The organism is Cyanobium sp. Aljojuca 7A6, from assembly GCF_024346455.1.
Classification (GTDB): Bacteria; Cyanobacteriota; Cyanobacteriia; order PCC-6307; family Cyanobiaceae; genus Cyanobium.
Window position 1 is genome coordinate 1 of sequence record NZ_JAGQCY010000011.1, and the last position, 52,837, is coordinate 52,837.

Consider the following 52,837-nt stretch of genomic DNA (forward strand, 5'->3'; position numbering starts at 1 on the left):
GATCGGTGTCAGGCGGGCGTTCGGGTGTGTATGCATGGGGGGTGAGGTCTGGGGCTGTTGGGTCGCACCACAACCCTGTCGGCCTCACACCCCTTTGTCAGCCGGAACAACCTGGTGGCACTGCACACTTAGCCATTGGCCGAGTTCATCCAAAGGCAGGATGGATCCCCTCTCCCTCACCACCGTCCAAGGCGTGAGCTTGGCCTCGGCTTTGCCGATTCCATGAGCCATGAGGGCGCGCGGCCGATGGCGATTCGCTGGCGGCTGGAGCGGGCGATCCCGGCGGCGTGGCTGCCTGGCTGCTACGACTTCTTGTAGCTCCTAAACTGAGTGGAATGTGTAACCGCGGCGAGTTTGATGAAGGGAGAACTGACGGCCGTGATTGAGCCTGCTCCGGAGGGTGGCTTTTGGGCGATCTGCCTGGAGATTCCCGGCGCAAACGGCCAGGGAGAATCCATGGAGGAAGCAAGAAAGGATCTGCAGGCCGCCATTGAGCTGCTGCTTGAGGATCGTGAGGCTGATATCAGCCGTGGGCTGCCACCGGATGCCGTGCGCATGCCCCTGCAGATCGGATGAAACGCCGCGATCTGGAGCTTCACACTCCATCTGGATCAACCCGGCGACTGGAGTTAAGGAAGCCATCCCCAGACACAACGAAATCAAGGAACCACTGGCCCGAAAGATTCTCGCCAGCCTCGGTGCGAGTTGAGGACTGAATCAGCGAAAGACGCCCTGCCCTGAGCGCCGCTTCAGGACGAACAGCTGTAATGCGACACCCCTCCGGCGTTGAAAAACTCCCTGGGCTTCAGGCGGTCGTACGTCGCCGCCAGCTCCGCAGGCAGCGCGTCGTAGGGATGGCGGAACACCTCCTGCAGCTCCCTGACCAGGCCGTAGTCACCCTGAGCCGCCTGTTCATAGGCGGGGGCGATCAGCCATTCGCGCCAGGTGATCACGGGATTCACCCGTTGCATTGCGGCGGCTGTCTCGCTGATGTCGCCGCTGCCCGTGATCTGTTCCCGCCAGCGTTGCAGCCACTGGGTCCACTGCCCATCGAGCTCCTCTGAGCAGGGCAGGTAAAAGCTCTCCTGCAGGGCCGAGATGTGCTCGGGGATGGCAGACAGCCTGCGGAAGAAAATCGTGTAGTCCGCCTTGGAGGCCACCATCAGCTGCAGCAGTTCCTGCACCAGCTCAGCGTCGTAGCGGATCAGGCCGAGCTTGCTGGCCCACATCGCCTCGAGCTCCCGGGCCATCGCTTCAGCGAAGCCCTCGCGGATCTCATCCAGCCTTGCCAGCGCCCCTGGGTTGCCCTCGAGCAGGGGCCGTAGGGAGGCCCAGAACATCTGGAAGTTGGCTTCGGCGGCCACCGGCTGGTTGAAGAAGCTGAAATGCTGGCCGCCGCCGGTCCAGGGCTGAAAGCGGGGATCGAACAGTTCGCAGAAGCCGAAGGGGCCGTAGTCGAGGGTGTAGCCACCGGCGGCGCAGTTGTCGCTGTTGAAATTGCCCTGGCAGTAGCCCACCCGCATCCAGTTCGCCACCAAGGAGGTGAGCCGCGTGCGAAACAATCCCGCCAGCTCCACCACCTGATCACTGAAATCCAGGCCCGGATCGATCTCCTGCCGGTAGTTGCGCTCGATCAGGTGCGTCACGATCATCTGCAGCTCGTGGCGCGCCTCCGGATGGGCACCGCTGCGGGCGCGACGGGCGAACAGCTCCAGCTGGCCCACCCGCAGGAACGAGGGCGCCACGCGGGTGGTGATCGCCGCCGGGTTGTCCACCAGGATGTCGGGATCGAGCGAGCGGGAGTTCGGCGCGTACCAGGGCCGGCGCACGGTTTCCGACCCGGACACATAGAGCGTCAGCGAGCGTGAGGTGGGAACCCCCAGGGCGTGCATGAACTCCTGGGCCAGGAACTCGCGCACGCTGGAGCGGAGCACGGCGCGTCCATCGGCGCCACGGCAGTAGGGCGTGGGGCCACCGCCCTTGAGTTGCATCTCCCAGCGCTGGCCGTTGAAGACGCCTTCGAACACGGACATGGCCCGCCCATCGCCATAGCCGTTGCCGGTGCCGAACGGGCACTGCTGGATGTATTCGCTGCCATAGATCGAAAGCGCGTAGCCGGTGGCCCAGCCGAATAGCCGCATCGGCTCGGTGGCCACGCTGATGTCGCCGGAAAACAGACGCCGGAACGGCTCGTCGTGGGCGAGCTCGTCGCCCAGGCCCAGCTCCTGGAACAGGGTGCGGCTGTGCGCCACAAGCTCCGGCGCTGGCAGCGGCGTGGGCGTCACCGGCACGTAATGGCCCGAGAACACCTGGCGGGGCCGGTGATCGCGGCCATCGGCGGTGGCCTGGGGATCCGCCCGCAGGGAATCCAGCAGCGAATAGTCGGCCCGCTGGGCAAAGTCCGCGAAGGTTTTCGTCGGCACTGTGGTGGGCACGGCGGTCGTCACGGGCTCTCGGATGTGGCGCGGCCTGGGCAGGGCCCTGACGCTGGGATCACCATCCTGGCGAGCCTGTCGCCATCAATGACGACGTTGCGGCCATCATGCCGGTTGTGCGGTTTAGCCTTGAGCCATGGACTTCCAAGGGCGGATCACCATCAACCCTGCCGTGCGCTTCGGCAAGCCCTGCGTTCGCGGCACCAGGCTCACGGTGGGTGATGTGCTCGGCCTTCTTGCCAGCGGCATGGGTGAAGCGGAGCTGCTGGAGGACTTCCCGCAGCTCCGCCATGACGACGTGCTGGCTTGCCTGGCCTATGCAGCAGATCGGGAACGCCTACTCCTCAGCCTGACCACGGCGGCGTGAGCGTCCAGCTGCTGCTGGATGAGAACCTTTCCGAGCGTCTGCTGCCTTTGCTCTCCGGTGAGTTCCCAGGTTCAAGGCATGTGCGGCTTCTTGGGATGGGTGGAGCCGACGATCTGGCGATCTGGGATCGGGCTCGGCTTGACGGCGACCTGTTGGTCACAAAGGACGAGGATTTTCTGCGGATCAGCATGAGCCGCGGTTTCCCTCCGAAGGTCATCTGCCTGGCCATCGGTAACGCTGGCAACGCAGCAACGGCTGGGCTGCTGCTTGATCACATCGATGCCATCGATGCTTTCTCGTCCCATCCGGAGGCCGGATTTCTGGTGCTCAGCCCGGGCCCCTAGCCCCCATGGGACTGTCCAGGTTCGCCACCCGCTGCTGGCTGGGAAGGCTCTTGCTTGCCCGTGCCCGGCTCAACCGCCCAGCACCAACCCCCCATACCGCCGCACCGCCCTGCGGTGATCGGCGTCGGCCCGCAGGCCGATGAAGCCATCCGGCCGCACCGCCAGCAGGGTGAGGGGGCCCAGCCCCAGGCTGGGCGCCTCCTCCAGCCGCACGGCCACCACGGCCTCCACCAGCGCCGGCGGCAGCGTGCCCTCCGCTCGATCGGCCTCCAGCTCAGCCTGCAGGCCGGCGAGGGCGTCCGGCGGCACCTCCGGGCCGGCCACCAGCAGCAGCGTGTGGCCGCAGCGGTGGGTGAGCGCGTGCAGCAGGTCCGCTCCGGCTCGGGGAGGGGCCGCGATCGTGCTGGGCAGCCGCTGGCCGGCGCTAAACGGCTGGGCCTCACTGCCGATGGCGCCGCCAAGGGTGATGGCCGAGCCGGCGTAGCTGAGGTTCATCTCGGTTTCCGCCACCACCTCCTGCTGGCGGGCCACCGAATTGGCGAGCATGGCGGCGATCGCCCGGTCGCGGGCGGCGCGCTCGGCGGGCTCCTGCAGCCCGTGGGCCTGCTCGGTGGCATCGCCCGAACGGCAGATCGCCTGCGCCACCGGGCGCCTCTCCTGCTCGTAGCTGTCCAGCAGGGCGGGGTCAGCGGCGCCGTGGTGCACCAGGGCCAGCTTCCAGGCCAGGTTGGCGGCATCGTGCAGCCCGCAGTTCATGCCATGCCCCTCGGCGGGGGAGCACACGTGGGCGGCATCGCCGGCCAGGAACACCGGCCCGGCGCGGAAGGCGCTGGCCACCCGGCTGTGGCAATGGAAGCGGCTGGGGTTCTCCACCCCGGTGAAGCGGGCCTGGGGCAGGTAGCGCTGCAGCACGGCGGCGGCCTCGGCCACCAGATCGCCCTCCTCGGCTTCGGGCCGCAGGTACACCCGCCAGCGCTCCTCGGGCAGGGCCGTGAGGATCAGGGGCGAGGCGTCCAGATAGGCCGCGTTGACCTCGTGGCTTTCGGTCCAGCCCTCCACCGCCGCATCGAACACGGCCCAGGGGCGGCTGATGCCATGGCCCTCGAAGTCGAGGCCGCTCAGCGCCCGGGTGGTGCTGCGCAGGCCGTCGCAACCCACCACCCAGCGGCCCTGCACGGCCTGCTCCTGCTCGCCACAGGCCACCGTGGCGGTCACCCCCTCGCCGTGGGTCTCCAGAGCCACCAGCCGGCAGGAGCGGTGCACGGCGCCCCCCTGGCTCTCGAGATGGTCGGTGAGGATCGTTTCGGTCACCTCTTCGGAGAGGCCGAGGTTGAAGCCGTAGCGACTGCCGCAGTCGGCCAGATCCAGCTCCCCCAGCCGCTGGCCGTCGGCGTGGATGAGGATCCGCCGCTGCCGGCAGCCGGCCTCCAGAAACCGATCCACCAGCCCCAGCGCCTCGAAGATCTCCAGCGAGAGCGGGTGGATCACCGTGGCCCGGTCCCAGTGCAGGGCTTCAGCCCGGGCGTCGATCAGCAGGTTGGGGACGCCGCGGCGCTGCAGCTCCCCCGCCAGCAGCAGGCCGGTGGGACCCGCCCCCACCACGAGCACGCTGGTCTGGTGGGGAAGGGAGGAAGGCATGGCGCCCGGGCAGGTCGAGCTGGCGAGGGCCAGCGCGGGGCACACTAAACGCACCCCGGGGCTCGGTCCTGGCCAACCCATTCCGCTCTCTGCCCGCCGCCCTGGCCATGGCCCTCAGCACGGCCGCGGCGGCTGCGGCCCCCAACGGCACCTGGCTGTCCCAGCCCCAGATCTGGTACTACGCCTCCCGGCAGTCACTGAACGGGGTGATGGCCGACATCCGGGGCAGCGACTTCAAGGTGGTGTTCCTCGACGTCCGCAAGGTGTCGGAGGCGATGCAGCAGGAGGCGGCCCAGGCGGCGCGCCGCCAGGGGCTGATGCCCGTGGTGTGGGTCCAGTCCCCCCAGTACCGGGCCCTGGCGATCCGCGATCTCGTGCACGAAGCCCGCCACGGCGACGCGATCCAGGTGGACGACCACTTCTTCGCCAACTACTCCCTGGAGGACTTCTATCTCCTGCGTCGGCTGTACCCGAAACCGATCTTCTGCAGCATCCAGCCGTTCCAGGCCAGCCTGCTGCCCACGGCGGGCTGCAACCAACTGGATGTGCAGTGCTACAGCGCCCCGCAGTTCCAGCAGTGCCTCAAACTGGCCGACCGGCTCGGCGCCGTGGTGAGTCTCTCCAGCGAAAACACCCTCAAGTACCGGAGCCAGCTGGGCGAGCGATCCTTCAACACCTTTCTCTGGCAGGGGCCCTGACGGGCGGGGCGTCCTGCGGCGCCAGGTGGGCGCCGATCGCACGGAAGAGGTCATCGGCGGCATTGCAGTAGCCCCCGCTGGCGTCAAAGGCCTCTTCGTCGAAGGTCACCGCCACCGCGATCGCGATCTTCTTTGACGGCAGGTAGGCCATCACCCCGGCCTGCCCGGAGAACAGCGGGTTCCGCAGCAGCCAGGGGCCCGAGAGGACGATCCCGATCCCGTAGGTGTAGAAGTCGCCCAGGGTGGCGCAGGTCGCACAGCCCTCGATCGGCCGGCCGAAGCCCCGAAGCTTCGGGGCGATCTGCAACCTGTAGCTCTGCGGCGACAACAGCCGTCCCGTCCCGATCGCCTCGGCGGAGGTGGCCATGTCGTGGATGGTGGTGAACTGCACCGCACCGCGGGTGATCGTCCACGACGGGTTCCAGAAGGTCGACTCCTCGTAGAAGCGCGTCCCCGCCGGGATGCCGAGGCTCTGGCGCCTTTCGGACGAGAAGGCGTGCAGCACCGGCGGCGCGATCGCGGGTGTTCCGCCCGGGTCCCGCGTGTTGCCCAGCTTCAGGGGCCCGAAGATCCGCTCCTGCATCAGCACAGGCATCGTCTGGCCCGTGATCCGCTCCAGCGCCAGACCCAGCAGGACGTAGTTCGTGTGCGCGTAGTTCCAGCTCGTGCCGGGCTCGTACCAGAGATTCTTCAGGTCCGCGTAGGCAAGCAGCTCCTGCACCGAGAACTGCCGGAACGGGTTCTCGAGCAGCGTCTTCTCGAACGCGGCATTGCCGATCACGTAGTCGCGGTAGCCGGAGGTCATCCGGGCGAGCTGGCCGAGCGTGACCCGCTCCGCATTCGGGATCTCCGGCAGCCAGCGCGCGAGCTTGTCATCGAGGCTGACCTTCTTCTCGTCGACCAGTTGCAGCAGCAGCGTCGCCACGTAGGAGATGGCGATCGCACCATTGCGGACGTGCATGTCCTCGGTGGCGGGCACGCCCGTCATCGACTCGCCCATCGCCTCGGTGACCACCTCCCTGCCGTCGATCGTGACGCGAACGATCACCGCCCTCAGGTGGTCGTCGGCCATGCGCTGGCGAACGATCCGCAGGATGCCCGCCGCCTGGGCCACATCCGCCGCCCGCCCGTCGCTGGTCTTCATGGCCTGAACGGGGGCCGCGCCGGTCAGACAGGCAGCGAGCACGGCGCCAAGAAGGCGCCTCGCAGATCGGGCGAGCCAGCGAGGATTTTCACTTGCTCGTGCAGGCAGCCGCAACTGTCGAAGCACCATGGGGATCTCCTGCAGGTCTGTAGTCGTTCGCAGGCAAGCATGGGCCTGCCGGGAGATGGCCATCGTGCAGCGTGCTGCTTGCGGACAGCGGCACCGCACCCGCGCTGTCCAGCCCGTCCGCCAGGCTCACGTGTGGCCTTCCGGCCCTTCCCCCAGCGCCTGATGCCAATGGCACAGCGGCCCCTGGCCGGCGCCGATCGCCAGGGCATGGCGCAGGCCGCCGGCCACGAAGGACTTGGCCGTGCGGATCGCCGCTTCCAGCTCAGCCCCACGGGCCAGCTCCGCTGTGATCGCCGCCGAGAGGGTGCAGCCGCTGCCGTGGCTGTGGGGCGTGTCGATCGGCTCCAAGCGAAACCACTGGATCCGGCCGTCACGCCAGAGCACGTCGCTGCCACGCAGGCCCTGCAGACCGCCCCCCTTGATCAGCACCGCCTTGGGCCCCTGGGCGGCGATCTGCTCCGCCGCGAGCTCCAGATCGCCGGCGCTCTCCAGCGGCCGCCCGGCCAGAAGCCGTGCCTCCTGCACGTTGGGGGTGAGCAGATCCGCCAGCGGCAGCAACAGGGCCTTGAGGGCCTCGATCGCCTCCGGCTCCAGCAGCACCGCCCCTGTCCGTGACACCATCACCGGGTCGATCACCCGGGCGGCCGCCAGCGGCGCGATCGACGCGGCGGTGGCCTCGATCAAGCCCCGGTTGAGCAGCATCCCCGTCTTGAGCGCCGCCACTGCAAAATCCCGGGTCACCGCGGCCACCTGGGCCCGCAGCGCCTCGGGGGGCAGGGCATCCACCCGCTCCACGCCGAGGCTGTTCTGGGCCGTCACGCAGCTGATCGCCGAGCAGCCATGCACCTGCAGGGCGCTGAACGTCTTGAGGTCGGCCTGGATGCCGGCACCGCCGCCGGAGTCACTGCCGCCGATGGTGAGCGCAATCGGGATCAAGGCCATGGCAGCGGCAACGGTGCACCGTCTCTATCGCAATCCATCTTCAGACGGGGGCTTGGGGCTTCCCGCCTGATCAGATCCCCAGCTCCGTCGCCACCAGCCCTCGCGGTCAGCCACCAATGCGGCAAGGCTTGTCAGCGCGCGGCGTTGCCAGGCCGTCAGGTTGGGCCATGGCTTCAGAGGCGGTTGAAGCACGGTGGATTAAGGGCCAACGGCCTCAAACGGGCGCAGCGAATGATCGGGGGTAACGCTGTTCCGTTGGTGCCATTGGTCACGGGCCCCCGTGCATCCTTGCCGCTCCAGAGGTGATGATTGTCAGGCTGCTTCATTTTGCGCTCCATACAGTCCGTGGGACCCTGCGAAAGTCCTATGCAGTCCTATGGCAATCCTGCTCCCACGTATGACTGGTGGGCAGGCAATTCCCGCTTCGTCAACCAGTCCGGCAACTTCATCGCCGCCCATGCCGCCCATGCCGGCCTGATCATGTTCTGGGCCGGTTCCTTCACCCTCTATGAACTCAGTCGCTATACCCCGGACCGTCCCCTCGGCGAACAGAGCCTGATCCTGTTACCCAATCTGGCCCGTCTCGGCATCGGCGTCGGCGATGGCGGCCTGCTTGATCAACCGGAGGGAATCCTGGCCATCGCCGCCTTCCACCTGGTCAGCGCGGCCGTGCTGGCGGCCGGCGGCATGTGGCATCTGTTCCGCGCTCCGGTGGATCTGGCCGAGGCCAAAGGCCAGGCCCGACGCTTCGATTTCTCCTGGGACGACCCGAAACAACTCGGGCTGATCCTGGGGCACCATCTGATCTTCCTTGGGCTCGGTGCCACGGCCCTGGTGGAGTGGGGCAAGTACCACGGTCTCTACGACACGGCGCTGCAATCGGTGCGCACCGTGATGCCCAACGCGGATCTGGCCACGGTCTGGTCGTACCAGACCCACTTCCTCTCGATCAACAGCCTTGAGGATGTGATGGGCGGCCATGTGGTGGTGGCCCTGATGCTCACCGCTGGAGGGATCTGGCACATCCTGGTGCCGCCCCTGCCCCTGGCCCGCAAGCTGCTGGTGTTCTCCGCCGAAGCGATCCTGTCCTATTCCCTCGGTGGCGTGGCCCTGGCCGGCTTTGTCGCCAGCCTCTGGTGTGCCAGCAACACCTGCGTGTATCCGGTGGAGTTCTTTGGCCCCAGCCTGTCGCTGCAGTTCGGGCTGGCCCCCTACTTCGCCGACACGGTCACCCTGCCCGCCATGGCCCACACGGCCCGGGCCTGGCTCTCCAATGCCCATTTCTTCCTGGCCTTCATGGTCCTGCAGGGCCACCTATGGCATGCGCTGCGGGCCATCGGCTTCGATTTCAAACGGGTGAACCAGGCTCTGGCGGCGATCGAAACGGCCTGAGTGGCTGCCCCTCCAGAAAGGCGATCACCTCATCGCACCAGTGGATCCACTCCTGCTCGAACAGGATGCCCCGGCGCAGGGTGAGATGGCGGTACTGCTCCTGCAGCGGCAGGGCCGGATGGCTGCGGAACAGGGCGTCCTTCTCCTGGTAGGAGGCGAGCTGGCCGGCATGGACGGCACGGCGGCGGTGGACTTCCGCCAGCAGTAGCGCGGGCTCGGCGTAGGGGCCGCCAAGCACCTTCACCAGCAGGTCCTCGCGGATCGGCGTGGGCAGCGAGGGCTCAGCGGCCCAGTGGCGCAGTTCGTCCCTGCCCGTCTCGGTGATGGCGTACACCTTGCGGTCCGGTTTGCCCTGCTGGGGCACCACCTGGCAGCGGACCCAGCCCTTCGCCTCGATCCGGGCCAGCTCCCGGTAGATCTGTTGCTGGCTCGCCGTCCAGTAGCAGGCCATCGTCTCCTCGAACTGCTTGCTGATGTCGTAGCCGCTGGCGTCCCGCTCGCAGAGCACGGTGAGGATCGTGTGCGCCAGGGCCATGGCAGGGGGGAGGTCGCGTCGGCTGGGAGCCGATCCTGGCCCAGCCATCGCCGGACCCGGTTGACCTACTCAACAAGTTGTGCATACACTTTCGCACATACTCAACCTGTTGTGTAGTGACGTCCGTCCCCGCTCCGGCGCCAGCGCTGCCCAGCCCCCTGCGACGGGCCCGCTGGGGCCGGCCCGCGGCCGTTGCCGCCACCGCCACTGCTGCCACCGTCGCCGGCCTTGCCGTGGCCCTGGGCGTCGTGGCCCTGCGTCCCCGTCCTCCCGTGCTTCGCCCCCTGCCGGTGTCGCTGGTGACGGCCCAGCCGGTGAGCCAGTACCTCACCAGCCGTGACTACACCGGGGAAGTGGTGGCCGGCCGCAGCAGCAGCCTCGGCTTCGAACTGCCCGGCAGCCTCGAGCAGGTGCTGGTGGAGCAAGGGGACCGGGTGGAGCGCGGCCAGCCCCTGGCCCGCCTCGACCGCCGCCGCCTGCTCGCCCAGCGCCAGCAGCTCCTGGCCCAGCAGCGCGTCGCGCTGGCCGCCGTGGAGGAGGTGCGCCAGCAGCTGATCCTGGCCGAACTGCAGCGCGACCGCCGCCGCCAGCTCCACGCCCAGGGGGCGATTTCCCGCGAGGATCTCGACCAGCAGATCCATGGCTCGGCGGCCCTGCGCAGCCGCCTCGTCCAGGCCGAGAGTCAGGTCGATGACGCCGGCGGCCGCCTGCGCCAGATCGATGTCGACCTGGCCCGCAGCGTGCTGCTGGCCCCCTTCGCCGGCACGGTGAGCCGGCGGCTGCTCGATGAGGGCGTGGTGGTCAGCGGCGGCCAGGCGCTGATCAGCCTGGTGGAGGCGGCCCCGCAGGAGGTGCGGGTGGGCGTGCCGCCCGCCGTCGCCCAGGGGCTGCGGCTTGGAGAACGCCATCCCGTCCAGGTGGGGGAACGGCGCCTGCTGGCCACCGTCAGCGCCCTCCTGCCGGAGCTCGATGCCGGCAGCCGCACCACCACCGTGGTGCTGCGCCTGCCACTGGACAACCTGCCGGTGGGGGCCACGGCCCGCCTCAGCCTGCGGCGCAGCGAGCGGGGCGATGGCTTCTGGTTGCCCACCACCGCCCTGGTGGCGGCGGAACAGGGCCTCTGGTCGGTGTACGTGCTGGCGCCAGCCGGCACCACGCCGGAGCGGGGCCGGCAGGTGGTCCGGCGGCTGGTGGACATCGTCCACAGCGAGGGCGACCGCTCCCTGGTGCGCGGCACCCTGCGCCCCGGCGAACGGGTGATCGCCGCCGGCACCCAGCGGGTGGTGCCAGGCGTCTGGGTGCAGGAGGCGCTCTGATGCTGGATGTGTTTCACCGCAACCGGCAGCTGCTGCTGCTCACCCTGCTGCTGGTGGTGGTGTGGGGGTTCACCTCCCTGCTCACCCTGCCGCGGCTGGAAGATCCGCTGATCACCCAGCGCAATGCCCTGGTGATCACCGCCCTGCCGGGCGCCACGCCGGAGCGGGTCGAGGCGCTGATCACCAAACCTCTGGAAGACGCCCTGCTGGAGCTGGAGGAGGTGGACGCCATCACCTCCAGCTCCGCCTCCGGCAGTTCGGTGATCTCCGTGGCCCTCAAGGACGAGGTGCGCCAGGTGGCGCCGGTGTGGGGCAAGGTGCGCAGCAAGATCGACGACGCCACGCCCCTGCTGCCGCCGGAGGCCAGCGATCCGGAGTTCCGCGACGGCAACGTCGGGGCCAGCGCCCTGATCGTGGGGCTCACCTGGGAGCTGCCCACCCCCGCCGACCTGGGCATCCTGTCCCGACTGGCCGACGACCTCCAGAGCCGCCTGCGCGCCCTGCCCGGCACCAGCAAGGTGGAGATCAGCGGCGAACCCCAGCAGGAGATCCAGGTCGAGATCGGCGCCCGCGAGCTGGCGCGGCTGGGGCTCACCGCCCGCGACCTCTCCGAGCGCATCGCCGCCAGCGACGCCAAGGAAGCCGCCGGCCAGGTGCGCGGCGAGCGCAACGAGCTGCTGCTGCAGGTGGATGGCGCCCTCGATTCCCTGGAACGGATCCGGGCCATCCCGCTGCAGATCGGTGCGGACGGCGCCAGTGCCCGCCTGTCCCAGGTGGCCGAAGTCAGCCGGGGGGTGCGCCGCCCCGCCGCCCAGCAGGCCCTGGTGCGGGGCCATCCGGCGGTGGTGGTGGCGGCCACGGTGGCCTCCGGCGCGCGGGTGGACCAGTGGGCCCAGGCGGCGCGGCTGCAACTGGAGCAGGTGAGCGCCACCCTCCCCGAGGGCCTGGGGCTCCATGTCGTGCTCGACCAGAGCCGCTACGTGCAGGAGCGCCTCGATGGCGTCATCGGCAACCTGATCACCGGCTCGCTGCTGGTGGTGGCGGTGTCGGTGCTGATGCTGGGCGGCCGGGCCGCCCTGGTGGTGGGCGCGGCCCTGCCACTCACGGCGCTGATGGTGCTCGGCTGCATGCGGGTGCTGGGCATTCCCCTGCACCAGATGTCGGCCACCGGCCTGGTGATCGCCCTGGGCCTGCTGATCGACAACGCCATCATCGTGGTGGATGAGCTGCAGCAACGCCTGCGGGACGGCACCCCGCCCGGCGAGGCCGTGCGGCAGACGGCGCGGTACCTGCTGGTGCCGATGCTGGCCGCCACCCTCACCACCGTGCTCGCCTTCGTGCCGATCGCCACCGCGCCAGGGGCGACGGGGGAATTCATCGGCACGATCGGCCTGACGGTGATCCTGGCCCTGGCCAGCTCGCTGCTGCTCTCGCTCACGGTGATCCTGGCCCTGGCGGCCCGCCTGCACCGCTGGCAACCGCTGGGGCCCGCCGTGGGCTGGTGGGAGCAGGGCGTGGCGATCCCCGCCCTCACCCGTCACTACCGCGCCAGCCTGAAGCAGGTGCTGCGCCATCCCTGGCGGGGTATGGCCCTCTGCCTGGTGCTGCCGGTGGTGGGCTTCGCCAGCTTCGCCAGCCTGGAGCAGCAGTTCTTCCCCCCCACCAACCGCGACCAGTTCCAGATCGAGATGCGCCTGCCGCAGCAGAGCGCCATGGCCCGCACCGAAGCGCTGGCGCTGGCGGCACGCCGCCACATCCGGGCCCATCCCCGCGTCGACGACGTGCACTGGTTCCTGGGCGCAAGCGCGCCGCAGTTCTTCTACAACGTCATCGCCGACGAGGAGAACGCCCCCCACTACGCCCAGGGCCTGGTGCAACTGCGCAGTGCCGAGGGCCTGCGCGACACGATCCGCGCCTTGCAGCAGAGCCTCGACCGGGCCTTTCCCGAAGCCCAGATCCTGGTCAAGCAGCTGGAGCAAGGGCCACCCTTCGCGGCGCCGATCGAGCTGCGCCTGCAGGGCCCCGACCTGCAGCAACTGCGGCAGATCGGCGACGACCTCAGGCGGCGCCTGGCCCAGCTGGAGTCGGTGACCCACACCAGCGCCAGCCTCAGCGAGGCCCTGCCGCGGCTCGCCCTGGCGGTGGATGAGGAGCAGGCACGCCGCAGCGGCCTCGACAACCGGTCGATCGCCCGCCAGCTGCAGGCCGGCCTTGATGGCGCCGTGGGCGGCTCGATCCAGGAGGGCATCACCACCCTGCCGGTGCGGGTGCAGGTGGCCGAAGCCCAGCGGGGCGACGCCGGGCAGGTGGCGGCCCTGGATGTGGTGGCACCCGCCGGCGGTGGCACCGTTCCGCTGGCGGCCGTGGCCCGGCTGCAGCTGGAGCCGGAGCTGGCCTCCATCGCCCGTCGCGACGGCCAGCGCATCAACAGCGTGCTCGCCTACCTCGACGCCGGCGCCCTGCCCAGTTCGGTGCTCGGCGCGCTGCGCCAGCAGCTGGAACGGGACGGCTGGCAGCTGCCGGCGGGGGTTCAGCTCAGCTATGGCGGCGAAGCCGACGCGCGCGGCGATGCCGTCACCGGCCTGCTCTCCACCGCGGGCGTGCTGATGATCCTGATCACCGCCACCCTGGTGCTCTCCTTCCGCTCCTTCCGGATGGCCGCCCTGATCGCCTCGGTGGCCCTGCTGGCGGTGGGGCTGGCGGCGCTGGCCCTCAAGCTCAGCGGCTCGTTGTTCGGCTTCACCGCCATCCTGGGCACCCTCGGCCTGATCGGGCTGGCGATCAACGATTCGATCGTGGTGCTCAACGCGCTGCGCACCGATCCGCTGGCCCGCAGCGGCGATCCGGCCGCCAGCACCGCCGTGGTGCTGCACGCCACCCGCCACGTGGTCGCCACCACCCTCACCACCGTGACCGGTTTCCTGCCCCTGATGCTCGACCCCACCGGCTTCTGGCCGCCGCTGGCGATCGCGGTATCCGGCGGGCTGGTGGGGGCCACCGCCCTGGCGCTCTTCTATGTCCCGGCCGCCCACGTCCTGCTGGTGCGGCAGGCGGCGCAGACAGCGCGCCTGGGTGCAGCGGTAGAAGCAGCAGGCGCAACCCATGCCTGACAGCGATCAATCACCTTGTGCTGGTGGCGGGGCGGCCCGACTGTCAACGCTTTGGCGTCTGCATGGCTGAGCGTGTTTCAGAAACTGATCATCCGAGGCGCATGCTCGATAGAAGCAAAATCTCCGTCTTTGAAGGTCTCCCGTGGGCACCTCGGCCGATCATGGTCGCTCTGGACGTTCAAGAATCGGCCCCTGCCGAAATAAAGCCATGCCCATCCTCCGTGGCCTGGTCCGACTGACTGCCGTTTTGTTGATGGCCGCACCGATCGCCACCCACGCGGCAGGCGGCCTGCCGGCCTCCCCTGTGAGGCTGAAGTTTGCCGACCAGACTTACCTGCTGCGTTGGTCGTCGAAGCACCAGCATGAGTTCACACCATCGGGCCAGGACGATCTGAGCCGCTGGACGGACATGATCACGATCAACACCTATCCAGATGTCAGGGATGGGGACGGGCTGGCCGATGTTGCCAACCGTGTTCTGGGCACCTACAAGCAGAACAATGCCGTGGTGGTTCGCACCTCTTCCGTGCCACGCACCCCCGCCAGGCCCGCCAGGCCCGCCGAGCATCTGATCGTGGTCCTCTTCCCCGTTCGCGACTCCATCGAGGCCGTCTTCGCCAGATTGAGGCTGACCGACGGCCGCGGCACCGCAGTGATTTACAGCCACCGCCTCTATGGACAGAAGGCGGGAGACGCCATGGCGGCATGGCTGAAGGCCAATGGTCCCGCCGTGGAGCGTCGCTTGATGGACCTCCAGGAGATCCCCTCCCACCGCATCCTCGAACCGTCCAGCCCATGACCACCACCCTGCAGGGCCCTGATCGACGAACAGCCGGGATGGATCACGGTCAGATCGTGCCGGTTGAAGTAGGCACTCACCGCATCAACTCCCGCCCCAGACTGCCATCTCCGCCTGTTGCGCCCCGATGCCGTCCCGGACTCTGACGACGCCCCGCCCCAGCCGATCGGCGGCGCGGCTGCTCGGGCTGGCCCTTTCCCTGGCGGTTCCCCTGCCCCAGGCCGTCGCCGCCGATGGCCTGCCCGGCTTCGCCCCCGGCACGGGGCTGGATGCCGTCGGGGCCCGCCGGATCAGCCGCTGGGCCCTGGCCACCTACGCCGTTCCCGGAGCCGCCATCGCTCTGGTGCAGGACGGCCAGCTGACGCTGGTGGAGGGCTTCGGGGTGCGCGATCTGGCCAGCGGCGCCCCCACCACCGCCGACACGGTGTTCCAGCTGGCCAGCGTCTCGAAGACCTTCACCGCCGCCACAGTGGCGGCCCTGGTGGATCGCAAAAAGCTGACCTGGGAGCAGCCGATGCTGTCACTGCTGCCGGACTTCCGCCTCCATGACGCCTATGCGGGCCGCTGGGTGAACGCCCGGGACCTGCTCACGCACCGCGCCGGCTTCCCCGCCTTCTTCGGCGACCTCTTCGATCACCTCGGCTACGGCGACGCGGACGTGCTGCGCCGGATCCGCTATGTGGAGCCGGCCAGCTCCTTCCGCGACCGTCCCGCCTACTCCAACATCGGCTTCTTCCTCGCCGGTGAGCTGGCCGCCAAAGCCGGCGGCCAGCCCTTCCCTGCCCTCACCCGCTCCCTGATCTTCGAGCCCCTGGCCATGACCCGCACGGGCGTGGCCAGCACCCTGGTCGGCAGCGCCGCCGTCCCTGGCAGCCTCACCGATGTGAGCCGCTCCCATGCGCTGGTGGGCGAGCGGCTGCAGGTGGTGCCCCCCAACCTCAGCGCCCTGTTCATCGCCGCCGGCGGCTTCGCCAGCAGCGCCAACGACCTGGGCCGCTTCGTCACCCTGCTGGCCCGCGGCGGTGAGATCGACGGCCGGCGCGTGCTCTCACAGGCGGCCGTCAAGGCGATGTTTGAGCCCGTGATCGCCGAGGAGCCGGGCTTTGCCGAGTTCCCCCCGATCGATGCCGACTCCGGCTTCGACTACTCCCCTGGCTGGGGGATTTACCACTACAACGGCCTCAAGGTGCTGGAGAAGGGCGGCGCCCTCGATGGCATACGCACCCTGCTGCTCGTGGTGCCCCAGAAACGCTTCGCCGTGGCGATCCTGGCCAACCGCAACCTCACGGCCCTGCCGGAGGCGCTGCGGGCGGCCCTGCTGCAGCAGGCCTTCGGCCGCCCCGGTGAGGCCGACCTGCAGCCCCAGATCCGGGCCCAGGCACGGGAGCTTGAGGGCCTGCTGCTGGCCGTGGAGCCCAGACCCGCCCAAGCGAAACCCCCATCCCGCCCCTTGTCGGCCTACACCGGCACCTACGTCAACGACCTGTTCGGCTCCTGGACGGTGGCCGAGCAGGGCGGTGCGCTGGTGGTGCTGGCCGGTCCGGCCCGCTACCGCGCCTCCCTGGGCCCCTGGAACGGCGACACGTTGCACCTGCTCTGGCCTGGGGTGCTCTCCGCTCCGGTGCAGGTGCCGTTCCAGAGCGATGGCGACGGCCGGGTGAGTGGCTTCGACTACCTGGGCTACGGCTTCCGGCGCGTGGCGCCCTGAGCAGCCATTGTGATCGCTGGATCGCCGCGATTCCGCCATGCCGCCATCCCTCGGCCGTCGCCAGCTGCTCTCGCTCTCCGGCCTGGCCCTGGGGGCGGGCCTCTGGCAGCTCTGGCAGCCGGCCGCCGCCCGGGGCGCCACCGCCCTGGCCGCACCACCCCGGGGCGGCACCCGCCTGGTGTTGATCAGCGACCTCAACAGCTCCTATGGCTCCACCACCTACGTCGCCGAGGTGCACCGGGGCGTGGCCCAGATCCCGTCGCTGCGCCCGGATCTGGTGATCTGCGCCGGCGACATGGTGGCGGGCCAGAAGGCGGGGCTGGGCCGCCAGCGGCTGGCCGCCATGTGGGCGAGCTTCGAGCGCAGCGTGCTCAGCCCACTGCGCCGTGCCGGCCTGCCCTTCGCCCCGGCCATGGGCAACCATGACGCCTCCGGCGCCAGCGCCTCGGGCCGCTTCCTCTTCGCCGACGACCGCGCCGAGGCGGCCCGCTTCTGGAACGCGCGCCGTGACGCCCTCGGGCTCAGTTTTGTTGACACGGGCAACTTCCCGTTCCATTACGCCATCCGCCAGGACGACGTCTTCGTGCTGGTGTGGGACGCCTCCACCGCCCAGGTGCCCGCGGAGCAGCTGCGCTGGGCCGAACGGATCCTGGCCAGTCCCGCCGCCCGCTCCGCCAGCCGGCGCCTGGTGGTGGGCCACCTGCCGCTGCGGGCCGTGAGCCAGGGGCGCGACCGCCCCGGGGAGGTGCTGGCACGGTCGGCGGCGCTGCAGCAACTGCTGGAACGCCATGGGGTCGAGGCCTACGTGAGCGGCCATCAGCACGCCTATTTCCCAGCCCGCCTGGGCCAGCTGGATCTGTTCCAGCTCGGGGCCATGGGCAGCGGCCCCCGCCGGCTGCTGGGCCAGAACGCCCCGCCCTTCCAGACCCTCACCGTGCTGGATCTGGTCGGCAGCCCGCCCCGCCTGGTGGACACCAGCTTCGATCTGCGCACCCTGCGGCGCATCGACCCGCAGCGGCTGCCCCGCTCGCTCAGCGATGCCGCCGGCCGGGTGCTGCAGCGGCGGCCCAGCGCCTGAGGCGGCCAGGCCAGCGCCGGCAGTTCTATGGTCGCCGGCATCGCAAGCCGATGTCATGAAGCTGCCGGAAGGTTGGCGGATCTACGCCCTGATCCTCGGATTGAACGTGGTGGCGCTTTCGCTCTGGTGGGTCGATCGCGACGCGGTGCCCCACCCCGCCACTGGCGGCATGGGCGCCTGGATCGCTGCCCGCCTGGGCTCCTGAGCCGCCGGTGACCCCGATGCACACCCCACCAATCCGGCGCTTTTCGGGCCCGCGGCTCCTGGTCGCGTTGCTGGCCCTGCTGCCATCGGCACCGCAAGCCGCCGCCCTGGCGGCGACTCCGTCCCCCTCCCGCCTCGAGGGGACGGCCTGGGTGCTGGAGCGGCTGGGGCAGCGCCAGCCCGTCGGTGGCACCACCGTCACCCTGCGCTTCGAGGCTGGCCGGGTGGCGGGCAGCGATGGCTGCAACCGCTTCGGTGCCCCCGTCATGGTTCGGGGCACGGGGCTGCAGGTGGCGTCCCGGGGCCTGAGCACAAAGATGGCCTGCCCGCCGGCAGTGATGCAGCAGGCGGAGGCCTTCCAGACGGCACTCACCAGCAGCCGGGGCTTCCGCCTCGAAGGCGAGCGCCTGCGGCTGCTTTCAGCCGACGGCCGTCCCCTGCTGGTGCTGGTGGCCCAGTCGCAGCGGCTGGTGGGGAGCACCTGGCGGGTGGCGGGGTTCAACAACGGCCGCCAGGCGCTGGTGAGCCCGATCCTGGGCACGGCCCTCTCGCTGCGGTTCGTCAAGGCAGGCCAGCTGGCCGGCTCAGCCGGCTGCAACCGCTTCACCGCCCCGGTGCAGCTGGAGCGCACCCGCCTGAGCATCGGCACCCCGGTGGCAACCCGTCAGCGCTGCCCCGGCGCCGGCGTGATGGAGCAGGAGCGCCAATTCCTGGCGGCCCTGCCCACGGCCACCAGCCTGCGGCTTGAGGGGGACTCCCTGGAGCTGCGCCGGGCCGACGGTGCCATCGCCCTCAGCCTGCGCCGCGTTCCGGGGCCCTGAGAACAACGTATGGATCTGCCCAGGGTGGTGTTCTTCGGTCGCACCGGGGCTGACGCGCTGGCGTTCTTCAACCTCGATCTGGCCGCCTGGCGGGGCTGCCGCGTGCTGGATTGCCCCGGCGGCCCCGGTTCGTTCACTGCCCTGGCCCGCGCCGCCGGGGTGGAGAGCGTGGCGGCCGACCCCCTGTACGACCTGTCGCTGCCGGAGCTGGAGCACCGCTGCCGCGACGACGTCGCCTTCACCATGGAGCGCCTGGCCCTGAGTCCGACGCTGCGCCCGGACTTCGACCTGTCCCGCTTTCGCCAGGGAAAACTGGAGGCCCTCGAGGCCTTCCTGGCCGACCGGCGGGACCATCCGGAGGCCTACCGAGCCGCGGCGCTGCCCTCCCTTCCCTTCGAGGCGGCCAGCTTCGATCTGGTGCTCTGCGGCCATCTCCTGTTCTGTTATGCCCCCATCGCCGACGGCGGCCTCAGCGAACAGCCCGACTTCGACCTCGACTGGCACCGGCGGGCCCTGGCCGAACTGCTGCGGGTGAGCCGGCGGGAGGTGCGGATCTACCCCGCCCACACGATCGAACGCCACCCCCGGGCCCATCCCTGGGTGGCACCCCTGCTGGCCTCCCTGCCGCCGGGGTGGCAGGGGCAGCTGGAGCCCACGGCTTACGACGAGGGCTTCGAGGGCGAGACGCCGATGCTGCGGCTGCGGCGCCACAGCGCCGCCGGAACCAGCCGGGCAGAGGGCTTTTGATCACGATTTCAACACTTAATTCTGTAAATCTCGATACCAAAAGCCGGGAATGTAACGGGCCGTGGCTTGTTTTCTCCCATAGAGACACACTGACAAAAAATTGCACCAGGAGCGAATTCCCATGACGTATCTGACCTGGAGGCGGGAGCTCGTGCGCTCCGCCATCGATCAGATGCTCGCCGCCACCGATCCCGACCGAGGTCCTTTCGGGGATGGGGGTGTGCTGTTCAACGCGATGATGCAGGACCTCAGCCAGAGCCTGCCGGCCCTCGAGATCGTCTCGGCGGCCGACGACATCCTCACCGCCCACCGGGGGTTCTGCGAGGGACGCAGCTGCGAGGTGGCCCAGGCCCTCAAGGTGTGCCTGTCGATGCCTGCGGAGAAACAGGGCCTGGAACGGCGCCTCGTGCTCGATCGCGAGCGGGTGGAGCAGAACGCCTTTGGCCATGACGCCAACCTGCTGCTGGTCTGGGATGGGCGGCGCAGCAGTGCCATCGAGGAGCTCAGCGCCGCCGGCCTCAGCCAGCGCTTCCCCTGCCAAGGCAGCGAGGCCCGCTGGAACAGCGGCGAGTTCGTGGCCCTGCTGGAGGCCCGAGCCCTGCAGTGCCGCCGCACCCGGGTGGCCCAGGAGATCGTGGCGGAAGATCCCGCCACCGCCCCCTCCGGCGGCACCGTGGTGCTGGTGTTCCCCACCGACGCTGGCACGCGCCCCTGGGTCGCCACCGTGGCCGTGGCCCTGCACTCCGAGGAGCTGGCCGCAAACGAGCCGCCCTCCCTCGACGGCTACCAGGCCATGCGGGTGCTGGTCGGTCCGACCAGAACCTCCGCGTAACGGCCGAAGGCCTCCCCCTCGCTGAGGAACAGCCGGGGGATCACCAGCTCGCACTCCAGCAGCAGCAGCTCACCGCCCTCGTCACGGATGCCGTCGATGCGGGCGTAGGGCAACACCCCGAAGCGCCGCCGCAGGCGCTCCTCCACCGCAGTCGCCCAGCACCGTTCCGCCGCACTCGCCTGTCGCAGCCGGTTGCGGCCGCCGAACCCTTCATGGGCGATCCAGCCCCCCGCCGCCACGCTCTTGGCCACGGCGTGGGAGAACTCTCCGCCCAGGAACACGGCGCTGAACTCCCCCGCCCGGCAGATCCCTGGCAGGAAGCGCTGCACGCACACCTCCCCGTCCAGCGCCAGGCCGGCCAACCAAGCATCGGCGTCCAAGGCGGCGGCGGGGCTGGAGCCATCGGCCGCGGTGATCGCCAGGCCCCGGCCCTGGCGGCGCACCCGATAGGTGTGCCAGCTCTTGGCGCCGATCGCCGGCTTGAGCACCGCCTCACGCCAGCCGCACGCCTCCAGAAGCCCCGTCAACGAACCGCGCCAGCCGCGGGGCAGCCAGCGGCTGGGGATCAGGGCCACCCCCTGCCGCTCCAGCTGGGGCAGGTAATGGCTCTTGGCATGGCCCGCCTCGATCACCGCCAGCGGATTGACCAGCGGCACCTTGAGGACCTCGAGGTGCGCGGCAAGGACCCTGATCCGGGCCAGGAAGTCGGGGTGGCGATGGCTGTCGCGGCAGTCGCGCACGCTCACCCGATCGAAACGCCCCCAGTCGATGCTGTCGCCATCCGTGGCACCGAAATCCGTGGCATCCCAATCGGCCAAGGCCGGCAGGGGCACCAGTTCGCTGGCGATGCCGTGCGCGGCGAGGACGGCTCGCAGCGCCGGCGTCTCGTCGTGGATCCGCCCCAGGTGCAGCAGGCCGATCAGGCCGGCAGGATGCCCCACTCGCGCTTCACCTGCACGCTGGTGATCTCCCAGGCCTCCTCGGCCGCCACAACCGGTCCATGCTGTTCCACCGGCGTCAGACCCCGCCTGGCGAATTCGTTCTGCAGCAGCAACTGGAACAGCACGCTCTGGGACACCAGCCCATGCAAGCGCGCCTCACCCCCCACCCGGGCCATCAACACCGGATGGCCCTGGCAGTCGCGCAGGGCCCGCAGCTGCTGCTGCAGCCACACCCGCTCGTACTGGAGCATCGCGTCGCTGCAGCGGGACAGATTCTCCCGGTAGCAACCGGCATGGCATTTGATGGCCCCTTCCGACAGGCCCGCCGTAGCGCCGGCGCCCTTGAGGAGCTGCATCGCTTCGCTCAGGAAACTCACTGTCCGTTCACCGACATCCTCAATAACCCTAGAAACAGCCGCCATCGATGCCCACCGTCATTGGCAAGCGGCAATGATCCGTAGCGCAGAGGAAGCAAAGCCAAATTTGGTGGCGCTTGCTACACAAGTGCAGCGCTGCGGATCGGCGGCATCAAAGCCACTGCTTGCGGCGGAAATAGAGGTACAGGCTGATGCCGATCACAATCATCACTGCCCACACCGAATAATACCCACCCCGCCACTGCAACTCGGGCATTTCCTTGAAGTTCATGCCATACACACCGGCAATGAAGGTGAGGGGAATGAAGATCGTGGAGATGATCGTCAGCACCTTCATCACCTCATTCATCCGATGACTCAGAGTTGAAAGATAGGTGTCATGCATACCCCCGAGAATGTCGCGGTGGGTTTCCACCAGATCGATGATCTGGATGCAGTGGTCATAGAGATCACGCCAGAACACCCGGCTCTCGGATGTCAGCAGTGCGGATTCACTTTTGCAGATCATGGCCAGCTCCTCGCGGATTGGCCAGACGGCCTTGCGCAGGCTCAGGATGGACCGCTTGAGGCCATGGATCTCCTTGATATCTCCGGGGCGGGGATCCTCCAGCAGCCGATCATCCACCTCCTCAATGATGTCCCCCATCCGCTCCACAGCAAGGAAGTAGTGGTCGACAACAGCGTCCAGCAGGGAGTAGGCGAGGTAGTCAGCCTTCATCCAGCGGATCCGGCCGCTGGAGGCGCGGATCCGATCACGCACCCCATCGAACACATCGCCATCATCTTCAAGGAAGGAGATCACGAAGTGATCGCCAAGGATCACGCTCACATGTTCGATGTCAATCGTCTGGGTATCTTCGTTGAAGGCGATCATCTTCAACACCATGAAGACATAGCCAGGAAACTCCTCCACCTTGGGGCGCTGGGTGGTGTTGGCAATGTCCTCCAGCGTCATCGGATGGATCCCGAAGCACTGACCAAGGCGCTCCACCAGGTCGACGTCATGGACGCCGCTGACGTTCATCCAGGTGATGCTGTCCTGACGCACCACATCGGCGCAACTCCGCACCGATACGTCCAATTCCTCCGACCAGCCATGGCCGTCGTAGTGGATGACATCGATCTGCACCTTCGCCAGCCGCTGCTCGCCGACGAACACCACCGCACCAGGGGAAGATCCGGGCCTGATCCGCTTGCCACGGATGCCGCTGCTGCCGGCGGCCACACGGATGCGCGGGGATTGTCTCGGCGGCCTGGTCTTCATCGGCCGGCCAGGATGCGAAGGAGTTGCTGGGAGCCTATCGGCATCCCAGGTTCAGAGAAAGTCGGGCCTTAGCTGATGGCTGAGCTCCAACGACTGCTGCAGGTCCGACCATTGCTCCCCAGCCACCATCGCCTCCAGGCAGGCCAGGGAATGGCGGTAGTGCCCCAGGGCCTCCAGCAGCGCCGCCCGGTTGGCGCGCGCCATCAACATCCCCAACTCCGGATTGCCACCGCCGACCCGGGTGGTGTCGGCAAAACCACTGGAGGCCAGGGCCCGCACCAGAGCCGCTCCGGCCTCCGCCCCTCCACCCGCATTGGCCGCCTGCAGCAGGGCCGCCCCCACCAGCACCGGCAGATGGGAGATGAGGGCCACGGCCCGGTCGTGGGCCTCGGCATCGCAGCAGAGCCAGCGGGCCCCTAAGGCCTCCGCCAGCTCCCGCACCGCCTCCAGGGCCGCCGGATCGGTGCCCGCCTCCGGGGTCGCCACCCAGGGCCGGCCACGGAACAGGCCAGGCTCCCCCGCCTCCACCCCGGCCCGGGCGGTGCCCGCCATCGGATGGGAGGCCACGAAGCGGCAGGGAGCCGGGCCGTCGCCGGCCGCCGCCAGCAGCTCCCACCAGCGGCGCAGCACCGGCGCCTTCACCGAGCCCACATCGGTGATCACGGCCCCGGCCGGCAGGGCTGCCACCAGGGCGGGGTCCGGATCCAGCAGACGGTCGAGGGGCAGGGCCAGCACCACCAGGCCGCACCCCGCCAAGACCACCGGATCGGTGCTCACCTCGGTGGCCAGCCCGCGCTGAGCGGCCCGCTCGGCGGTGGCCTGTCGGTGCACCAGGGCCCGCACCTGCGCTCCCATTGCCATCAGATCGAGGCCCAGCGAGCCCCCGATCAACCCCAGGCCCACCACACCCACCGGTTCGCGTTGCCAGAGGGGTGTCATCGTCGCTGCGGATCGGCTGGGGCCAGCTTCCTACGATCCAGCCATGTTGGAAGCCCGCGCCCACCAGCACCTCAAGGCTCTCCTGCAGCGAGAGGGGGTGGAACGCTGGCCCCATCACCTCACCCTCAGCCGCCTGGTGGCCCGCAGCCTGCGCCGCGTCGACCACACACTGGTGCGCCTGGCCCCCGGCACAGCCCCCAGCTGGTGGATCAGCCTGCTGGTGCCCCTGGCCCTCAGCGAAACGCCCCTGGCCCTGGTGGTCACGCCGGCCCTGCGCCAGCGGTTGCTGTTGGTGGAATGGCCGCGCCTGCGCAGCGTGGGGCTGGAGCTGCCCTGCTGGGAAGGGCCCGGGGCCCCGCCCGGCAGCCGGCTCTGGCTGCTCGACCATCGGGAGCTGGTGGTGGCCTGGCGCAACGGCGAGCTGGGGGAGCGGCAACTGGTGATCCCCGAGGCCGAGACCCTGGAAGTGGCCCTGCGCCAGGCCCTGGAGGTGGAACTGGAGCCCCGTCACTGGGATCAGCTGCGCCGCGCCCAGCCCAGCGCCGAAGCCTGTCTGCTCAACCTGCACGAACGGCTCAGCCGCCGGGTGATGGCCCATCCGCGCTCCCCCCACCGGCTGGTGGCCCTCGCCGACGACGACGAAGCCCCCCTGCGCCACCTGCTGCACTTGCTCGAGCCGCTGCCGGAGCCCTGGCCCCGCTGGCTGAGCGCCGGCGCCGGCTGGAGCAGCTGGGCACGGGTGGATCCCTCGTTGTTGCAGTGGAACCTGCTGCGCCAGCCGCTCGAACCCCTGAGCGAACTGACCGGCCTGCTGGTGGGACGGGGGGCGGTGCTGATCGGTGAGCTGGCCACCGGCCGGGCAGCGGAGGGCCAGCCCGCCTCCGGCGCCGCCCTGGGGCTGGAGCCCGCGGTGGTGCTGGATCTGGCCGATCCCCCCCTTTCCGACCCCTTGCCCCTGTTCGCCCCCCTGCGCCAGCCGCTGCCCAACAGCCCCCACTACGCCCAGCACCTGCTCGAGCAGGGCCGGCGGCTGGTGCTGGGCCAGAGCGGCCTGACGGTGGTGCTGATCGACGATTCGGCCCTCTGCCTGGGCCTGGCCAGCGGCCTGGCCGCCGAGTTCGGCAGCCGGGTGTGCCACCAGAACACGTCACCGGAGAGCAACGGCGTGGTGTGCTGCAGCTGGAGCTGGTGGCTGGAGCACCAGTCACGGCTGCCCCTGCCCTGCCAGGTGGTGGTGGGACTCCTTCCGATCGCCAGCCTGGAGGATCCGCTCACCGCTGCCCGGGTCGGGGTGCTGCGCCAGCAGGGCCGTGACTGGTTCCGGGAACTGCTGCTGCCCGAGGCCCTCAACAGGCTGCAGCGGGGCGTGGCCGGGCTACGGCGCAGCGGCGGTCGGCTGGCGGTGCTGGACGGTCGCCTGCGGGGCCGCAGCTGGGGACGGCTGGTGTTCACCGCCCTTGAGCCCTGGGTCGAACTGGTGCGACTGCGGCCCGACCCCTAGCCTGCCCCCAGTTGCCGTCTGAACCCTGATGGGGGAAGCCAAACGCCGGGCCGACCAGGGACTGCCGCCCCGTGACAAGCCGCGCGTCAGCAAGGCCAGGGACGTCGACACCTCACCCCGGATCGTCACCTGGCTGCCCCTGACACGCAACCAGGCCTCCCGCTTCGTGGCGATCACCACCAAGGGTGCCTGGATCGGCATCGGCGGCCTGGCACTGTTCTGGATCACTGTGCGCTTCATCGGCCCGGCAGCGGGCTGGTGGTCGCTGTCGGACGGCTGAGGGGCCGGGTGCCGGTCTCCACATATGGGCCTTGGCGCCTGGCATGAATCGGAAGAAATTCTTATGATCTGCCAAACGTCATGGACATCTCTCATGTTTCTCCGGCTGGCCGAGCAATACCGCTCGGCCGTTGAGGATCTGATCCTGAGCCTCCAGGCCTTGGCAGTGTCTCTGAAGAAACAGGGCCATGTGGCCACCTGCTACACCTGCGGCGATGGCCGCGACGGCCATGGCGCCTCCTTCGTGGCCGACCTGGGCGACAACCACATGGTGCGGCTGCTCGTCTCCGATTTCGGCATCAGCTGGGTGGAATCCCGCCACGGCCAGGAGCTGGTCAAGCTGGAGGGCGCCGATGCCATCCAGGAACTGCAGCGGGTGGTGCTGGTGCTGCAGCCCGTCGCATCCCCAGAAGGGGCGACTGAAGCCCTGGCGGCCCAGGCCTGAGCCGGGCCTTCCCCACCCCTGGAGCCCGGTGATCAGCCGGCGGCGGGCAGCTCCTCCAACGCAGCGCCGTCTTCACCCACCTGGGGCTTGGACGCCGCCAGCTTGGCCGCCGCCGCCAGCGGCTTCATCGAGTTGGCAGTGACCTCGGAGCCCTCGGTGAGCTTCTTGCGGGTGAGCTGCTCAATCACCTCCTTCGGCCCGGGGTTCTGCTCCAGCCAGGTGATCGTGTTGTCGCGGCCCTGGCCGATGTTGTCGCCTTCGTAGCTGTACCAGGCGCCCTTACGGGTGACCACACCCGTTTCCTCCGCCAGATCCAGCAGACAGCCCAGGGTGCTGATGCCGCGGCCGAAGAGGATGTCGAACTCGGCGATCCGGAAGGGGGGCGCCACCTTGTTCTTGGCCACCTTCACCTTGGCCCGGATGCCGTACTCCTCGGTGCCGCGCTTGAGGGTCTGGATGCGGCGGATGTCGAGCCGCACCGAGGCATAGAACTTGAGAGCGTTGCCGCCGGTGGTGGTTTCCGGGTTGCCGTAGGTGACGCCGATCTTCTGGCGCAGCTGGTTGAGGAAGATCACCGTGCAACCGGATTTGCCGATGTTGCCGGTGATCTTGCGCATGGCCTGGCTCATCAGCCGAGCCTGGCTGCCCACCGCCAGATCGCCCATCTCCCCCTCGATCTCTGCCCGGGGCGTCAGGGCCGCCACCGAGTCGACGACGACGACGTCGACGGCGGCCGAGCGCACCAGCTGGTCGACGATCTCCAGGGCCATCTCGCCGGTGTCCGGCTGGGAGACCAGCAGGTTTTCGATGTCGACCCCCAGGGCGGCGGCATAGACCGGGTCGAGGGCGTGTTCGGCATCGACGAAGGCCGCCACGCCGCCGCGCTTCTGAACCTCGGCAATGGCGTGGAGAGTGAGGGTGGTCTTACCGGAGCTCTCCGGCCCGTAAACCTCCACCACCCTCCCCTTGGGATAACCACCCCCCAGGGCCAGGTCGAGGGTGAGGGCCCCAGTGGGGACCGTTTCCACCCGCATGCGGGAGGCATCCCCCAGCCGCATGATCGAACCCTTGCCGAAATTGCGCTCGATCTGGGTCAGCACCAGGCCCAGGGCCTTGTCGCGCTCCGCAGCGGCCTTGGGGTCGCCGCTGGGGGCGGCGGCGGAGACATAGGAGGTGGACGTGGAGGGAGAGCCGGAGGAAAGAGAGGCCCTGGAATCGGCAGGCATGGTGGGGATGGGTGATGGAACGGGCCGCAGCAGGCCGGAGCCGTCGAGGCGGTGGGTGGAGGCGGAGATGGGCAGCCGGAACCGGGCGCCGTCGTGCGACCTCTGGACAACCAGTGCCACCCGGAGAGGCCGGCGTATCAATGTGTAGTACGGGCGTACTCTAGCGGCTCAGGGCCATTGCGCCAGGGGGGCCTCGAAACCGGCGGGCTCCAGCCAGCGGATCCCCAGGGGGGCCAACCCCTGCCCGTCCCCCGGGCCCAGATACCCCCATGACACCAGATAGCAGCGCACCGCCTCCAGCCCCGGCGTCCGCCGCACCAGTTCCAGGGTGGGACGGCGGTCCTCCACGAACCACAGGGGGCGCTCGCCGGGATCCCGCTCGGCCACCAGCCGCCCCAGCACCGACGGCTTGCTGCCCTGTTCGTGGCCATAGAGGGCCAGGGGCGTCAGACCGGCGGCGGCCAGCAGACGGGCGGCGAAGGCCCCACCCTTGGTGGTGAGCACGGCCCAGTCCGCCCCCTCCTTCGCCAGCCTGCCCAGGCGCGCCTCCACGCCGGGGTAGAAGCGGTGCAGGGCCAGCCAGGCGTCCACGTCGGTGGCGATGGCCTCCTGGCGCAGGCCCTCGAGCGCCCGCTGCAGCTGCTCGGTGCTCCAGCCCCAGCGCTCCAGGGCCCTGGCCAGGAAGGTGTCGTAGTCGGCCAGGGCGGCGTCGAGATCGATGGCGGGCCGTCCCAGTTCGGCGGCCATCAGCACCATTTCCCAACCCTTGTGGATCAGGGGCCGCAGCCGAGCGAAGCCCGCCGGTGCCTGCTCCGGCAGCTGCCAGGCGGCCGGGGCGCTTCGGGCGCCCTCGCCAGCCACCAGGGCCAGGGCCGCCCGCCGGGCCGACCACCAGTATTCGGCCATGCCGTCCACCAGGACGCCATCGAAATCGAACACCAGCAGAGGGCGTTCAGGCACCGGCAGGAAAGAGAGAAAAAACTGGGCCGCTAGGATTCGAACCTAGGAATGTCGGGACCAAAACCCGATGCCTTACCGCTTGGCGACGGCCCAATCAACCCATGGGATGGGAAAGACGTCGGTCTGGTACCGGCGCCTTGCTAGTTACCCACAGCGGCTGGTCCTTCGTCAACTCGCCCGCGTCCACCCTGCCGGCAGGCCCCCTCAGGCGGGAAAGACGCGCAGCCGCTGCTGACGGCCGCGGCCGAACACAGCACTGCGCAGCCCGTAGTGGTGCACCAGCTCGGCCTGCAGGCCCCGCACCGCTTCGCTGCGGGGCAGCAGCTCCACCGGCCGGCCCTGGGGCAGCACCACCTGCTCCACCGCCAGCCGGCATTCCTCCAGGCCCCCATGGGCATCGTCGAGGCGGACTGCGGCGGGGCTGGCCGGATCTTCCCTTGGCGCCTCGCCTCCCCCCTGCCGCCGCTCCAGCAGGCGCTCCATGGCCCGCTGCAGCTGGTGGGGGGTGTCCGACTTGATTACCAGGATCGGCAGGCCGAGGTCGCGGGCCTGGCGCCGCAGCTCCGGATCAAGGCCCAGCTGGCCGCGCACGCTCAGCACCGCATCCGCCTGCTCCGGCTCCTCCACCACCTGAACCGGCAGCTGGCGGCGGCGCACCGCCTCCTCCAGCTGCTGGGCGGCCAGCCCCACCCCGAACACCCGCAGGGCGGCGCTGGCCACCGCTGGCCGGGGCGCCGCAGGATCGGGCAGGGGGACCATCGCCAGAGGGGCAGGGCCCTGGCGCCGGGGGGCCGGGGCGGTGGCCCAGGCGGGCGGAGGGGCCGGGCGGAGGAGGCCGTCGTCGCGCAGCACCAGGCGGCCGTCGCTGCGCAGCTCCCGCACCTGGGGATGGCTGGGCTGGCCGCGCAGCAGCAGGTCCACGGTGCCGGCCACATCGCGGTGCACGAGCCAGCGGTGGCGGCTGTGCATCTCCACCGCCAGGGGGAAGGTGGGCTCGGCCGCCCGTTCCAGCACGGTCTTCTGGGTGCGGCGGCGACGGGCCTCCTCGTCCCCCAGGGTCACCGACTGGATGCCGCCCACCAGGTCGCTGAGGGTGGGGTTGCGGATCAGGTTGGCCAGTTCGTTGCCGTGGGCCGTGGCCACCAGCATCACGCCCCGTTCGGCGATGGTGCGGGCCGCCTGCGCCTCCAGTTCGGTGCCGATCTCATCGATCACGATGACCTCGGGCATGTGGTTCTCCACCGCCTCGATCATCACCTGGTGCTGCAGTTCCGGGCGCGCCACCTGCATCCGCCTGGCCCGCCCGATGGCGGGATGGGGGATGTCGCCGTCACCGGCGATCTCGTTGCTGGTGTCGATCACCACCACCCGGCGCTGCAGGTCGTCGGCGAGCACCCGGGCGATCTCCCGCAGGGCGGTGGTCTTGCCGACCCCGGGGCGGCCCATCAGCAGCAGCGACTGCCCCGTGTCCAGCAGGTCGCGCACCATCGCCACCGTGCCGAACACCGCCCGGCCCACCCGGCAGGTGAGGCCGACCACGTCACCGGTGCGGTTGCGGATGGCGCTGATGCGGTGCAGCGTGCGCTCAATGCCGGCCCGGTTGTCGCCACCGAAGGGACCGAGGCGCTGCAGCACCGCCGCCAGATCGGAGCGCTCGATGGCGTCGGCCCCCAGGGCCAGCACGCGGCCGGGATAGCGGGCCTCCGGCACCCGGCCCAGGTCGAGCACCACCTCCAGCAACCCCTCCCGTTGCTCCGGCCCCGCCAGGGCCCGTTGCACCACGGGCGGCAGAACGGCCAGCAGACGATCCAGATCGTCGGTGACCCGCTGGGCGGAGAGGGAGGGGTGGGGCGAAGGCTCCAGGGGGGCGCCGGGGGGAGCTGCCCATTCGTTCTAGCCAGACCTCAGGGGCCGGCGACATCGCGGGCCAGCCAGGGGCCCACCAGGGCCACGGCGATCTCCAGGGCCCGGGGCCAGAGCCGGGGCACGTCCAGCAGCCGCCGTCCCTCCGCCTGGGCCTCCAGCAGCAGGGGCTGCAACTGCCGCCGGGCCACGCCACCGAAGGCCACCCCGGCCGCCCGCGGCCCGGCGGCGGAGCGTGCCAGCACGGCCAGGGTGTGGGCATTGGTGCCACCGGCCAGCTGCAGCGGCCCCGGCGGCGCCAGCGGACCCAGCCGCTCCAGCAGCCCCACCGCCGCATGGGCCGTGCCGGCCCCCACATCCCCGCTCATCGGTCGCCCATCCAGCTGCCAGAGCGGCCGGAAGCCGACCCCGCGCAGCAGGCGGAAACGCTGCCAGAGCTCCGCCGCCAGCCCCTCGGCCGTGGCGCCCCCCTCCAGGCCGGCGCTGACCGCCACCCGGCGCAGGCCCACACCGCTGGCGGCCAGCTGCGCCACCCGTTCGGCGAAGGCCTCCAACCGCCCGGGCTGGGTGTGCAGCTCCACCGCGTCGGGGGCCAGCTGCGCCAGCAGGGCCCCCACGGCAGCCGGCTCCAGCACCTGGCTGCGCTCCTCGATCAGCCCCAGGGGACAGGCGGGCAGGCAGCGGCCGCAGCCGTAGCAGCGCGCCGCCACCACGCCGTGTTCATCGATGGCCAGGGCGGGGCAGACCCGCTCGCAGGGCCTCGGGCAGGAGGGCGGACAGCGCCGCGCATCGAACCAGGCCTTGCGGAAGTGGGGATCGAGGCCATCACTGAGGCTGACCATCAGCCACGGGCGCGCCGCGCCATGGGCTTCGGCCCAGGCCAGGCCGCGCCGGGTGGCGGCCACCACGGCAGGATCGGCCGCCACATCGATGCAGTGCACCCCGGCCAGGGCATGGATGCCGGCCAGATCCTCGATGGCAGCCAGATCCTGGTTGCTGGCTCCGCCGATCAGCTTCACCCAGCCCCCCCGGGCCAGGGCCTGCTCCGGGTCCCGGGCCATGCATCGGTTTGGCAACGGGATAGTCCGATCCTGGCACCGCCTCGGGGCTCAGCCGCCCTGGGGCAGCTCCGGCGCCGCCGCGGGCTGGGCGAGCCCCAGGCGGTTCGCCAGCCAGGGGGCCGTGAACCCCTGCAGGCCCACGGTCATCAGAATGGTCAGGAACACCAGCCCCTTGAGGGCGCCGCCGCCGGGGACCTCGGCCCGGTCCAGCTCGAGGGCGAAGAGGCTGACCACCGCCGCGGTGACGATGCCCCGCGGGGCGATCCAGCTGAGCAGCGCCTTCTCCTTCCAGTCGAGGCTGGGCAGGCCCAGGCCCGTCAGCTGGATCAGCGGCCAGCGCGCCAGCATCAGGGCCACGACGCAGCCCACGCCTCCCAGGCCGAGGGGGCTCAGCTCCGCCCAGGAGACATCGGCCGCCAGCAGGGGAAACAGCACGGTGATGGCCAGCATGGCCAGCTGGCGAATCAGTGCATCGAGCTGGGTCGCGGCCGCATCGAGGCGCAGTCCCACCACCACCCCGGCGCTCACCGCCGCCGGCAAGCCCGATTCCGGCAGCAGGGCCTCACAGCCGCTGAACATCAGAAAGAGAGCCCCCAGGGTGAGCTGCAGTTCGAGGCCGTTGGCTTCCGCCAGGGCAGACCCCTCCCCCCCCCTGGTCGTCGCCAGGGTGCCGAGCCGCCGCAGAGCCTCCGAAAGCAGCAGCCCCGCCAGGGCGCCGAGGGCCACCCCGCCCCCCAGGCGCAGCAACAGCCGGGAGGCCACCTCCTGCCAGCCGCCGAAATCGCCCAGGGTCACCTGGAGCAGCACCAGGCCCAGCACGGCGCTGACAGGTTCGAGGATCAGTCCTTCCGCCTCCAGCAGCTGGCCCAGCTTCGGAGCCAGGCGCAGCTGGCGCACCATCGGCGTGACCACCGTGGGACCGGTGGCCAGGGCGATCGCGCCATAAACCAGCGACAGGGACCAGGGCAGACCCGCCAGGGCGTGGGCCAACAGGGCGGCCACAGGCAGCCCCAACACCAGGCGCACCAGCACCAGCTGGAGCACCGAGCGTTGCAGGTCGCGGCCGGCCAGGCGCAGGTTGAGCCCACCATCGAAGAGCACCAGGCTCACCAGCAGACCCACCAAGGGCTCCAGGCCGGCTCCGAGGTTCTCGGGATGGACGATGTCGAAGCCGGCATGGCCCGCCAGCAGACCCATGCCCAACAGCAGCACCACCGCAGGCTGGCCGGTGACCCAGGCCGTGGCCTGGGCGAGGGAGCCGGCGAAGAAGGCCGAACCCCAGATCAGTGCCAGCCGCTCACTCAACGTCAGGGGAGTCCGCGGGACGGGCCCAGGCTATGGGGTGGACCCGGCTCAGGCAGGAACGAGCTGCTCCAGCGGCTGCCAACGCAGGGCCCGGGCGCCTCCCATCTCCACCACCAGCTTCAGCCGCGATTCGCGGCGGCAGAGGTCGCAGAGGGCGCTGAGCTCGGAGCTGCTGAGCACCTGACCCTCCAGCAGCCACAGCAGCACCGGCCCATCGCCGGCCAGCTGGGGGCCCAGCAGGGGCATCACCCGCTGCACCTCGCCCACGGCGGCCGCCCGGCCGACGCTGTGGTGGCCCAGGTGGGGCGGACGGATGCCATGCAACTGCAGGAGATAGGCCTCCGGATCGCCCAGCCCCCGGGCGGAGGTGAGGTGCGCCCGGTAGCCGGCCGCCCGCAGCCGCCGCAGCAGCCGGGTATCGGCGCCCCCCTCCAGGGGGACGAACAGGGCGAGGGCGCCGCAGCGCTCCAGCTCGGTGCGGAAACCACGGCCGGTCATCAGCAGAGGCATCGGGAGCGGCAGGCGGATCGCCGGCTGAGTCTGGCAGCCGGTGAGGGGCCCGGGGGTGGTGGTGCACACCATGGGGTAGTGTTGCTTCTTGTGCTGATGATCTGTGCCCGTCCGCTAGCCGGGCCTCCAGAGAACAGCACGGGGTTTGTCACTGGTGACGAACCCTTCCTGGCCCGTACGACTCCTGCCGCGCTCGTCGCTGCTGTGATCGTCGGGATACTGCCCGAGGCCTCCACGCTTCCGGCAAGTCCCAGCCCGCTGATTCGCCTCGCTAGCCCCTGACCTTCGGGTCAATCTGCGATTCCACGAATTCAGCCCCCCGCCGCCCAGCGGGTCCTCCAAGGGTTTCGGGCCTCGGCCCTTGATCCATGGCGGCACGCCGCGGCCGTCCAGCTGGTGTTGTTCTCCCTCCCATGTCCATCGGCATTCTCGGGAAGAAGCTGGGTATGTCCCAGTTCTTCGACGAAGAAGGCAAATCCATTCCGGTCACCTTGATCGAAGCGGGTCCCTGCCGCATCACCCAACTCAAGAGCGAAGCCACCGACGGTTACACCGCGGTGCAGCTCGGCTTCGGCGACATCCGCGAGAAGCTCGTCAACAAGCCCGCCAAGGGCCACCTGGCCAAATCCGGTGAGGAGCCCCTGCGGCACCTCAAGGAATACCGGCTGGAGGCCATCGATGGCCTTGAGCTGGGAGCGCCCGTCACCGTCGGTGACTTCAGCCCCGGCCAGAAAGTTGACGTCAGCGGCGACACGATCGGTCGCGGCTTCTCAGGCTTGCAGAAGCGTCACGGCTTCAGCCGTGGCCCCATGAGCCACGGTTCCAAGAACCACCGCGAACCAGGCTCCATCGGCGCCGGCACCACCCCCGGCCGGGTCTACCCCGGCAAGCGGATGGCTGGCCGTTACGGCGGCAAGCAGATCACCACCCGCGGCCTCACCATCCTCAAGGTGGATGCGGAACGCAATCTGCTGGTCGTGAAGGGCTCGGTACCCGGCAAGCCCGGCGCCCTGCTCGACATCCGCCCGGCCCGGCGGGTTGGCGTCCCCGCCGCGAACTGAGGAGAACACCCATGACTGACTGTGTGATTCGCGACTGGCAAGGCAAGGAGAGCGGCAAGGCTCCCCTCGACCTCAAGGTCGCCAAGGAAACATCCGCCAACGGTCTGCTGCACAGGGCCGTGGTGCGCCAGCTGGCCCATGCCCGTCAGGGCACCGCCAGCACCCTTACCCGTGCCGAAGTGGCCGGCGGCGGACGCAAGCCCTACAAGCAGAAAGGCACCGGCCGGGCCCGCCAGGGCTCGATCCGCACCCCCTTGCGGCCCGGCGGTGGCGTGATCTTCGGACCCAAGCCCCGCAGCTATGCCGTGGCGATGAACCGCAAGGAGCGTCGCCTGGCCCTGCGCACCGCCCTGATGAGCCGCGTCGCGGACATCACCGTGGTGAAGGGCTTCGGCGCCGGACTGGACACGCCGAAGACCAAGGAGATCATCGCCGCCCTGTCCCGCTTCGGCATCGAGGCCGGCGACAAGGTGCTGCTGATCCTCGACGGTGCCCCCGAAGCGGTGACCCGCTCGGTGCGCAACCTCGAGAAGGTGAAGCTGATCGCCGCTGATCAGCTCAACGTGTTCGATCTGCTCCATGCCAACAAGCTGGTGCTCAGCGAAGAGGCACTGGCGAAGATTCAGGAGGTCTACGGCGATGTCTGAGCGTTTTGCAGGCCGGCTGGCGGACGTGATCCGCCGCCCGCTGATCACTGAGAAGGCCACCCGGGCCATCGAGATCAACCAGTACACCTTTGAGGTGGACCATCGGGCCGCCAAGCCCGACATCAAGGCGGCCGTCGAGCATCTGTTCGACGTCAAGGTTGTCGGCGTCAGCACCATGAATCCCCCCCGCCGCTCCCGTCGGGTGGGCCGCTTCGCCGGCAAACGCGCCCAGGTGAAGAAAGCAGTGGTGCGCCTTGCCGAAGGCAACGCCATCCAGTTGTTCCCTGAGTCCTGAGGGATCTGAAACGTCATGGCAATCCGTAACTACAGGCCCATCACTCCCGGCACCCGCACGCTGGTCGTCACCGACTTCAGCGACATCACGGGCAAGAACCGGGAGCGGGGCCTGGTGGTGTCCAAGCACCGCCACAAGGGCCGCAACAACCGCGGCGTGATCACCTGCCGCCACCGCGGCGGTGGCCACAAGCGCCTCTACCGCATCGTCGACTTCCGTCGCGATAAGCACGGGGTGAGTGCCAAGGTGGCCGCCATCCACTACGACCCGCATCGCAACGCCCGTCTGGCGCTGCTTTATTACACCGACGGCGAGAAGCGCTACATCCTGGCGCCCGCCAACGTGGCCGTGGGCCAGAGCGTCATCTCCGGACCCGAGGCCCCGATCGAGAACGGCAACGCCCTGCCCCTCTCGGCCATCCCCCTGGGCTCAAGCGTTCACAACGTCGAGCTCTACGCCGGTCGCGGTGGCCAGATGGTGCGCACCGCCGGGGCCAGTGCCCAGGTGGTGGCCAAGGAAGGGGACTACGTCGCCCTCAAGCTGCCCTCCACCGAGGTGCGGCTGGTGCGCCGGGAGTGCTACGCCACCCTCGGTGAGGTCGGCAATTCCGAACAACGCAACACCAGCCTTGGCAAGGCCGGCCGCAAGCGCTGGCTGGGCCGCCGTCCGCAAGTTCGCGGCAGCGTGATGAACCCCTGCGACCACCCCCACGGGGGCGGCGAAGGCCGGGCACCGATCGGCCGGTCCGGTCCTGTCACGCCCTGGGGCAAGCCCGCCCTGGGCCTCAAGACCCGCAAGCGCAACAAGCCGAGCAACCGGTTCGTGCTGCGGAAACGACGCCGCACCTCCAAACGGAGCCGTGGCGGACGCGACTCCTGATGACCCACACCGCTCTGCTGTTCGCCTGATCCGCCATGGGACGCTCACTCAAAAAAGGCCCGTTCGTCGCCGACCACCTGCTTCGCAAGGTGGAGAGGCAGAACGCTGCCGACGACAAGACCGTGATCAAAACCTGGTCACGGGCCTCCACCATCCTGCCGATGATGATCGGCCACACCATTGCCGTTCACAACGGCAAGGCCCACGTGCCCGTCTACGTGACGGAGCAGATGGTGGGCCACAAGCTGGGCGAATTCGCCCCCACCCGCACATTCCGCGGTCACATCAAAGACAAGAAGGGAGGCCGCTGATCCGATGGCAACCACCACACCCGACACCCAGGCCCTGGCACACGGCCGCTTCATCCGCGGTTCCGTGTCGAAGGTTCGCCGGGTTCTCGATCAGATCCGGGGTCGCACCTACCGCGACGCCCTGATCATGCTCGAGTTCATGCCCTACCGCTCCACCGGCCCGATCACCAAGGTGCTCCGCTCTGCGGTCGCCAATGCCGAGCACAACCTCGGCCTCGATCCGGCCACCCTGGTCATCTGCCAGGCCAGTGCCGACATGGGACCCTCCCTGAAGCGGTTCCGGCCCCGAGCCCAGGGCCGCGCCTTCGCCATCAAGAAACAGACCTGCCACATCAGCATTGCTGTGGCAGCGCCCACCGCCTGACCCCCGAGGACACCGCCCGATGGGACACAAGATCCATCCAACCGGCCTGCGCCTGGGGATCACCCAGGATCACCGCTCCCGCTGGTACGCCCCAAGCAAGACCTATCCCGTCCTCCTTCAGGAGGACGACCGGATCCGGTCGTTCATCAACAAGAAGTACGCCGCCGCCGGCATCAGCGACGTGCTGATCGCCCGTAAGGCCGACCAGCTCGAAGTGGAACTCAAGACCGCCCGTCCGGGCGTTCTTGTGGGCCGCCAGGGCAGCGGCATCGAGGAGCTGCGCGCCGGCATCCAGAAGACCCTCGGCGATGCCCACCGTCAGGTGCGCATCAATGTGGTCGAGGTGGAGCGGGTCGACGCTGACGCCTTCCTGCTGGCCGAGTACATCGCCCAGCAGCTGGAGAAGCGGGTGGCCTTCCGGCGCGTCATGCGCATGGCGGTGCAACGCGCCCAGCGGGCCGGGGTGCTGGGTCTCAAACTCCAGGTGAGCGGCCGCCTCAACGGCGCCGAAATCGCCCGGACGGAGTGGACCCGCGAGGGTCGCGTGCCCCTGCACACGCTCCGCGCCGACATCGACTACGCCACCAAGGTGGCCACCACCACCTACGGGGTCCTGGGCATCAAGGTCTGGGTGTTCAAAGGGGAGGTGCTTCCCGGTCAGCAAGATCAGCTGCCCGTGGGTGGAGCACCGAAACGCCGGGCCAACCGCCGGCCGCAACAGTTTGAAGACCGCTCCAATGAGGAGTGATCAGGAGGCCTGAACCATGCTGAGTCCAAAACGCGTCAAGTTCCGAAAACAGCAGCGAGGCCGTATGCGCGGCGTCGCCACGCGCGGCAACACGATCGCCTTCGGCGATTTCGCCCTGCAGGCCCAGGAGTGCGGGTGGATCACCTCCCGTCAGATCGAAGCCAGCCGCCGTGCCATGACCCGCCATGTCAAGCGGGGGGGCAAGATCTGGATCCGGATCTTCCCCGACAAGCCCGTCACCATGCGACCGGCCGAAACCCGCATGGGTTCCGGTAAGGGCAACCCGGAGTTCTGGGTGGCCGTGATCAAGCCGGGCCGCATTCTCTTCGAGATGGGTGGACCCGAGATCACGCCCGAAATCGCCAAGGAAGCCATGCGTCTGGCCCAGTACAAACTGCCGGTCAAGACGAAGTTCCTCGCCCTGGCCGATCAGGTGGCAACCGCCCCCGAACCCGCCCTCGCAGTGGAGTCCTGACCATGGCCCGTCCCACCATCACCGACGTGCGTTCGCTCAGCGACGCCCAGATCGGCGAACAGATCGACGGCGTCCGTCGCGAACTGTTCGACCTCCGCTTCCAGCAGGCCACCCGCCGTCTGGAGCACCCGCACCGCTTCAAGGAGGCCCGCATCAAGCTGGCCCACCTGCTGACGGTGCAGGAGGAGCGTCAGCGCTCCACCGTCGCCTCCTGATTCCCCCCTCGATCCCCATGGCACTCAAGGAAAGGGTCGGCACCGTCGTCAGCGACAAGATGGACAAAACGGTGGTGGTGGCGGTGGAAAACCGCTTCCCTCACCCCATCTATCAGAAGACCGTCCGCCGCACCACCCGCTACAAAGCCCACGACGAAGCCAACAGCTGCCGCGTGGGCGACAGGGTCCGCATCACCGAGACCCGTCCCCTCAGCCGCACCAAACGTTGGGCCGTGGCCGAAGTTCTCTCCACAACCAGCGCCGGCTGAGGAACCCCCCATGATTCAGCAGGAAACCTTCCTCAACGTCGCTGACAACAGCGGCGCCAAGCGCATCCAATGCATCCGGGTGCTCGGCACCAACCGTCGCTACGCCCACGTGGGCGATGTGATCGTGGCCGCCGTCAAGGACGCCATGCCCAACATGGGCGTCAAGAAGTCGGACGTGGTCAAGGCCGTGGTGGTGCGCACCCGGGCCACGCTGCGCCGTGACACCGGCAACGCCATCCGATTCGACGACAACGCCGCGGTGATCCTGGGCAACGACAACAACCCCAAGGGCACCCGGGTCTTCGGTCCGGTCGCCAGGGAGCTGCGCGAGCGCAACTTCACCAAGATCGTGTCCCTCGCTCCGGAGGTGATCTGAGATGGCTGCCGCAACCCCCAAGGCCAGGCCCGTTGAGCGCATCAAGATGCGCATCCGCAAAGGTGACACCGTCCAGGTGATCGCCGGCAAGGATCGGGGCAAGACCGGTGAGGTGCTCCGCACCCTCCCCAACGAGAACCGTGTCGTGGTGCAGGGCATCAACCTGCGCACCCGCCACGTCAAACCCGCCCAGGAAGGCGAGACCGGCCGCATCGTCACCGAGGAAGCGTCCCTGCACGCCTCCAACGTGATGCTGTATTCCACCGCCAACAAGGTCGCCAGCCGGGTGGGAATCGTCGTCCAGGACGACGGCAGCAAGAAGCGCCGTCTCAAGAAGACCGGGGAGGTGATCGACTGACCACCCCCCACCGCGTCGCCCCCCACGCCCCACCGTGCGACGTTCCCCCCGCTCCGCGTCCCTGCTCCCCTCCCCCGTCCGCCTTCTGACCACGTCCAGAAGCGCCCCCCCATCCCCCCGTCATGTCACTCAAACAGCGCTATCGGGAGACGATCCAGCCCAAGCTGCTGAAGGATCTCAACCTCTCCAACGTCCACGAGGTTCCCAAGGTGGTCAAGGTCACCGTCAACCGGGGCCTCGGTGAAGCCGCCCAGAACGCCAAGTCCCTTGAGGCTTCGATCACCGAACTGGCGACCATCACCGGTCAGAAGGTGGTGGTGACCCGCGCCAAGAAGGCCATCGCCGGCTTCAAGATCCGCCAGGGCATGCCGATCGGCGTGGCCGTCACCCTGCGGGGCGAGCGGATGTATGCCTTCCTGGAGCGTCTCATCCACCTGGCGCTGCCACGCATCCGCGACTTCCGCGGCGTGAGCCCCAAGAGCTTCGACGGACGGGGCAATTACACCCTGGGGATCCGGGAGCAGATCATCTTCCCCGAGATCTCCTTCGACAAGATCGATGCCATCCGGGGGATGGACGTCACGATCGTGACCAACGCCCGTAACGACGAAGAGGGCCGGGCCCTCCTCCGCGAAATGGGAATGCCGTTCCGCAATACCTGAGCCCCCTCCCGGACACGACCATGGCCAACCACGACCCAGTTTCAGACATGCTCACGCGCCTTCGCAACGCGAGTGAGAAGCGCCACGAGCGCACCAGGATTCCCGCCTCGCGGCTTTCCCGCAGCATCGCCAACGTGCTGCAGCAGGAAGGTTTCATCGCCGCCATCGCCGAAGAAGGCGAAGGCGTGCAGCGCCAGCTGGTGCTTGAGCTGAAATACAGCGGCAAGCACCGCCAGCCCACCATCCGCTCCGTGCAGCGGGTGAGCAAGCCCGGCCTGCGCATCTACAAAAACACCCGCCAGCTGCCCAAGGTGCTGGGCGGCCTCGGCGTGGCGATCATCTCCACCTCCCGGGGTGTGATGAGCGACCGTGATGCCCGCAAGCAGGGCGTCGGCGGCGAAGTGCTCTGCTACGTCTACTGATCCCAGGAGTTGTTCCATGTCTCGTATCGGTAAAGCCCCGATCCCCATTCCCGACAAGGTCACCGTCAGCCTCAATGGCCTGGCGGTCACCGTGAAGGGACCCAAAGGGGAACTCAGCCGCGTTCTCCCGGAGGGCGTCAGCGTCAGCCAGGACGCCGGCACGGTGGTGGTGAGTCCCACCAGCACCCACCGTCGCTCCCGCGAGCGCCACGGCCTCAGCCGCACCCTCGTCGCCAACATGGTGGAAGGGGTCAGCCAAGGCTTCACCCGCAAGCTCGAGATCGTCGGCGTCGGCTACCGCGCCCAGGTCCAGGGGCGCAAGCTCGTGGTCAGCGCCGGCTACAGCCACCCGGTGGAGATGGTCCCCCCCGAAGGGGTCACCTTCTCGGTCGAGAACAACACCTCGGTCTTCGTCTCCGGCCCCGACAAGGAGCTGGTGGGCAACGAGGCGGCCAAGATCCGCGGCATTCGTCCGCCCGAGCCCTACAAAGGCAAAGGCATCAAGTACGAAGGTGAGCGGATTCTGCGCAAGGCCGGCAAGACCGGCAAGAAATGAGGTCTGCTCGAGCGTCAACCGTCTGATCCCCCATGTCTACCCTCTCCCGCAAACAGCAGACCCAGAAGCGTCACCGCCGCCTGCGTCGTCTGCTCTCCGGCACCGCCAACCGTCCCAGGCTGGCCGTGTTCCGCTCCAACAATCACATCTACGCCCAGGTCATCGACGACGACGCCCAGAGCACCCTCTGCGCTGCGTCCACCCTCGACAAGGACCTGCGCACCAGCGTCCAGGCCAGTTCCACCTGTGACGCCTCCGTCGCCGTGGGCCAGCTCGTCGCCCAGCGCGCCCTCGCCAAGGGTATTCAGCAGGTGGTCTTCGATCGCGGCGGCAACCTGTACCACGGCAGGGTCAAGGCCCTTGCTGACGCCGCCCGGGAAGCGGGCCTTCAGTTCTGATCCCTGCTCTCACCATGACCGAAACCAACGACCAGATCCAGACCGGCGCCGTACCTGCGGCCTCCGACGTCCCCGCCGCTGCTGAAGGCCAGCAGGAGCAGCGCCGGGGCGGCGGTGGCGGTGGCCGCGGCGATGCCAAGGGCGACCGCCGGGGCGGCGGCGGCCGTGGCCGCGATAACCGCCGCGGCCAGGAACGCGACTCCGAATGGCAGGAGCGGGTGGTTCAGATCCGCCGTGTCTCCAAGACCGTCAAGGGCGGCAAGAAGATGAGCTTCCGGGCCATCGTCGTCGTCGGCAACGAGCGCGGCCAGGTGGGCGTGGGCGTCGGTAAGGCCGGCGATGTCATCGGCGCCGTCCGCAAGGGCGTGGCCGATGGCAAGAAGCATCTGGTCAAGGTGCCCCTCACCCGTAACAGTTCGATCCCCACCCTCAGCAACGGCCGCGACGGCGCCGCCAGCGTGCTGATCCGGCCGGCTGCCCCCGGTACCGGGGTGATCGCGGGCGGTTCGATCCGCACCGTGCTCGAACTGGCCGGTATCAAAAACGTGCTGGCGAAGCGGCTGGGCTCCAAGACCCCGCTCAACAACGCCCGCGCCGCCATGCAGGCCCTCGAAGGCCTGCGCACCCACAAGGAGACCGCCAAGGAGCGGGGCATCTCCCTCGAGCAGATTTACTCCTGAGGCCCGCCATGACGTCCTTCTCTCTCAACAACCTCCAGCCCCAGAAGGGGTCCCGCAAGCGCAAGCTGCGCAAGGGTCGCGGCATCGCCGCCGGCCAGGGCGCCAGCTGCGGCTTCGGCATGCGCGGGCAGAAGTCCCGCTCCGGCAGCCCCACCCGCCCCGGCTTCGAGGGTGGCCAGATGCCCCTCTACCGCCGGATTCCGAAGCTCAAGCACTTCCCGGTCATCAACCCCACCCACTACACCGTGATCAACGTGTCACGGCTGGGTGAGCTGAAGGCGGGCAGCACCGTCAGCCTCGACTCCCTGGAGCAGGCCGGCCTGGTCACCAGCCCCCGTTACCCGCTCAAGGTGCTCGGCAATGGCGAACTCACGGTGAAACTGACGGTCCAGGCCGCCGCTTTCACCGCCTCGGCCCGCGCCAAGATCGAAGCCGCCGGCGGCAGCTGCGAGATCATCGGCTGAGCCCGGGCCGTTGCCCTGCCTCCAGCCCGGAGCCGTCTGCCCGTAGCCTTGTGCTGCGGCAGGCGGCTCCGGTCGTATCGACCCGTCCCATCCACTCCCGACATCACCATGCTCCTCAGCAGGGGGCGCAATCCGAGCGCCGCTGAAATCCTCGTCCAGCTGGTCCAGTCGAAGGGCCTGCGGGATCGGGTGCTCACCACCCTGGGCCTGCTGCTGCTGGTGCGACTCGGCATCTACATCCCGGTGCCCGGCATCGACCGGGTGGCCTTCCAGGACTTCATCCGCCAGGGCGGCCAGCTGATCGGCTTCCTGGACATCTTCACCGGCGGCGGCCTGTCCACCCTGGGCGTGTTCGCCCTGGGCATCCTGCCCTTCATCAATGCCTCGATCATCATCCAGCTGATGACGGCGGCCCTGCCCCAGCTCGAGGAGCTGCAGAAGAACGAAGGCGAGGCCGGCCGCCGCAAGCTGGCCCAGATCACCCGTTACGTGGCCCTGGGCTGGGGCATCCTGCAGAGCATCGTTTTTGCCCTGATCCTGCGGCAATACGCCCTGCCGGGCCTTCCCGAATGGCTGTTCGTCGTCCAGACGAGTCTGGCCCTGGTCACCGGTTCGATGGTGGTGATGTGGGTCAGTGAGGTGATCACCGAACGGGGCATCGGCCAGGGGGCCTCCCTGGTGATCTTCATCAACATCGTGGCCACCCTGCCCAAGGCCCTGGGCTCCACCATCCAGCTGGCCCAGAGCGGCGACCGCGCCACGGTGGGCGGCATCGTCGTCCTCGTGCTGGTCTTCCTGGTGACGATCGTGGGGATCATCTTTCTTCAGGAAGGCAGTCGCCGCATCCCGATCGTGAGCGCCAAGCGCCAGGTGGGCGGTGCCAGCACCCTGGCCTCACGCCAGAGCTATCTGCCCCTGAAGCTCAACGCCGGCGGCGTCATGCCGATCATTTTCGCCTCGGCCGTGGTGTTCCTGCCGCTCACCATCGCCAATCTCACCAAAAGTGCCTGGCTGATCCGGGTGGCGGGCTATCTCAACCCCACCAGCAGCACCCCCTGGGTCTATGCCCTGGTGTACTTCGCCCTGATCTGCGGCTTCGCCTTCTTCTACGCCTCCCTCACCGTCAACCCGGTGGACATCGCCACCAACCTGAAACGCTCCGGCGTCGCCATCCCCGGGGTGCGCCCCGGCTCGGCCACCGCCGACTACCTCTCGGGCGTGTCCAACCGACTCACCCTGCTGGGCGGCCTGTTCCTGGGCGCCATCGCCATCATTCCCTCGGCCGTGGAGGGGGCCACCCAGGTGCGCACCTTCCAGGGCCTGGGGGCCACCTCCCTGCTGATCCTGGTGGGCGTGGCGATCGACACCGCCAAGCAGGTCCAGACCTACGTGATCTCCCAGCGTTACGAAGGACTGGTCAGGCAGTAGCCCCCTTTCCCCGTCTTCCCTCCCATGAAACAGCGTCTCCTCTTCCTCGGCCCCCCCGGCGCCGGCAAGGGCACCCAGGCCGAGCTCCTGGCCGAACACCACCAGCTGCTGCACCTCTCCACCGGTGAACTGCTGCGGGCGGAGGTGAAGGCCGGCAGCGCCCTGGGCCAGGAGGCGGAGGCGGTGATGGCCCGCGGCGAGCTGGTCAGCGATGCCCTGGTGCTGGCCATCGTGCGCAGCCGCCTGGAGGGGCACCAGGGGGGCTGGCTCCTGGATGGTTTTCCCCGCAACCTGGCCCAGGCGGAAGCCCTCGACGGGCTGCTGGCCGAGCTTGACCAGCGCATCGAACGGGTGCTGCTGCTGGAGCTGGAGGACGGGGTGCTGATCCAGCGCCTGCTCTCCCGCGGCCGGGCCGACGACAACGAAACGGTGATCCGCAACCGCCTGGTGGTGTACCAGGAGCAGACCGCCCCCCTCATCGACCACTACCGCCAGCTGGGCCTGCTCCGCAGCGTTGAAGCCTCCGGCACGGTGGCGGAGATCGGGGCGAGGATCGTAGCCAGCCTTGTTGACTGATGTGATAAGGTAGCTGTTTGCAAATTCGGAGAGCACAACGCCCATGAAGGTGCGTGCCTCAGTCAAGAAGATGTGCGACAAATGCCGGGTGATTCGTCGCCACGGCAGGGTCATGGTGATCTGCACCAACCCGAAGCACAAGCAGCGTCAGGGTTGACTCCCCACGCCATCACGGCTGCCGCCTTCGGCCGCCACCCCCATTGCCCTCTGATCGTTTCCTGACGTGGCTCGGATCGCCGGTGTCGATATCCCTCGTGACAAGAGGGTTGAGATCTCACTCACTTACGTGTACGGGATCGGGCTCACCAGGGCCCGCAAAATTCTCGCCAAATCGGGGGTCAGCCCCGACATCCGGGTGAAGGACCTCAGCGATGGCGACGTGCAGAAGCTGCGCGGCGCCGCCGATTCCTTCGTGCTCGAGGGCGACCTGCGCCGCGAAGAGGGCATGGCCCTCAAGCGCCTGCAGGACATCGGCTGCCTGCGGGGTCGCCGCCATCGCATGGGACTGCCCGTGCGTGGTCAGCGCACCCGCACCAACGCCCGTACCCGCCGCGGCGCCCGCAAGACCGTGGCCGGCAAGAAGAAGTGAGTTCCGGTCCTCCGGGCCCATTCTCCCCTCTCTGCCTGCATTCCTTCCCGGCCCGTGGCCCCTCGCGGCAGCCACCGGGCCCGAGTCCCGCCGGCCTCCCTCTCCGGAGGCCGTCACCGGGACTCCCCCCCAGTCCTCCGATCACCTCCCTGCCTTTGCAGGGTCACCGCCATGGCCAAACCAGCCAAGAAGACAGGCCCCAAGAAGGCCAAGCGCAACGTCCCCAACGGGGTCGCGCACATCCAGAGCACCTTCAACAACACGATCGTCTCCATCACCGATACCGCCGGTGAAGTGGTGAGTTGGTCGTCAGCCGGTGCGAGCGGCTTCAAGGGAGCCCGCAAGGGCACACCCTTCGCCGCCCAGACCGCCGCCGAAGCGGCCGCCCGCCGGGCCCTCGAGCAAGGCATGCGTCAGATCGAAGTGCTGGTGCGCGGTCCCGGCTCCGGGCGAGAAACCGCCATCCGGGCGCTGCAGGTGGCCGGTCTCGAGATCACCCTGATCCGCGACGTCACCCCCCTGCCCCACAACGGTTGCCGCCGGGCCAAGCGTCGCCGGGTCTGAGTCTTCCGGACTCCTCCGGCCTCCCGCCCGATTCCCCCAGGGCCGCTGTCGCGGCCACCTTCCCTTTCTCACCTCCTCAGACCGTGTTGCACTACCAGATCGATCGGGTCGAGCACCAGGTTGCCGACGACCGTTCCCAGACGGGCGTCTTCCTGATCGGCCCCCTGGATCGGGGCCAGGCAACCACCCTCGGCAACGCCCTGCGGCGCGTGCTGATCGGTGGGCTCGAAGGAAGCGCCATCACGGCGGTGCGTCTCTCCGGGGTCAACCACGAGTACGCCACGGTGCCAGGTGTGCGCGAGGACGTGCTCGACATCCTGCTCAACTGCAAGTCGGTTCCCGTCAACAGCCGCAGCCGTGATCTGGAGATCGGCCGCCTGATGGTCAACGGTCCGGCGCGGGTCACCGCCTCGGATCTGCAGTTCTCCCCCCAGGTGCAGGTCATCGATGGCGATCGGGAGATCGCCACCGTGGCCGAGGGCCACAGCCTGGAGATGGAAGTCCACGTGGAGCGTGGCATCGGTTACCGGCCGGTGGATCGCCACAACGAAGACACCACCGCCATCGACCTGCTCCAGATCGACGCGGTCTTCATGCCGGTGCGCCGGGTCAACTACACCGTCGATGAAACGGCGGTCGGCGAAGGCGGTTCGGCCCATGAGCGCCTGCGCATCGAGATCGAGACCAACGGCAGCGTCACCCCCGACGACGCCATGGCCCAGGCCGCCAACCAGCTGATGGAGCTGTTCCAGCCCCTGGCCACCCTCACCATGACCGAGGAGCCCGGCCTGGAGCCCGAGCCTTCGGCCGAGGCCCAGATCCCCCTGGAGGAACTGAACCTCTCCGTCCGCGCCTACAACTGTCTGAAGCGGGCCCAGGTCAACTCCGTCTCCGACCTCATGGGCTTCAGCTACGAAGACCTCCTGGAGATCAAGAACTTCGGATCCAAGTCCGCCGACGAGGTGATCGAGGCTCTCGAGAGGATCGGCATCTCCCTGCCCCAGAGCCGCACCAGCGGCTGAAAGGCGGTTTCCCCTTCCCCGTTACGCCACCCGCCCCGTCCCCACCATGCGACACCAGTGCCGAGTCCCCCTGTTGGGACGCCCCGCCGACCAACGCAAGGCCATGCTGCGTGGTCTGACCACCCAGCTCATCCGTGAAGGCCGCGTCACCACCACCAAGGCCAGAGCCAAGGCCCTGCGTGACGAAGCCGAGCGCATGATCACCCTGGCCAAGGACGGCACCCTCGCCGCCCGTCGCCGCGCCATCGGCTACATCTACGACAAGCAGCTCGTCCACGCCCTGTTCGACAAGGCCCAGGACCGTTACGGCGATCGCCAGGGTGGCTACACCCGCATCATTCGTACGGTGCGACGCCGCGGTGACAACGCCGAGATGGCAATCATCGAGCTGGTCTGAAAAGGATCGCCCTTTCGCTGCAGTACGAGGGCTCCTCGTTCCATGGCTGGCAGCGTCAGGCCCACCACAGCAGCGTTCAGGAAACCCTGGAGGGAGCGATCGCCGCGCTCGACCCCCATCGCCCCGCCCAGGCGGTGGCTGCGGGTCGCACCGACACTGGCGTCCATGCCGCCGCCCAGGTGGTCCACTTCGATGCCAGTGGCCCCATCCCCGTGGCCCGCTGGGCCAAGGCCCTCAACGGCCGTCTGCCACCCACGATCCGGGTGAGGGCCGCCGCCGAGGTCTCTCCCGACTGGCACGCCTGCTACAGCGCCACCTACCGGCGCTACCGCTACACGATCTTCAACGCCCGCACCCCCAACCTGTTCCTGGCCCCCTGGAGCTGGCATCGCTACCAGTGGCGCCTCGATGAGGCCCGCATGGCCCGTTGCCTGGATGCCATGCTCGGGAACCACGACTTCTCCGCTTTCCAGCGGGCCGGCAGCCGCCGCGCCCATGCCCGCACCACCCTGCAGGAGGTGCGGATCGATCGCCAGGGGGATCTGCTGGTCACCGAGGTGCAGGCCAGTGGCTTTCTCTACGGCATGGTGCGCCTGTTGATGGGGCAGCTGGTGGCCGTGGGGGAGGGACGCCTCGAGGCCGAGGAGTTCCTGCAGCGCTGGCGCAGCGGCGCCCGCCACGCCGTGAAAGAGGCGGCGCCGCCCCAGGGGCTCTGCCTGCTGCGGGTGGGGTACCCGGAGACCCTCTTCCCTGAGGCCGCCTGTTATGATTGTCAACCGCGATTTCTGTTGGAATCGCGCGATCCTCCCGCCGATCCGTTCGTCGGTGATCCGATCGGTTGAGCGGCCTGCAGGAGCCCCGTTCCGTGGCCCCATGCGGAGCACGTCTCTGCCGAATTCGCCGGATCCGGCGACACGGTAGGGTCGAATCTCCCTGTCCCGACCCATCCGGCTGCGATGGGCTCACCCCAAACCGGCCCGCCGGCGCGATGAACAAGACAACCACACCCTCCATTGATTCGCTTGATCGCCAGTGGTATCTGGTCGACGCTGCGGATCAGACCCTCGGCCGTCTCGCCAGCGAAGTGGCCCAGGTGCTGCGCGGCAAAAACAAGCCCACCTTCACGCCTCACCTCGACACCGGTGACTTCGTGGTCGTCATCAACGCCGACAAGGTGCGCGTCAGCGGCAACAAGGCCACCCAGAAGATCTATCGGCGCCATTCCGGCCGTCCCGGCGGCATGAAGACCGAAACCTTCGAGCACCTCCAGGCCCGGCTGCCGGAGCGCATCATCGAGAAGGCGATCAAGGGCATGCTTCCCCACAACGCCCTGGGCCGTCAGCTGTTCCGCAAGCTCAAGGTCTATAAGGGCGCCGAGCATCCCCACGCCGCCCAGCAGCCCCAGCCCCTCGCCCTCGATCCCGCCGCCGCCGCCCAATGACCAGCACCTCCAACCGCGTCGTCTACTGGGGCACCGGCCGTCGCAAGACCGCCGTGGCCCGTGTGCGGCTCGTCCCCGGCAGTGGCAGCGTCACCATCAACGGCCGCCCCGGTGACAACTACCTCAACTACAACCCCGTCTACCTGGCGGCGGTGAAGGCCCCCCTGCAGACCCTCGGCCTCGAAGCCCAGTACGACCTGCTGGTCAACGTGCGCGGCGGTGGCCTCACCGGCCAGGCCGATGCCATCAAGCAGGGTGCGGCCCGCGCCCTTTGCGACCTCTCCCCCGACAACCGCAAGCCCCTCAAGATCGAAGGCCACCTGAGCCGCGATCCCCGGGCCAAGGAGCGTCGCAAGTACGGCCTCAAGAAAGCCCGCAAGGCTCCCCAGTTCTCCAAGCGCTGATTTCCGTCATGCCGAAAGCCGACATCCATCCCACCTGGTATCCGGACGCCAAGGTGATCTGCAATGGGGAGGTGGTCATGACCACCGGCTCCACCCATCCCGAGCTCATCGTTGATGTGTGGAGTGGCAACCACCCCTTCTACACAGGCACCCAGAAGATCCTCGACACCGAAGGCCGGGTGGATCGCTTCATGCGCAAGTACGGCATGGGCAGCACCGATTCCGCCTCCGGAGCCAAGAAGGCCGCCAAGCCCTCCGAAGCTCCAGCTGACGCCGTCGAAGCTGAAACGCCAGTCGCCACCGAAGCCTGAACCGTTCAGCCTGAGATTCTCAGGATGAAGCCGGCCGCCCGAATCGGACAGCCGATTCGGCCCGGTCTTTCTCTCGCCGGGTGCCACCAGCACCCGGCTTTTTCCGTTTCGGGTGCCGCCCATGGATTCCGAGCTGCTGCAATCCCGGCTGGATACGGCCTGCCGCACCTTCCAGACCCTGGAACGCCAGCTGGCGGACCCGGCGGTGGCCTCCGATCCGGCCCGCCTGCAATCGATCGCCAGGGAGCGGTCGCGGTTGGAGCCCCTCGTCAATGATTACCAGCGGCTGCGCAAGCTGGAGCAGGAACGGGAGGAGGCCCGCTGCCTGCTGAAGGCCCACCGCGACGACCCCGCCGCCGAGGAACTGGTGACTCTGGCCAGCGAGGAGCTGGTCAGCCTTGAGGGCCTGATTGCCGCCCTGAACACCCGGCTGACCCTGGGCCTGCTGCCCTCCGATCCCCGCGACGAACGCAGCGTCATGCTGGAAATCCGTGCCGGGGCCGGCGGCGACGAGGCCAGCCTCTGGGCAGGCGATCTGGCCCGCATGTACGAGCGCTATGCCCAGAGCCAGGGCTGGCAGGTTCAGCCCGTCAGCGCTTCGGAGGCCGACCTGGGCGGCTACAAGGAACTGATCCTCGCCATCCGCGGCGATGGCGTCTACAGCCAGCTGAAGTTCGAGGCGGGCGTGCACCGCGTGCAGCGGGTGCCGGCCACCGAGTCCCAGGGCCGGGTGCACACCTCCACCGCCACCGTGGCGGTGATGCCGGAGGCCGATCCGGTGGAGGTGCAGATCGATCCGGGGGATCTGGACATCAGCACGGCCCGCTCCGGCGGCGCCGGCGGCCAGAACGTCAACAAGGTGGAAACGGCCGTCGACCTGCTGCACAAACCCACCGGCATCCGGGTGTTCTGCACCCAGGAGCGCTCCCAGATGCAGAACCGGGAGCGGGCGATGGAGATCCTGCGGGCCAAGCTCTACGAGCGCCAGCTGGCGGAGGCGAATGCCGAGGAGCGCTCCGTGCGCCGTGCCCAGGTGGGCAGTGGCGACCGCAGCGAGAAGATCCGCACCTACAACGCCAAGGACAACCGGGTGACCGACCATCGGCTGGGACGCAATTTCTCCCTCGAGCCCGTGCTGGCCGGCCAGATCGAGGACCTGATCGGCGCCTGCATCGCCGAGGAGCAGCGACAGGGTCTTGAGGCGCTCGCCCTCGAGGCCGCCGGCACCGGTGGATGAGCGGGAGGGCGGTTCAGGCGCCGATGACGTACTTGGCCCACTCCTGGTGCTGGCCGGAACGGATGCGGCGGTTGGCCTCGAAACTCAGGCTGCCCAGGGGGCGGCGGGGCTCCCGGGCCAGGGGCATGCCCGCCTCCCTGGGGGTGCGGTTGCCCTTGCGCACGTTGCAGGGCAGGCAGGCGGTGGTGACGTTCTCCCAGACGTCGGTGCCACCCCGGCTGCGGGGCACCACATGGTCGATGGAGAGCTGCTCGCCATTGAAGCCGCAGTACTGGCAGGCGTGACCGTCGCGGTGAAAGACGTTGCGGCGCGTGAGGGGGAGTGGCTTGTAGGGCACCCGCACGAACTGACGCAGCCGGATAACCGTGGGCAGGAAATGGTCGGGGCGAATGGCCTTTTCAGGGTCGTGCTCCAGCCCCTCGGCCTTCCCCTTGAGCAACATCACCATGGCCCGACGCCAGGTGGTGATGTTCAGCGGTTCGTAGGACGCATTCAGAACGAGTACGTGGCCCATTCCAGTCCGCTGGATACGCGGCATGCTAACGGGATTCCCATGCATTCCATGGTTCTCCCTTCGCACCGGCGTCCATGACCAGCGCCTCGCTCGCCCCCACCAGCGCGACGGAGGAGTCGGCGCAGCCGCGGCAGCGGGCCTGGGTGGAGGTGAACACCGCCGCCATCCAGACCAACGTGCGCGCCCTGCAACGCCACATCGGACCGGCCACCCAGCTGATGGCCGTCGTCAAGGCCGACGCCTACGGCCACGGCGCCCTGCCGGTGGCCCGCGCCGCCCTGGAGGCGGGGGCCGCCTGCTTCGGCGTCGCCACCCTGGCGGAAGGGGTGCAGCTCCGTCGCGCCGGCATCTCCGCCCCGGTGCTGGTGCTGGGCAACCTCACCCAGCCCGAGGAGCTGCGCAGCTGTCTGCGCTGGCAGCTGATGCCGACCCTCAGCAGCATGCGGGAAGCCCTGCTCTGCCAGAACCTGGCCAGCGGCAGCGGCCGCACCATGGCCGTCCAGCTGAAGCTGGACACCGGCATGGCCCGCCTCGGCGCCGACTGGCAGGAGGGCCCGCGGCTGGTGGCGGCTCTGCAGGGCATGGAGGCCATCGACCTGGCGGGGATCTATTCCCACCTGGCCTGCGCCGATGCCCCTCCAGAGGAAGACGACGGCCTCAGCGACCTCCAGCAGCAGCGCTTCGAGAGCGTGCTCACCAGCCTGGCCGAGCAGGGCCTCACGGCCGGCTGCCGGCACCTCGCCAATTCGGCCGGCACCCTGCGGGGGCACCAGCAGCACTACGACCTCGTCCGCGTGGGCCTGGCCCTCTACGGCCAGCCGCCGGCGGCCCACCTGGCCGGCGTGGTGACGCTTCAGCCAGCCCTGCAGATCCACGCCCGCGTCACCCTGCTGCGCCAGGTGGGGGCGGGGGTCGGCGTCAGCTACGGCCACCGCTTCCGCACCCGCCGGCCCAGCCGCCTGGCGGTGGTGTCGATCGGCTACGCCGACGGGGTGCCCCGCCAGCTCTCCAACCGCATGGACGTGCTCTTCGACGGCCGGCGCCTGCCCCAGGTGGGCGCCATCACCATGGACCAGCTGGTGATCGACGCCACCGAGGCCCCCCGGATCGAGGTGGGCAGCCTGGTCACCCTGCTGGGCGAACAGGGTGGAGAGATCCTCAGCCCCCTCGACTGGAGTGAGCGCTGCGGCACGATTCCCTGGGAGATCCTCTGTGGCTTCAAGCACCGCCTGCCGCGCCTGGCGGTGCCCCCCGAGCCCGAAGCCGCGACCGAGCCCTGATAAGCTCTCGTGGCCACTGGAGAGGTGGCTGAGTGGTTGAAAGCGGCTCCCTGCTAAGGAGTTACAGAGGGCAACTTCTGTCGAGGGTTCGAATCCCTCCCTCTCCGTTCCAGGCCCTTCCGGGGCCATTCCGCCAGGTCCGCTCAGAGCCTGGCGACGCCGCTCCGGCCGAGATAGGCCGCGAATCCCAAGCAAAGGCCGGCATTGATCTGGCCCTGGTGGACCAGGGTCCAGCGGCAGAGCCGCTCGAGGTGGGCCCGCCCCCAGGCCCCCGTGAGCACCAGCACCACCGGGGGCAGCAGCGAGGGCGCCAGGGTGACCAGGCTCACCAGCAGCACCAGGCCCGCCAGGGGGACGGCCGCCAGGCCGGAACGGGCCAGGTCCTGCAGCGCCGGCAGGTAGAGCACCAGGGAGGTGAGGTTGCCCGCCATCAGGACCGCCCCCATGGCAAAGGAGCGGGCCAGGGTGTGCCCATCTGGGGCTGGGGACCCCGTGCCAGCGTCGCGGTGCAGGGAGTGGACACCGATGGCGAGCAGCACGGCCGCCAGGACCAGATGGATCCCGGCAGAGACCGGATCGGCACCGGCAGCTGGGCGGACAGGCAGGGATCCCCCTGACCCCAGACCCACCACCGCCCAGCCCCCGACCACCAGGGCGTTACCGGCGGCATAGGCCCAGCTTTGCTTCACGCCGGATCCCGGGGCCGTGAGGAGGCGCATCTGTCCCACCAGCAACAACGGGCTCACCGCCGCCCCGAGGGCGAGCGGGACCACATCGAACGGCAGCGCAGTCAAGGGGCCGGAGCTCTAGGGACCGATCGTAGGCAGGCTCAGGCGTCCAGCAGGGCAGCGGCGATGGCCGGCAGCAGGGTGGCATCGGCGGCCCGGGCCCGTCCCTCGCTGAAGACAACCAGCAGCATCGGGGACTTGCCGTCCACCTCCACATAGGCGGCGTCATGGCGGGCCTGGCTCATCCAGCCGGCCT

At 69.1% G+C, this 52,837-nt stretch carries 65 protein-coding genes and 2 tRNA genes (1 of these 67 cut by a window edge); 48 read left to right on the plus strand and 19 right to left on the minus strand.

The window, feature by feature from the left end:
* Positions 1–749 precede the first annotated feature (749 nt).
* Entirely contained in the window at positions 750–2,447 is a 1,698-nt protein-coding gene (locus KBY95_RS10555) for a YdiU family protein (protein ID WP_254964976.1), read from the minus strand.
* 124 nt (positions 2,448–2,571) lie between these two features.
* Here KBY95_RS10555 and KBY95_RS10560 point away from each other — a divergent pair, with 124 nt between their 5' ends.
* On the plus strand, positions 2,572–2,802 hold the full coding sequence (locus tag KBY95_RS10560; RefSeq protein WP_254964978.1) for a DUF433 domain-containing protein: 231 nt from the start codon (positions 2,572–2,574) through the stop codon (positions 2,800–2,802).
* The gene (locus tag KBY95_RS10565) at positions 2,799–3,146 is read left to right on the plus strand and encodes a DUF5615 family PIN-like protein (RefSeq protein ID WP_254964979.1); all 348 of its coding nucleotides are present in this window, start codon (positions 2,799–2,801) and stop codon (positions 3,144–3,146) included. The genes KBY95_RS10560 and KBY95_RS10565 overlap by 4 nt, the downstream gene beginning before the upstream one ends.
* Before the next feature lie 69 nt (positions 3,147–3,215).
* Here KBY95_RS10565 and KBY95_RS10570 read toward each other — a convergent pair whose 3' ends face one another.
* Positions 3,216–4,784 (minus strand): FAD-dependent monooxygenase, encoded by a 1,569-nt coding sequence (locus KBY95_RS10570; protein ID WP_254964980.1) that lies wholly within the window; start codon positions 4,782–4,784, stop codon positions 3,216–3,218.
* Positions 4,785–4,891: 107 nt separating this feature from the next.
* Between KBY95_RS10570 and KBY95_RS10575 the strand changes: the two genes are divergently transcribed.
* Positions 4,892–5,482, plus strand: a complete 591-nt coding sequence (locus tag KBY95_RS10575; RefSeq protein ID WP_254964981.1) for a hypothetical protein — start codon at positions 4,892–4,894, stop codon at positions 5,480–5,482.
* Here KBY95_RS10575 and KBY95_RS10580 read toward each other — a convergent pair.
* Positions 5,454–6,626 (minus strand): serine hydrolase, encoded by a 1,173-nt coding sequence (locus KBY95_RS10580; protein ID WP_254964982.1) that lies wholly within the window; start codon positions 6,624–6,626, stop codon positions 5,454–5,456. The two genes, KBY95_RS10575 and KBY95_RS10580, sit on opposite strands and share 29 nt — an antisense overlap.
* A 255-nt stretch (positions 6,627–6,881) precedes the next feature.
* On the minus strand, positions 6,882–7,697 hold the full coding sequence (thiD, locus tag KBY95_RS10585; protein ID WP_254964983.1) for a bifunctional hydroxymethylpyrimidine kinase/phosphomethylpyrimidine kinase: 816 nt from the start codon (positions 7,695–7,697) through the stop codon (positions 6,882–6,884).
* Positions 7,698–8,063: 366 nt separating this feature from the next.
* On the opposite strand from thiD, the gene KBY95_RS10590 reads away from it, so the two are divergent.
* On the plus strand, positions 8,064–9,089 hold the full coding sequence (locus tag KBY95_RS10590; RefSeq protein WP_254964984.1) for a chlorophyll a/b binding light-harvesting protein: 1,026 nt from the start codon (positions 8,064–8,066) through the stop codon (positions 9,087–9,089).
* Here the strand turns inward: KBY95_RS10590 and KBY95_RS10595 are convergent.
* Entirely contained in the window at positions 9,046–9,624 is a 579-nt protein-coding gene (locus KBY95_RS10595) for a PadR family transcriptional regulator (protein ID WP_254964985.1), read from the minus strand. The genes KBY95_RS10590 and KBY95_RS10595 overlap by 44 nt on opposite strands.
* Positions 9,625–9,740: 116 nt before the next feature.
* Between KBY95_RS10595 and KBY95_RS10600 the strand changes: the two genes are divergently transcribed.
* The 9 genes from KBY95_RS10600 (at position 9,741) to KBY95_RS10640 (ending at position 20,239) form a co-directional block, all read left to right on the plus strand.
* Positions 9,741–10,940 (plus strand): efflux RND transporter periplasmic adaptor subunit, encoded by a 1,200-nt coding sequence (locus KBY95_RS10600; RefSeq protein WP_254964986.1) that lies wholly within the window; start codon positions 9,741–9,743, stop codon positions 10,938–10,940.
* Positions 10,940–14,050: an efflux RND transporter permease subunit gene (locus KBY95_RS10605; protein ID WP_254964987.1), complete on the plus strand. Its 3,111-nt coding sequence runs from the start codon at positions 10,940–10,942 to the stop codon at positions 14,048–14,050. The genes KBY95_RS10600 and KBY95_RS10605 overlap by 1 nt, the downstream gene beginning before the upstream one ends.
* A gap of 208 nt (positions 14,051–14,258) precedes the next feature.
* Entirely contained in the window at positions 14,259–14,849 is a 591-nt protein-coding gene (locus KBY95_RS10610; RefSeq protein ID WP_254964988.1) for a hypothetical protein, read from the plus strand.
* A gap of 127 nt (positions 14,850–14,976) precedes the next feature.
* Complete coding sequence (locus KBY95_RS10615; RefSeq protein ID WP_254964989.1) at positions 14,977–16,557, plus strand: serine hydrolase; 1,581 nt, start codon at positions 14,977–14,979, stop codon at positions 16,555–16,557.
* 37 nt (positions 16,558–16,594) lie between these two features.
* Positions 16,595–17,635, plus strand: coding sequence for a metallophosphoesterase (locus tag KBY95_RS10620; RefSeq protein WP_254964990.1), 1,041 nt, complete (start codon positions 16,595–16,597; stop codon positions 17,633–17,635).
* A 55-nt stretch (positions 17,636–17,690) separates the two neighbouring features.
* Positions 17,691–17,840 (plus strand): hypothetical protein, encoded by a 150-nt coding sequence (locus KBY95_RS10625; protein WP_254964991.1) that lies wholly within the window; start codon positions 17,691–17,693, stop codon positions 17,838–17,840.
* A gap of 16 nt (positions 17,841–17,856) precedes the next feature.
* Positions 17,857–18,660 carry an META domain-containing protein gene (locus KBY95_RS10630; protein ID WP_254964992.1) on the plus strand — a complete coding sequence of 268 codons (804 nt, stop codon included), beginning with the start codon at positions 17,857–17,859 and terminating at the stop codon, positions 18,658–18,660.
* 9 nt (positions 18,661–18,669) lie between these two features.
* Positions 18,670–19,407 carry a class I SAM-dependent methyltransferase gene (locus KBY95_RS10635; RefSeq protein ID WP_254964993.1) on the plus strand — a complete coding sequence of 246 codons (738 nt, stop codon included), beginning with the start codon at positions 18,670–18,672 and terminating at the stop codon, positions 19,405–19,407.
* A gap of 121 nt (positions 19,408–19,528) precedes the next feature.
* A complete protein-coding gene (locus KBY95_RS10640; protein ID WP_254964994.1) occupies positions 19,529–20,239 on the plus strand; it encodes a hypothetical protein in 711 nt (236 codons plus the stop codon).
* On the opposite strand, the gene KBY95_RS10645 is transcribed toward KBY95_RS10640, so the two are convergent.
* The 4 genes from KBY95_RS10645 to KBY95_RS10660 all read right to left on the minus strand — a co-directional run bounded on the left by KBY95_RS10645 (position 20,191) and on the right by KBY95_RS10660 (position 23,760).
* Complete coding sequence (locus KBY95_RS10645) at positions 20,191–21,180, minus strand: RimK family alpha-L-glutamate ligase (protein WP_254964995.1); 990 nt, start codon at positions 21,178–21,180, stop codon at positions 20,191–20,193. The two genes, KBY95_RS10640 and KBY95_RS10645, sit on opposite strands and share 49 nt — an antisense overlap.
* A complete protein-coding gene (locus KBY95_RS10650) occupies positions 21,159–21,536 on the minus strand; it encodes a hypothetical protein (protein WP_254964996.1) in 378 nt (125 codons plus the stop codon). Before KBY95_RS10650 ends, KBY95_RS10645 begins: the two co-directional genes overlap by 22 nt.
* A 172-nt stretch (positions 21,537–21,708) precedes the next feature.
* Complete coding sequence (gene corA, locus KBY95_RS10655) at positions 21,709–22,782, minus strand: magnesium/cobalt transporter CorA (protein WP_254964997.1); 1,074 nt, start codon at positions 22,780–22,782, stop codon at positions 21,709–21,711.
* A 90-nt stretch (positions 22,783–22,872) separates the two neighbouring features.
* Complete coding sequence (locus tag KBY95_RS10660) at positions 22,873–23,760, minus strand: prephenate/arogenate dehydrogenase (RefSeq protein WP_254964998.1); 888 nt, start codon at positions 23,758–23,760, stop codon at positions 22,873–22,875.
* Between the two features lie 43 nt (positions 23,761–23,803).
* Between KBY95_RS10660 and KBY95_RS10665 the strand changes: the two genes are divergently transcribed.
* The 3 genes from KBY95_RS10665 to KBY95_RS10675 all read left to right on the plus strand — a co-directional run bounded on the left by KBY95_RS10665 (position 23,804) and on the right by KBY95_RS10675 (position 25,985).
* Complete coding sequence (locus tag KBY95_RS10665; RefSeq protein ID WP_254964999.1) at positions 23,804–25,261, plus strand: helicase; 1,458 nt, start codon at positions 23,804–23,806, stop codon at positions 25,259–25,261.
* Positions 25,262–25,289: 28 nt separating this feature from the next.
* Positions 25,290–25,541 (plus strand): DUF2839 domain-containing protein, encoded by a 252-nt coding sequence (locus KBY95_RS10670; RefSeq protein ID WP_254965000.1) that lies wholly within the window; start codon positions 25,290–25,292, stop codon positions 25,539–25,541.
* Between the two features lie 93 nt (positions 25,542–25,634).
* A complete protein-coding gene (locus KBY95_RS10675; protein WP_254965001.1) occupies positions 25,635–25,985 on the plus strand; it encodes a DUF1815 family protein in 351 nt (116 codons plus the stop codon).
* 32 nt (positions 25,986–26,017) lie between these two features.
* Here KBY95_RS10675 and recA read toward each other — a convergent pair whose 3' ends face one another.
* The 7 genes from recA to KBY95_RS10710 form a co-directional block, all read right to left on the minus strand.
* Positions 26,018–27,211, minus strand: coding sequence for a recombinase RecA (recA, locus tag KBY95_RS10680; RefSeq protein WP_254965057.1), 1,194 nt, complete (start codon positions 27,209–27,211; stop codon positions 26,018–26,020).
* Between the two features lie 168 nt (positions 27,212–27,379).
* On the minus strand, positions 27,380–28,171 hold the full coding sequence (locus KBY95_RS10685; RefSeq protein WP_254965002.1) for an HAD family hydrolase: 792 nt from the start codon (positions 28,169–28,171) through the stop codon (positions 27,380–27,382).
* Positions 28,172–28,192: 21 nt separating this feature from the next.
* A tRNA-Gln gene (locus KBY95_RS10690) sits at positions 28,193–28,264 on the minus strand.
* A 111-nt stretch (positions 28,265–28,375) separates the two neighbouring features.
* Positions 28,376–29,962, minus strand: coding sequence for an AAA family ATPase (locus KBY95_RS10695; RefSeq protein WP_261353650.1), 1,587 nt, complete (start codon positions 29,960–29,962; stop codon positions 28,376–28,378).
* Between the two features lie 113 nt (positions 29,963–30,075).
* A complete protein-coding gene (locus KBY95_RS10700) occupies positions 30,076–31,095 on the minus strand; it encodes an LdpA C-terminal domain-containing domain (RefSeq protein WP_254965004.1) in 1,020 nt (339 codons plus the stop codon).
* A 48-nt stretch (positions 31,096–31,143) separates the two neighbouring features.
* Entirely contained in the window at positions 31,144–32,400 is a 1,257-nt protein-coding gene (locus KBY95_RS10705; RefSeq protein ID WP_254965005.1) for a sodium:proton antiporter, read from the minus strand.
* 48 nt (positions 32,401–32,448) lie between these two features.
* Positions 32,449–32,910 (minus strand): NAD(P)H-quinone oxidoreductase subunit N, encoded by a 462-nt coding sequence (locus tag KBY95_RS10710; RefSeq protein ID WP_254965058.1) that lies wholly within the window; start codon positions 32,908–32,910, stop codon positions 32,449–32,451.
* A gap of 413 nt (positions 32,911–33,323) precedes the next feature.
* Between KBY95_RS10710 and rplC the strand changes: the two genes are divergently transcribed.
* The 30 genes from rplC (at position 33,324) to prfA (ending at position 50,059) form a co-directional block, all read left to right on the plus strand.
* On the plus strand, positions 33,324–33,971 hold the full coding sequence (gene rplC, locus KBY95_RS10715) for a 50S ribosomal protein L3 (protein ID WP_254965006.1): 648 nt from the start codon (positions 33,324–33,326) through the stop codon (positions 33,969–33,971).
* Positions 33,972–33,982: 11 nt separating this feature from the next.
* Entirely contained in the window at positions 33,983–34,618 is a 636-nt protein-coding gene (gene rplD, locus KBY95_RS10720; protein ID WP_254951742.1) for a 50S ribosomal protein L4, read from the plus strand.
* Positions 34,611–34,913 (plus strand): 50S ribosomal protein L23, encoded by a 303-nt coding sequence (locus tag KBY95_RS10725; protein ID WP_094586023.1) that lies wholly within the window; start codon positions 34,611–34,613, stop codon positions 34,911–34,913. The genes rplD and KBY95_RS10725 overlap by 8 nt, the downstream gene beginning before the upstream one ends.
* Before the next feature lie 15 nt (positions 34,914–34,928).
* A complete protein-coding gene (rplB, locus tag KBY95_RS10730; protein ID WP_254965007.1) occupies positions 34,929–35,792 on the plus strand; it encodes a 50S ribosomal protein L2 in 864 nt (287 codons plus the stop codon).
* Between the two features lie 35 nt (positions 35,793–35,827).
* Positions 35,828–36,103, plus strand: a complete 276-nt coding sequence (gene rpsS, locus KBY95_RS10735) for a 30S ribosomal protein S19 (protein WP_216902559.1) — start codon at positions 35,828–35,830, stop codon at positions 36,101–36,103.
* 4 nt (positions 36,104–36,107) lie between these two features.
* A complete protein-coding gene (gene rplV, locus KBY95_RS10740) occupies positions 36,108–36,467 on the plus strand; it encodes a 50S ribosomal protein L22 (RefSeq protein ID WP_254951737.1) in 360 nt (119 codons plus the stop codon).
* Between the two features lie 19 nt (positions 36,468–36,486).
* Positions 36,487–37,215, plus strand: coding sequence for a 30S ribosomal protein S3 (rpsC, locus tag KBY95_RS10745; RefSeq protein WP_254965008.1), 729 nt, complete (start codon positions 36,487–36,489; stop codon positions 37,213–37,215).
* A 16-nt stretch (positions 37,216–37,231) separates the two neighbouring features.
* A complete protein-coding gene (gene rplP / locus KBY95_RS10750) occupies positions 37,232–37,690 on the plus strand; it encodes a 50S ribosomal protein L16 (RefSeq protein WP_254965011.1) in 459 nt (152 codons plus the stop codon).
* 2 nt (positions 37,691–37,692) lie between these two features.
* Complete coding sequence (gene rpmC / locus KBY95_RS10755) at positions 37,693–37,905, plus strand: 50S ribosomal protein L29 (protein ID WP_254965012.1); 213 nt, start codon at positions 37,693–37,695, stop codon at positions 37,903–37,905.
* A 17-nt stretch (positions 37,906–37,922) separates the two neighbouring features.
* Positions 37,923–38,174: a 30S ribosomal protein S17 gene (gene rpsQ / locus KBY95_RS10760; RefSeq protein WP_015109409.1), complete on the plus strand. Its 252-nt coding sequence runs from the start codon at positions 37,923–37,925 to the stop codon at positions 38,172–38,174.
* Between the two features lie 10 nt (positions 38,175–38,184).
* On the plus strand, positions 38,185–38,550 hold the full coding sequence (gene rplN, locus KBY95_RS10765; protein ID WP_015109410.1) for a 50S ribosomal protein L14: 366 nt from the start codon (positions 38,185–38,187) through the stop codon (positions 38,548–38,550).
* A 1-nt stretch (position 38,551) separates the two neighbouring features.
* The gene (rplX, locus tag KBY95_RS10770) at positions 38,552–38,908 is read left to right on the plus strand and encodes a 50S ribosomal protein L24 (protein WP_254951731.1); all 357 of its coding nucleotides are present in this window, start codon (positions 38,552–38,554) and stop codon (positions 38,906–38,908) included.
* Positions 38,909–39,030: 122 nt separating this feature from the next.
* Positions 39,031–39,570, plus strand: a complete 540-nt coding sequence (gene rplE, locus KBY95_RS10775) for a 50S ribosomal protein L5 (protein WP_254951729.1) — start codon at positions 39,031–39,033, stop codon at positions 39,568–39,570.
* A gap of 20 nt (positions 39,571–39,590) precedes the next feature.
* Positions 39,591–39,992 (plus strand): 30S ribosomal protein S8, encoded by a 402-nt coding sequence (gene rpsH / locus KBY95_RS10780; RefSeq protein ID WP_254965013.1) that lies wholly within the window; start codon positions 39,591–39,593, stop codon positions 39,990–39,992.
* A gap of 16 nt (positions 39,993–40,008) precedes the next feature.
* A complete protein-coding gene (gene rplF, locus KBY95_RS10785; RefSeq protein WP_254965014.1) occupies positions 40,009–40,548 on the plus strand; it encodes a 50S ribosomal protein L6 in 540 nt (179 codons plus the stop codon).
* 32 nt (positions 40,549–40,580) lie between these two features.
* A complete protein-coding gene (rplR, locus tag KBY95_RS10790) occupies positions 40,581–40,946 on the plus strand; it encodes a 50S ribosomal protein L18 (RefSeq protein WP_254965015.1) in 366 nt (121 codons plus the stop codon).
* A 14-nt stretch (positions 40,947–40,960) separates the two neighbouring features.
* Positions 40,961–41,626, plus strand: a complete 666-nt coding sequence (gene rpsE, locus KBY95_RS10795; protein WP_254965016.1) for a 30S ribosomal protein S5 — start codon at positions 40,961–40,963, stop codon at positions 41,624–41,626.
* Positions 41,627–41,634: 8 nt separating this feature from the next.
* On the plus strand, positions 41,635–42,090 hold the full coding sequence (rplO, locus tag KBY95_RS10800) for a 50S ribosomal protein L15 (protein ID WP_254965017.1): 456 nt from the start codon (positions 41,635–41,637) through the stop codon (positions 42,088–42,090).
* A 108-nt stretch (positions 42,091–42,198) separates the two neighbouring features.
* Positions 42,199–43,518: a preprotein translocase subunit SecY gene (secY, locus tag KBY95_RS10805; RefSeq protein ID WP_254965018.1), complete on the plus strand. Its 1,320-nt coding sequence runs from the start codon at positions 42,199–42,201 to the stop codon at positions 43,516–43,518.
* 24 nt (positions 43,519–43,542) lie between these two features.
* Entirely contained in the window at positions 43,543–44,094 is a 552-nt protein-coding gene (locus KBY95_RS10810) for an adenylate kinase (protein ID WP_254965019.1), read from the plus strand.
* A 43-nt stretch (positions 44,095–44,137) separates the two neighbouring features.
* On the plus strand, positions 44,138–44,251 hold the full coding sequence (gene rpmJ, locus KBY95_RS10815) for a 50S ribosomal protein L36 (protein WP_006173336.1): 114 nt from the start codon (positions 44,138–44,140) through the stop codon (positions 44,249–44,251).
* Positions 44,252–44,317: 66 nt separating this feature from the next.
* The gene (gene rpsM, locus KBY95_RS10820; protein WP_094586010.1) at positions 44,318–44,683 is read left to right on the plus strand and encodes a 30S ribosomal protein S13; all 366 of its coding nucleotides are present in this window, start codon (positions 44,318–44,320) and stop codon (positions 44,681–44,683) included.
* 171 nt (positions 44,684–44,854) lie between these two features.
* Positions 44,855–45,247 (plus strand): 30S ribosomal protein S11, encoded by a 393-nt coding sequence (gene rpsK, locus KBY95_RS10825; RefSeq protein WP_094586009.1) that lies wholly within the window; start codon positions 44,855–44,857, stop codon positions 45,245–45,247.
* Between the two features lie 83 nt (positions 45,248–45,330).
* Entirely contained in the window at positions 45,331–46,269 is a 939-nt protein-coding gene (locus KBY95_RS10830) for a DNA-directed RNA polymerase subunit alpha (RefSeq protein WP_254945560.1), read from the plus strand.
* Between the two features lie 46 nt (positions 46,270–46,315).
* The gene (gene rplQ / locus KBY95_RS10835) at positions 46,316–46,666 is read left to right on the plus strand and encodes a 50S ribosomal protein L17 (protein ID WP_015109423.1); all 351 of its coding nucleotides are present in this window, start codon (positions 46,316–46,318) and stop codon (positions 46,664–46,666) included.
* Positions 46,663–47,508, plus strand: a complete 846-nt coding sequence (gene truA / locus KBY95_RS10840) for a tRNA pseudouridine(38-40) synthase TruA (RefSeq protein ID WP_254965059.1) — start codon at positions 46,663–46,665, stop codon at positions 47,506–47,508. Before rplQ ends, truA begins: the two co-directional genes overlap by 4 nt.
* Before the next feature lie 146 nt (positions 47,509–47,654).
* Positions 47,655–48,107: a 50S ribosomal protein L13 gene (rplM, locus tag KBY95_RS10845; protein WP_254951710.1), complete on the plus strand. Its 453-nt coding sequence runs from the start codon at positions 47,655–47,657 to the stop codon at positions 48,105–48,107.
* A complete protein-coding gene (gene rpsI, locus KBY95_RS10850) occupies positions 48,104–48,511 on the plus strand; it encodes a 30S ribosomal protein S9 (RefSeq protein ID WP_254965021.1) in 408 nt (135 codons plus the stop codon). Before rplM ends, rpsI begins: the two co-directional genes overlap by 4 nt.
* A gap of 8 nt (positions 48,512–48,519) precedes the next feature.
* Positions 48,520–48,822: a 50S ribosomal protein L31 gene (rpmE, locus tag KBY95_RS10855; protein WP_254965022.1), complete on the plus strand. Its 303-nt coding sequence runs from the start codon at positions 48,520–48,522 to the stop codon at positions 48,820–48,822.
* Positions 48,823–48,943: 121 nt separating this feature from the next.
* Positions 48,944–50,059, plus strand: coding sequence for a peptide chain release factor 1 (gene prfA / locus KBY95_RS10860; RefSeq protein WP_254965023.1), 1,116 nt, complete (start codon positions 48,944–48,946; stop codon positions 50,057–50,059).
* 13 nt (positions 50,060–50,072) lie between these two features.
* Here the strand turns inward: prfA and KBY95_RS10865 are convergent, their stop codons facing one another.
* Positions 50,073–50,573, minus strand: coding sequence for an HNH endonuclease (locus KBY95_RS10865; protein WP_254965024.1), 501 nt, complete (start codon positions 50,571–50,573; stop codon positions 50,073–50,075).
* Positions 50,574–50,647: 74 nt separating this feature from the next.
* Here KBY95_RS10865 and alr point away from each other — a divergent pair, with 74 nt between their 5' ends.
* Positions 50,648–51,853, plus strand: coding sequence for an alanine racemase (gene alr / locus KBY95_RS10870; RefSeq protein ID WP_254965025.1), 1,206 nt, complete (start codon positions 50,648–50,650; stop codon positions 51,851–51,853).
* Positions 51,854–51,871: 18 nt separating this feature from the next.
* Positions 51,872–51,960, plus strand: a tRNA-Ser gene (locus KBY95_RS10875).
* A 36-nt stretch (positions 51,961–51,996) separates the two neighbouring features.
* Here the strand turns inward: KBY95_RS10875 and KBY95_RS10880 are convergent.
* Positions 51,997–52,647, minus strand: a complete 651-nt coding sequence (locus KBY95_RS10880; protein WP_254965026.1) for a GAP family protein — start codon at positions 52,645–52,647, stop codon at positions 51,997–51,999.
* Positions 52,648–52,682: 35 nt separating this feature from the next.
* Positions 52,683–52,837, minus strand: the end of a protein-coding gene (locus tag KBY95_RS10885; RefSeq protein WP_254965028.1) for a serine hydrolase. The gene runs 766 nt beyond the window's last position; the window shows 155 of its 921 coding nt (coding positions 767–921); its start codon lies beyond the right edge, outside the window — the gene reads right to left on this strand; the stop codon is at positions 52,683–52,685.

What these genes read in the sequence shown, in the direction of transcription:
- rplO (WP_254965017.1), top strand. Translation starts at nt 41,635, where the DNA reads ATGACGTCCTTCTCTCTCAACAACCTCCAGCCCCAGAAGGGGTCCCGC.
- KBY95_RS10620 (WP_254964990.1), top strand. Translation starts at nt 16,595, where the DNA reads ATGCCGCCATCCCTCGGCCGTCGCCAGCTGCTCTCGCTCTCCGGCCTG.
- KBY95_RS10625 (WP_254964991.1), top strand. Translation starts at nt 17,691, where the DNA reads ATGAAGCTGCCGGAAGGTTGGCGGATCTACGCCCTGATCCTCGGATTG.
- rplX (WP_254951731.1), top strand. Translation starts at nt 38,552, where the DNA reads ATGGCTGCCGCAACCCCCAAGGCCAGGCCCGTTGAGCGCATCAAGATG.
- rplR (WP_254965015.1), top strand. Translation starts at nt 40,581, where the DNA reads ATGTCTACCCTCTCCCGCAAACAGCAGACCCAGAAGCGTCACCGCCGC.
- alr (WP_254965025.1), top strand. Translation starts at nt 50,648, where the DNA reads ATGACCAGCGCCTCGCTCGCCCCCACCAGCGCGACGGAGGAGTCGGCG.
- KBY95_RS10660 (WP_254964998.1), bottom strand. Translation starts at nt 23,760, where the DNA reads ATGACACCCCTCTGGCAACGCGAACCGGTGGGTGTGGTGGGCCTGGGG.
- rpsQ (WP_015109409.1), top strand. Translation starts at nt 37,923, where the DNA reads ATGGCACTCAAGGAAAGGGTCGGCACCGTCGTCAGCGACAAGATGGAC.
- KBY95_RS10580 (WP_254964982.1), bottom strand. Translation starts at nt 6,626, where the DNA reads ATGAAGACCAGCGACGGGCGGGCGGCGGATGTGGCCCAGGCGGCGGGC.
- rplV (WP_254951737.1), top strand. Translation starts at nt 36,108, where the DNA reads ATGGCAACCACCACACCCGACACCCAGGCCCTGGCACACGGCCGCTTC.
- rplD (WP_254951742.1), top strand. Translation starts at nt 33,983, where the DNA reads ATGACTGACTGTGTGATTCGCGACTGGCAAGGCAAGGAGAGCGGCAAG.
- rpmJ (WP_006173336.1), top strand. Translation starts at nt 44,138, where the DNA reads ATGAAGGTGCGTGCCTCAGTCAAGAAGATGTGCGACAAATGCCGGGTG.
- KBY95_RS10675 (WP_254965001.1), top strand. Translation starts at nt 25,635, where the DNA reads ATGTTTCTCCGGCTGGCCGAGCAATACCGCTCGGCCGTTGAGGATCTG.
- KBY95_RS10575 (WP_254964981.1), top strand. Translation starts at nt 4,892, where the DNA reads ATGGCCCTCAGCACGGCCGCGGCGGCTGCGGCCCCCAACGGCACCTGG.
- rpsS (WP_216902559.1), top strand. Translation starts at nt 35,828, where the DNA reads ATGGGACGCTCACTCAAAAAAGGCCCGTTCGTCGCCGACCACCTGCTT.
- rplB (WP_254965007.1), top strand. Translation starts at nt 34,929, where the DNA reads ATGGCAATCCGTAACTACAGGCCCATCACTCCCGGCACCCGCACGCTG.
- rpsE (WP_254965016.1), top strand. Translation starts at nt 40,961, where the DNA reads ATGACCGAAACCAACGACCAGATCCAGACCGGCGCCGTACCTGCGGCC.
- rpsH (WP_254965013.1), top strand. Translation starts at nt 39,591, where the DNA reads ATGGCCAACCACGACCCAGTTTCAGACATGCTCACGCGCCTTCGCAAC.
- rplN (WP_015109410.1), top strand. Translation starts at nt 38,185, where the DNA reads ATGATTCAGCAGGAAACCTTCCTCAACGTCGCTGACAACAGCGGCGCC.
- KBY95_RS10630 (WP_254964992.1), top strand. Translation starts at nt 17,857, where the DNA reads ATGCACACCCCACCAATCCGGCGCTTTTCGGGCCCGCGGCTCCTGGTC.
- KBY95_RS10650 (WP_254964996.1), bottom strand. Translation starts at nt 21,536, where the DNA reads ATGCAGCTCCTCAAGGGCGCCGGCGCTACGGCGGGCCTGTCGGAAGGG.
- rpsK (WP_094586009.1), top strand. Translation starts at nt 44,855, where the DNA reads ATGGCCAAACCAGCCAAGAAGACAGGCCCCAAGAAGGCCAAGCGCAAC.
- KBY95_RS10710 (WP_254965058.1), bottom strand. Translation starts at nt 32,910, where the DNA reads ATGCCTCTGCTGATGACCGGCCGTGGTTTCCGCACCGAGCTGGAGCGC.
- KBY95_RS10595 (WP_254964985.1), bottom strand. Translation starts at nt 9,624, where the DNA reads ATGGCCCTGGCGCACACGATCCTCACCGTGCTCTGCGAGCGGGACGCC.
- thiD (WP_254964983.1), bottom strand. Translation starts at nt 7,697, where the DNA reads ATGGCCTTGATCCCGATTGCGCTCACCATCGGCGGCAGTGACTCCGGC.
- KBY95_RS10640 (WP_254964994.1), top strand. Translation starts at nt 19,529, where the DNA reads ATGACGTATCTGACCTGGAGGCGGGAGCTCGTGCGCTCCGCCATCGAT.
- KBY95_RS10670 (WP_254965000.1), top strand. Translation starts at nt 25,290, where the DNA reads ATGGGGGAAGCCAAACGCCGGGCCGACCAGGGACTGCCGCCCCGTGAC.
- KBY95_RS10590 (WP_254964984.1), top strand. Translation starts at nt 8,064, where the DNA reads ATGCAGTCCTATGGCAATCCTGCTCCCACGTATGACTGGTGGGCAGGC.
- rpmE (WP_254965022.1), top strand. Translation starts at nt 48,520, where the DNA reads ATGCCGAAAGCCGACATCCATCCCACCTGGTATCCGGACGCCAAGGTG.
- rpsI (WP_254965021.1), top strand. Translation starts at nt 48,104, where the DNA reads ATGACCAGCACCTCCAACCGCGTCGTCTACTGGGGCACCGGCCGTCGC.
- rplQ (WP_015109423.1), top strand. Translation starts at nt 46,316, where the DNA reads ATGCGACACCAGTGCCGAGTCCCCCTGTTGGGACGCCCCGCCGACCAA.
- rplP (WP_254965011.1), top strand. Translation starts at nt 37,232, where the DNA reads ATGCTGAGTCCAAAACGCGTCAAGTTCCGAAAACAGCAGCGAGGCCGT.
- KBY95_RS10570 (WP_254964980.1), bottom strand. Translation starts at nt 4,784, where the DNA reads ATGCCTTCCTCCCTTCCCCACCAGACCAGCGTGCTCGTGGTGGGGGCG.
- KBY95_RS10865 (WP_254965024.1), bottom strand. Translation starts at nt 50,573, where the DNA reads ATGGGCCACGTACTCGTTCTGAATGCGTCCTACGAACCGCTGAACATC.
- prfA (WP_254965023.1), top strand. Translation starts at nt 48,944, where the DNA reads ATGGATTCCGAGCTGCTGCAATCCCGGCTGGATACGGCCTGCCGCACC.
- KBY95_RS10725 (WP_094586023.1), top strand. Translation starts at nt 34,611, where the DNA reads ATGTCTGAGCGTTTTGCAGGCCGGCTGGCGGACGTGATCCGCCGCCCG.
- KBY95_RS10560 (WP_254964978.1), top strand. Translation starts at nt 2,572, where the DNA reads ATGGACTTCCAAGGGCGGATCACCATCAACCCTGCCGTGCGCTTCGGC.
- KBY95_RS10810 (WP_254965019.1), top strand. Translation starts at nt 43,543, where the DNA reads ATGAAACAGCGTCTCCTCTTCCTCGGCCCCCCCGGCGCCGGCAAGGGC.
- KBY95_RS10700 (WP_254965004.1), bottom strand. Translation starts at nt 31,095, where the DNA reads ATGGCCCGGGACCCGGAGCAGGCCCTGGCCCGGGGGGGCTGGGTGAAG.
- secY (WP_254965018.1), top strand. Translation starts at nt 42,199, where the DNA reads ATGCTCCTCAGCAGGGGGCGCAATCCGAGCGCCGCTGAAATCCTCGTC.
- rpmC (WP_254965012.1), top strand. Translation starts at nt 37,693, where the DNA reads ATGGCCCGTCCCACCATCACCGACGTGCGTTCGCTCAGCGACGCCCAG.
- KBY95_RS10665 (WP_254964999.1), top strand. Translation starts at nt 23,804, where the DNA reads ATGTTGGAAGCCCGCGCCCACCAGCACCTCAAGGCTCTCCTGCAGCGA.
- rplF (WP_254965014.1), top strand. Translation starts at nt 40,009, where the DNA reads ATGTCTCGTATCGGTAAAGCCCCGATCCCCATTCCCGACAAGGTCACC.
- rplE (WP_254951729.1), top strand. Translation starts at nt 39,031, where the DNA reads ATGTCACTCAAACAGCGCTATCGGGAGACGATCCAGCCCAAGCTGCTG.
- KBY95_RS10635 (WP_254964993.1), top strand. Translation starts at nt 18,670, where the DNA reads ATGGATCTGCCCAGGGTGGTGTTCTTCGGTCGCACCGGGGCTGACGCG.
- rplM (WP_254951710.1), top strand. Translation starts at nt 47,655, where the DNA reads ATGAACAAGACAACCACACCCTCCATTGATTCGCTTGATCGCCAGTGG.
- rpsC (WP_254965008.1), top strand. Translation starts at nt 36,487, where the DNA reads ATGGGACACAAGATCCATCCAACCGGCCTGCGCCTGGGGATCACCCAG.
- rplC (WP_254965006.1), top strand. Translation starts at nt 33,324, where the DNA reads ATGTCCATCGGCATTCTCGGGAAGAAGCTGGGTATGTCCCAGTTCTTC.
- KBY95_RS10605 (WP_254964987.1), top strand. Translation starts at nt 10,940, where the DNA reads ATGCTGGATGTGTTTCACCGCAACCGGCAGCTGCTGCTGCTCACCCTG.
- recA (WP_254965057.1), bottom strand. Translation starts at nt 27,211, where the DNA reads ATGCCTGCCGATTCCAGGGCCTCTCTTTCCTCCGGCTCTCCCTCCACG.
- KBY95_RS10615 (WP_254964989.1), top strand. Translation starts at nt 14,977, where the DNA reads ATGCCGTCCCGGACTCTGACGACGCCCCGCCCCAGCCGATCGGCGGCG.
- KBY95_RS10610 (WP_254964988.1), top strand. Translation starts at nt 14,259, where the DNA reads ATGCCCATCCTCCGTGGCCTGGTCCGACTGACTGCCGTTTTGTTGATG.